We start from the raw sequence: 57,671 nt of genomic DNA, 5'->3' as shown, positions 1-57,671 counted from the left end.
CCGTCTGGATCAATTGTTACAACCTCACAGACCCCGCATCGCCTTTCGGCGGGTACAAGCAATCCGGCTGGGGTCGGGAAATGGGTCGTGGCGTGTTGGAGCAGTACACGGAAACTAAGAGCGTCTGGGTGAATATCACATGAGTGCAACGGAATTGCAGGATCAAGTAGCGATCGTCACGGGAGGTGGGCTAGGCATCGGCAAGGCCATCACACGAGCGTTGGCGATGCGCGGAGCCACCGTCGTCATCGCCGCCCGGAGACTGCCGATCTTGCAGCAGGCAGCCAAAGAACTGATGGCCGACACCGGCGCCAAGGTCATTCCAGTGGTCGCAGACACCACCGACACGACCTCTGTTGAGGCGCTGGCCCGGGCCGCGGCCGAGGTCGGGACCCTGTCCATTCTCGTCAACGGCGCCGCAGCACCAGCGGGCCTGGTCCGCAACGACATCGCACAGGCAGACCCCGACGCTCTGTTAGCCGACTTGAACACCAAAGTCGTCGGATACTTTCGCTGTATCAAGGCGGTTGCGCCCTACATGCGAGAAAACCGCTACGGCCGCATAGTGAACATTGGTGGACTCACCGGCCGCTCCAGTCACGCACTGTCCGGAATGCGGAATCTGGCGATCGTCCACATGACTAAGGTTCTGTCCGACCAGCTCGGCCCGGACGGGATCACCGTCAATACAGTGCACCCGGGTGTTGTGGAAACCGAGCACATCCGCGAACTGTACGCGAAAAATGCTGCGGCCGAAGGCATCACACCTGAACAGGTCGAGCAGAACTTTGTCAACCGCACCCCCATCCGCCGAGTGCTCACCGCCGCGGAGGTCGCCGAGACCATCGCCTTCTTCGCCGGCCCAACGGCAGCCGGTATCACCGGCGAGTCGCTGGGCATCGACGGCGGCCTTACCCGCGGCATTTTCCTCTAACCCGGCATCACCTGACGGCGGGCCGATCAGGAGCACTCCCGGTCAAGCCCACCCATCAACCTATCCCTACCAACGATTAGGAACCGCTAATGAAGGGCACAATTCTCGTTGCCACTGCCGGACAAGGTGTGCTTCGCAGCACCGACGACGGCACCACCTGGAGCCGCATCCCGCTGGATCAGGGCCTTGAGTTCGACTCGGTGGTACGCGCCCTCGCTGTACACCCCGAACAGCCCAACATTGTCTACGCTGGCGCTGAAGTAGGCCTCGGCCGCAGCGACGATGCAGGCACCCGTTGGACCCGAGTGAACTCCCCATTCAACGACCAGCAGGTCTGGGCGATCGCAATCGACCCTAACGACCCGGATTCGATGACCGTAGGCACCGGCGCGCCGTCGCGTGCCGTGCTCTACCGCACCACCGACAGCGGTCACAGTTGGGATCGACTCTCTCCCGAACTTCCAGAGAAGTGCGCCGGAGTCAGCAAGCCTCGAATCCTGACGATCACCTATGACCACGTCGATGGCAAGTCAGTATGGTTCGGCGTCGAAGAGGGCGGCCTGTGGCGCAGCCCGGATCGCGGCGATAGCTGGCACCGCCTCGACGGGTCCGGGCAGACGCTGCCCGACGGCGTCACAGAGTCCGACGTTCACTGCATCGTGCTCCTCGATGGACCGCCGAAAACCATTGTGGTCGTTGTGGTCAATGCATTCTTCGTCAGCCAGGACGACGGGCTGACCTGGAAACGCACCGGAACCAAGTCCACCTGGGGCATCTACTACACCCGCCTGGTCGCCCGGATCCCAGGTACCAATTCCCTGCTCCTCGGTATCGGCGATGGCACCCCAGGGACCACCACCCGGATCTTCCGGTCCGACGACCTCACCCAAACCTGGAACGAGGCCACCCTGGACACCCGGGCGTCATCGACCGTATGGGGTTTCGGTCAGCACGCCAGCGACCCTGACCTGGTGTTCGCCGGCACCAAATACGGCAACCTGTTTCGCTCCACCGACGGCGGCCGAAGCTTCACCAAGGAATGGCGGGACTTCCCCGAAATCACCGACGTGGCATGGACTCCCGCCATCGCCTCTGATCCGCCCGCAGCTAAGCACTGAACCCAACTGAAGTGGAGTAACCCATGACCGAGACCGATCAAAAGTCGACAGTCACGCCAGATGTCGTGCGCACCCATCTCTCACTATTCGTCCGCGATCCCGAGTCCTCAGCGCAGTGGTTCGCCGACGTCCTAAACATGAAAATCACAGCGACGGGGCCTGAATGGGTCTTCCTGTCCTTTGGCCGTAAACACCACGACCTGGCCCTGATCCGCGCTGCGGACGGTGCACACCAGGGCGGAATAGGCTTGCAACACTACGGCCTTGAGATTCGGGGCGACGTCGACGAACTGCGCAGGCTCTACGCAATGTTGCTATCCAAGGGCGTCGAGGTGGTCAAAACCACCGACCATCGCGTCGGAATCGGCCTGTACTTCGAGGACCCAGACGGTAATCGCTTCGAGTTCTTCGCCGAGACAGTCACCGATGACGCCGAAGGGCAGCGCGTCCTGGGCGAAAACAACGCCCCTAGTACGCCCATCACTCTCGAACCGCTCTACGACTGACGACCCCCAAACAGAGGAATCGAGCACCATGCCCAATACAAATTTCGGCTCATACCACGTACGTAAGTGGTTCACCTATACAGAGGATGTCATAGCCAACGAGACCGGCGAGCTTGCTGACGGAGACACGCTGCGCAAGTTTGTCGTCGCTGCAGCCATCCGAAATCCCTACGCTGACCGCTACAGCGAAGACCTCGGCGAGATTATCGACGGATCTGACAAGTTGGGCCACGAGTTCGGCCGCAGGGCCCTAGTTGTTGCTGGCGATGGCGGAATCCAAAGTTACGGTAAGGCATGCATCGTGGGTGTCGGTGGGGAGTACGAGCACGGAAATGCCTTCCTCACACAGATATTCGCTAACCCGGTGCGCGAGGCCATCGGGGGCGGCAAGGCATGGGTGCCATCAACCGGCAAGATCGCCGGCCCCGGTGCCACTATTGACATTCCACTCGCACACAAGGACGCACTTTACGTCCGATCCCACTACGACACCGTGTCCATTAGTTTCGGCGATGCGCCGCGTCCTGACGAAGTAGTAATTGCCTTCGCGTTCGCGTCCAGAGGTCGGCTGCACGCCCGCCTTGGAGGAATCAGAGCCGACGAGGCTCGTGGCGACGACGGCTTGTACTGACGTCGATGGGTACGCCACACAGCACCACCATCGTCATTAACGGCCTCAACATGCGCTATCTCGAGTGGGGGGCGCAAAATCCCTCGGTAGTTCTGGCCCTGCACGGGCTCCGCAGCTACGCCCATACCTGGGATCGAGTCGCCGAAGCGCTAGCCAACACCCACCGAGTGATCGCCCCTGATTTTCGCGGGCGCGGTGACAGCAGCTGGGACCCAACGCGGGACTACTTCACCAACGCCTACGTCTCTGATGTGGAGGAACTAGTCGATCATCTGGGGTTGCGGCGATTCGGCATCATCGGACACTCGATGGGCGGAACAGTGGCCTACACCTACGCGGCTCGCCACCCGGACCAAGTGAGCGCGCTGATCGTCGAAGATATCGGGCCCGGATCGTCGACCTCTACACCCGGTGCGGACAGAGTCATCTCTGAAATGAACAGCACACCAGACTGTTTCGAGTCCCTGGACGCCGTCCGTAATTATTGGCGCAGCATTCGACCAGCCATCACCGACGAAGCACTGGCCTCCCGCATCGCTCACACTGTCCGCGAGGCCGACGACGGTCAGTGGGTCTGGAAACTCGATATGAAAGGTATCGCCTCTGCCCGGATCAGTGGAGATCCTGCGGGACCTGTCGACCTCTGGGAATGCGTGCAGTCGCTGCACTGTCACACCTTGGTGATTCGCGGAGGGCGGTCGGATTTCCTACCCGCGCAGACATGCGAAGAAATGGCTCGGCGTCAGCCGCTGTTAGCGTGGGCCGAAATCCCCAATGCCGGTCACTACGTTCATGACGACGACCCGGATCTGTTCATCAAACTGGTCACCGATTTCCAGAACTGATCGATGCCGGCAGCGGTCCTTGCTGACGTCGGCTGCGACCCGGTGGAGGCGAACCCCGTTGTGGCGCCGAACTGCTCTCTACAGCGTGCTGTTCATGATGGGTGCCGATATGTTCCTGGCCCCGATGCTCATTCCGGCGATGGCGGACGAGTTCGGAGCGCAGATCCCCCACACAGCGCTCATCGTTGCGGCATTTGGCGCTTCGTATGCCATTTCCAGCCCCCTGCTCACGGGCTTGCTCAGCTCACGTTCGAGCTGGGCAGTGATCGGAGGCGGCTTACCCATCGTCGTATTGGCTTGCGTGGTAGCCGCACACAGTCATGATCTGGCCATGCTCACGGCGGCGCGGGCCGCCAGCGGACTGGGGGCCGCGATCGTGAACCCTGCGGTGTGGTCACAGCTGAACACAACCGCACCCCAAAACGTTGGCGCCAAGGCCATGCTTGGTGGAACAGCGGCCTCGGCGGCAGGCCAGGTCGTTGCTATTCCGCTGGGCGCGATACTGTCGGTTGCCATCGGCTGGCGAGTGGTCTTCCTCGCGCTGGCCGTCGGATTCCTACTGGTGTGGGCAGCGACTGTCCTCGCCGCAGCGCGGGAAAATCCAGCGGTAAAAGAAACGATCAGCCCCGGAGCGGTTAGGGGCATACTCGACGGCCTCCGCCTGTGGCAGTTGCCCATATTCTCGTGCACCGTGGCGGGAAACATTACTGCACAGGCGGCACGCCTCGGCACCTTCGCTTACGCCAGTGCGCAGTTCAGCAGTTGGTATGGCATCACGGGCGCGCGACTCGGAATTATCGGAATCGTTGCTGGCGCAGGGTCTTTAGCCGGAGCTGTCGTCGCCACGACGACGGTGGCGCGCTGGCGTCGACGCGGATGGCCAGTACTCGGATTCATTCTGACTTCTGTCGCGGTGATGTTCGTCGGCATTGCATTGATGACGGCACCGATCTCGGCGCCGTTGAGCCTAATTGGCCTCGGGTTGAACTTCGCCGCGGGGACAATCACTTTCGGTGCCGGTCAGTTCTTCCTGTCGACGATCTTTCCGGGGAACCGCACGGCAATGTCATGGAACAGTTCGGCAATGTACATCGGCGCCGCGGTCGGTACCTTCACACTCGGAATCACTGATTTAGCGCCCGGGCCATTCATGGTGATCAGTCTGGCGTTTGTCGTGATCTCAGCACTGAGTTTCTCTGCCACGATGGTCCTATCGCGCCACTCTCCCGCCATCGCGGACACTCCGCCTGACACATCGATGGCCGCCAGATAGAACATCGGCCGCAGCGACTGAATTCTGCTCCTCTGCAACACATTCGATCTCGGCACGTTGAACAGGTAGGTCATCCGCATTGCGAGCAGTGATAGTGGCGACTCTCCGTTGATGAGTCCACCCGGGACTCCAGCAGCGTGTTCGCGTGATCGCGGATGAGACACTCCTTGCGTAGTCGGTTGTCGAATGGTTCGACACGGACGTTATTCCATGGTGAACTCGGCGGAAAGTAGACCATGGCGGCCTGTCCCGTCGCAGAACTGTTGCAGTCCTTGAGGTGTGTTCTTCGGGCATCGAGACGATCGTCATGGCCGTATGATCGACGGTCGAGTCGACGTGAAGGTCGATCGCCCATAGCTCTTCGGTATATCAGCGATGCTCGGCGGCACCGAGGACAGCCCGGACCGCCGACGGGAAAACCACTCCCCCGTGCTTGCAGAAACCTCTCACGGCACAGCCGGCCGATCTTGCTGTCGATCACACGGCGCTCGTCACAACACAACGCCGCCCAAGCCCGCCGGAACCCCTAGCACGGATGTTTGGTCACGTAGGCATGCTGCCAAGTCTGAATCGACTGGAGGCCTGGGCCTGCCGAAGGGGCAGCCCGTGCAGCTGGTCAGCCCAATAGCTTTGCGTGCCAACCAGTTTGGCAAATTCAATGCCGCTTTGGGTGGTCGGTGGGACCCCGTGATCGGCGGTAATCTTCTCGCTGACCTTGCCTTCAGCGGACCACTCGTCGGGCGCGGTGCAACTTGCACGCGTTGCCCTCCGCGAAATGGCGCTTAGGGCCAGTCATTTGGGTCATCGTCCCATCCAATCCGGCCTCGGGCCACAGGAAATCTAAAACCAGTTGGACTAATTCACGGGGAATCCGCCGGTACGTTGTGACTAGGTGCTTGTGTCGGATTGTTTGCCGATTTGGACTTGGTTTTCGCCACCTACGCTGAGCCGATGGGACGCCCTCACGATGGTCTCGGCTGAGTGGCCGGTGTGGGCTCTCTGTCAGAGAGCCGCCACGCGTTTGTCGCTGCATCGCCAGCAGGGAGGGCCTCGATTGTGATCAGTGTGTCGAGATCGTCTGGCAGGGTGGGTGTTTCCTCCCACCAGCGAAACACAGTATCGCGGTCCTGCCATAGTCGCCGATAGAGGAACAGCGGCAAGCTGACGAGCAAAAGGCACACCGCGATGATGGACTCCTTGAGTCCGCCATAGCCGACCAAGGACGGATGACTAACGCCATAAATGGCGAGGAAGAGGTCGAAGGTTCCTAGTATGAGCGCGACTGGAATGGCGATCTTGGACATCTTGAAGGGCCGCGGCCACTCTGGACGGTCACGCCGTAACAAGGCGTAAGAGAACGCGGCGAACCCGCAAGCCAAGATATAGCCAAAGTTGCTCGCCGCGATAATCGCAACGGTGTTGCCCACCAGGAAGAGAATGAGCAAATTGAGGGTGATGTCCATCGTCAATGCATTATTTGGCATGCCGTGGCGGTTGAGTTTAGCCAGTTGCTTGATCGTCACATCGCTGCGGGCTAAGCCGAGGAGTGCACGGGCAGCCTGCGCGGTAGTCGCTAACAGGGTTACCCACAGTCCGATAACTAACACGGCCATCACCAGTGGCGTACTAGCCTGCCAGTACTTCTGCACTACGTCGACCGCGTAGCCGCTGGGGTTCGCTCCGATGGCCTGCTCGCCGACGGCACCGGCGGTTGCTAAGGGCACCAGGGTGAACACCGCGAACATGACCAACACGCAAATCCGAATCGCCTTGGGCGTGTCTGACGACGGATCCCGATACTCGGGAGCGAAAAGCGAAGGCCCTTCTGAGGCGAAGCTGGTCCAGCAGGCTAGATACAGCAGCGCCAGGAAGACCGCAGGGCTGCCTAGACGCCACGTCAACAAATGCACTGACCACGTGGCGGTAGCGAAGGGCAATACGATCATGACTATGGCCACCGTCGAGAAAATGATGACACCGATCGTGGTCAGCCGTGCGGCCAGCTTGATGCCGAACATATTGACCAGATAGCTGCTGATGAGGGCTGCGGCTCCGAGCCAGTGCGGCAGACCGATGTGAACCCCAAGAAGATCGAAGCCCCAGGTCTGAGCCGGAAACCAATACGCTTGAATCACCGAGCCGAACACGAAGGCTGTCACCGCCTCAATAAGCGACCAGCCCAGCCAGTAGCCCCACATCGCCAACGGGCCTATCAGCACGGTGTACTTGCGAAACCCTTCGTTGGCGTAGGCCCCCACGCCGCCCGCAGTCGAGGGGAACATCGTTGCCATTTCGGCGTAGAGGTACGCCTGCGCGGCGCCGATAACAACAGAGGCTGCCCAGATGACGATCACCGCCCAAGTTCCGACGAGCCCGATCATGAAGCCGATGGTGGTGAACACACCCAGGATGGTCGTAAGGCCAAGGAACGCTCCGGATTTCCAGCTCAGCACCCGTTTCAGTCGCCGGTCCGTCTCGCCCATGCCATTCTCCTAGAGCCCGACTATCGTACGTGGTGTACGAAATAAGTAGAACTGTGGCGGAATTCACCCGACATGTCAAGAAGCGTGGCGCGTTTGACATCAGCATCGACGACCTAGGGCGCAGCATGGCCGATGCCGCCGGTCGAAGAATTCACCGCCGAGAGGCGCCGCGCACCATGCGCCGAGGACTCCCCTCCCCGCGACTGCGCGTATGTGCCCCTTGACACTTCGGCGATCCCGCTGGCAGTGTTCTGTTTATCGGACATCAAGACCGATATTTGGACAATGGAGGCGCTGAGTGGCTCATCGTGTGGAATTCGTCAAGTTTCGTGTCAAAGAAGGTCACCGGGCAGCATTCCTGACGCGGCGAACCGAGGCCATAACTGCGGTTCAGGCAGCGCACCCCGACCTGATTGGCGCCCCCATATTGGCAGAACACGACGACCAGTCCTGGACCGATGTCTGGATCTACCGGACGCCAGAGGCTGCGAGCCAGGCAAATGCGCAAGCCGACCAGATTCCCGCGTTTGTCGCGATGACCCAGCTACTTGAAAGTGTTCACGTCGAAGAGGGCACAGCACCCGACGAGACGGCAGAGGTGAACAGCGAACAAGAGGCCACCTAGCAATACCCCGTGTTTCGGGATTATCGAAGGGGTGACCCACGGTTTTGGTGGCTTTGATAGGCCGTTGTCGACGTCGTCAGCACCAGCGAGACCACTCCAGGATGTACTGGTGATAAAGCAGTGGGGTTGGGGTCCGTGCGACGATCAGTCTGCGAAATTCATTGATATTCAACCGGATCAAGTTCGCGTCGCGGTGTTCAGTGTCGCGTTCGGTCGCGGTCTGGACGGCCAGAAATGTGCGGGCCAGCACGACCACGACGCTCCGGCGGTGCCGGCAGGTTCGGGTGCGCACCCGGCGCGGACAAGACCGTTCCAACCCTTGCCCCCTCGGACCATCCAGTGACGCCCTGCCGTGGGGTTCTCAGTGGGGTGGTCCACTCTCTCGGGAGTACATCCTCGGTCCCTGGCCCCCACGTCGGCGGAGACGTCTTGCCACACACCCTCGGTCTCCTGGAATTGGCCGGTTCAGGCACCCGCCAATTTCCCGCGCCATTGGGACCCGCCGACCACAGCTGACTGCCAGTAGGTACCCGATACCCCTGTGGTGCAACAGGATTTGCAGGTTTGACTCGGTGCCGTGCGCTTTTCGCCGGTCAGTGAGAATGCCGGGCACCGGTATCGAAAGCGGCTGACCATCTCCTCAGTCAGCCGATTTGGTGGCGAACTCGTTCACGGCGGGCACAGCGATTGCTGCGCACTGGTCAGGATCCTCGGTCCACGACTTCGGTAGGTACGGGGCACTGTCGATCAGCGCATGTCCCGCGTGCTGGTGGTGCAGGCCCGCGACCGCGGCCTGACAGTTCTCTCTAGGGTCCGCCGCATTCCGAGTGTTGTCGTTGCACACCAACAGTTTCGTTGCACACCAACAGTTTTGGTGTCATTCTTCAACTCTCCGCACGCCGGGCCCCGATAAGTAGTCATGGCTCTGGGCCGAGCTCGATGTCCTGCTGGACGTGGGCGAACTCGACACAGATTTCCCCTCATCCACTCTATTGAGCACCTTGAGGGCATCGGAATCGTCGAGCCCGGCGAAGGTGTTTCCGGCACGGCCCGCGCCTAAACCCGCTTGGTCTCCGCCACCAAGGCCGCAATCTGCGTCCGCGAACTGAACTCCAACTTGGCGAGGATGTGCTCCACGTGCGAGTCGACAGTTCGGCGGGCGATCACGAGTTGCGCGGCGATGTCCCTGTTCCGCATCCCGCGGGCCACCAGCTCAGCGATCTCCCGCTCTCGTGGGGTGAGAAGTTGGAGTTTTCCTGCGACCAAAGGGAACTCCGGCCGGCCTACTGGTCGGCCGCCGGAGACCAGCTCCACCACCTCAGCCAGGATCAGGCTGCGCCCTTGGGAGACTTGTTCTTCGAACTCGTCCGTTCCCAGTGCTTGTCGCGCTTTCTCCAGTTGTTCGCTTCGCTGCGCGATCATCGGCCATGCACCGTGCAGGTGGGGGCCGTGGCCCGCAGACACTGCTTCACTGGCGCCGAACAGCTGCGCCGCATGATGGATATTCCCGATCGCCAACTCCGCCCATGCGCTCACCTCCACCGCCCAAACGATGCCCTGCCAATTTCCTAATCCCGCCTGGGTAGACACTGCCTTGCGCAAGTTCCGCCGCGCGTCGTCGAACTGTGCTTGCTTCAGCGCCACCAACGCCAGAAATATGTCCGACCAGGAGCGCAACAGCTGCTCGTCACGCACTTGGCATAGGCTGCGGGCCTCATCCAATATCTTCGTGGCACGGTCGAGCTCTCCCAGATCGCACAGCGCCTCACCGAGCAAGATCAGCCCATCGGCCAGGTGCGGGCCTTCTGGGTCGAAGACGCGCTGCAGTGCAATTCCTTCTTCGTAGCAGGCCAGTGCATCGGCATGGCGACCGTTGAATAGTGCCACGATCCCCAGCGCTTGTGTCGCTCGAGCTTGTAGCGCGAGATCACCGGTCTCCACGCTGATCTTCAGTGCCCTCCGCAGATGGCGTTGAGCGGTGTCGAAGTCCCCGTCGATCGCGGCGAGATAACCTGTGGCCCAGAATGATTCGCAATGGTCTGATCCGACGATGTCGGGGAGCGTGAGGAACCTATCGATCCACAATCGGCCCTCGCTCGGCAGGCCGCATCCGACCCAAAATGACCACAAATCGGTGGCCAGTCGAAGCCCGGCGGCAGCCTGTCCGGGCTCCTGTAGAGCGAACTCGAGTGCAGCGCGAATGTTCGCCAGATCATCTCGCACTGCATCGAAGAGCCGCTGCTGTTCCCAGCTGAACCAACTCTCGCTTACACGGGCGGCAAGATCTCCCATGACAGCCAGGTGGGATTGTCGGGCTTGGCTCTCCATCGCCGAGCCACGCAGCAACTCCGCACCGTATTGTCGGACGGTCTCCAACATCCTGTAGCGAGCGGCGTCAAAGGCCACCAATGACTTTTCGATCAGCTCCACCAACGCAGCCTGGAAGGAAGCGCTAGTGAGGCGCTCGTCGACGCACACGCGTTCTATGGCCTGAAGCGATGCGCCACCTTTGAATACCGACAGTCGACCCCACAGGGTCTGCGCCTCCGGACCGCACAGAGTCCGGCTGTAATCGAGCGTCGCCCTCAAACTTAGGTGCCGAGGCTCAGTTGCTCTCGATTCCCAGGGCGGCATCGCTAGCGGCTCGGATGCCATCGACGCGATTACCTCGATCGGCAGCCATCGGGACGCAGACGCCGCCAATTCGAGTGCCAGCGGTACTCCATCGAGTCGCCGGCACAGCTCCGCGATCGCACGCTCATTCTGGTCGTTGAGGGTGAAACTTGCATTTAGGGCGGTAGCCCGGTCGACGAACAATGTCACCGCCGGGTACCGCGCGGTCCACCCGGGCGGACCGTGCCCATCGAGATTGGGCACCGCTAGGGGGTTGACTTGAAACACCGTCTCACCATGGATACGCAGTGCCTCGCGGCTCGTTGCCAGGATGCGGAGGTGCGCACATCGATTCAAGAGTGTCGCCGCCAATCGGGCACTGGCGTCGGATAGATGCTCCAGGTTGTCAAGCACTAGCAGCATGGAACGCTCACCTATGAAGTCGGACACCGCATCTGCCGATTCGGCCGGCGGCGCCGCCATCGCCGTCGAGACAAGCTGTGGCAGCAGTTCAGGCTCGGTTAACTCCGCCAGTGAAACGAAGGCCACCCCATCGGGAAAGTGTGTTCCTACGGTGCGCGCGACACCGGCGGCCAGCCGCGTCTTACCGACTCCGCCGACTCCGGTGAGAGTGATGAGGCGCGCGGCGGTCAGGAGGTGGCGTAGTTCCTTGCGCTCAGCCTCACGGCCCACCAAGGGTGTGATGTCCGCAGGCGGTGAGCAGCCGACAAACGGCCAGCCGTCTGGATGCTGCATCGCGCCTCGCTCACTCGCAACACAACCGCGGCCACGAGATGGGTCGTGTACATCGGTTGAGCATCCTTAGGACACTCAATACAAGAGTGCCGTCCGGTATGTCCCATCGTGGGGCGGTTGGTTCTCGAGCCCCGATCACGTCTGCCCTAGAGGACACAGTAGGTGTTCTCTAGGGCAGGCGCGACGGTCAGTCCGCGACGCTACTGCCCATCGCCGCATAAGCCTCGGGACGAGTGGTGCGGGCTCGCAGCGCCACCAGTACACCGATGACTGCAATCGCCACCACGAGCCAAGGCAGGCTATTGACCACCGGTGATGACGTCCCGGTCAACGCGTCGAAGTTGAGCAGAGTGGTCAAGGTCGCCCATCCTAAGCCAATAGTGGCGAGCGCCGGGGCGACGGTGTGGGCCAAGGAGAACTGGCGTCGGCGTATGAAGAAGATCAGGACAGCAAGGGAGGTTAGGGCCATCAGTGCGAGCAACGCGACCCCTCCAATGCCGGTAGTGAAGGCCACCAGACCAGTCAATGCGTCAAGACCGGCAATCGCGAACACTGCCGCGACGATGGCGGTAACGCTGAAGCAAGCCCAACCGGCCCAAGTCGGCGTGGACCAAACAGGGTGCAGTTTGGCGAACGGCCGCGGCAGGAAGCCGTCCCTACTCAACGAAAACACGTAGCGACTGGCGGCGTTGTGGAATGCCAGCATCGAGACCAAGGTGCTGCTGACGACCATGAACTCCAGCAGAACCGTCCAGAGCTTACCGATATAGGTGTTGGAAAGACCGTAGACGAAGGTGCCGGGATCGGCTGCTGCGGTGGCGGCAACCGTATCGCCGCCAGCGCCGACGACGAAGGCCCACGCGGTGAACACGAACAGAAAGCCCAGACAGGCAACAGCGATGTACGTGGCGCGCGGGATTGTGCGCCGCGGGTCACGAGCCTCTTCAGAGTAGATCGCGGTTCCTTCAAAGCCGAAGAAGCAGGAGAAGGCGAATACGATCCCCGCTCCCAGTGAACCGCCGCTGCGGAAGATGTTCGAAGGTGTGAAGGAGTCGAAGGTAAACGCGTGCGCACCGGCCTGGAAGAGAATCCCGAAGTCGAGCACCAACATCAGGACGCCTTCGATCACTACGGCAATTCCGACCACCGTCGCAGCCACTGAGATGCGACGAACACCCGCTAGCAACGCGATGATCAACGCGACCCCACCAACCAGCCACCACGGCACCATATGGCCGGTCAGTTCGTTTATCCCTTGAGCGCCGAAGAAGCCGAAGCTGCCGAAAACAGCCGCCTGGATCGCGAGGTACGCCACCAGGGCGACGTATGCCGCAGCCAAGCCAACTGGCCGGCCGATGCCTTGGGTGATGTAGGCGAAAAACGCACCCGTGTTGGTCACGTACGGCACCATTCGGGTGAAGCCCACTCCGAAGACCGCCATCACCAGTGCCGCCACGAGGTACAGGCCGGGGGTTCCAACGCCAACTCCGAGACCCAGCGCGAGCGGGAGTAGCGTGACCGCACCACCGATGGGCGCACAGGCAGCTAGCACCATGAACGCGACGCGAGGCGCGCCAAGCAGGCCACCCTCCAGTCGTGGGCGCCCGGCAGGTTCTGCCGGTACGCCTGCTGCGTCGGAATGATCCGGCGGCGCAGAACGTCGAGGCGCTGGGGCCTCCTCCAAGCTTTCTTGCGACATCTTTAACTCCTATCGAGATGGGGCGCGTCCCGAAACGATTTCGGGGGCTACGGATTAGTTCAGGACATTTCGGATGAGCGCGGTGGAGCTGGAGAGGCCGCTCTCGATAGCCCCGTCAAGAAAGCCTGCCCAGCCTTCGGCCAGGTCAGAGCCAGCGAACCGGACCCGGCCCGGTGCCTTGGCCAGAGCACCGATGCCCTCAAGCTGGTTCGGTCGAAACATGGCCCAGGTCTGCCGGGAATATGGGTCGGTAATCCAGTCGTGGACAGTGAAGTCGACGACCTCGATGTCAGGCATCAGGCGGCGGACGTAGGCCTGAACCGTCTCCAAATCGGCCGGCAGGTGGCGTCGGGCGTCCATGCCGAATCCGAAGGCAGTGAACTCCTCACCAACGGCGTGTTCCCATTGCAGTAGCGTCATGGGCTCGTCGCTAGGTGCCATCGCCAAGAAGCTGCCAGAGCCGCCGCGAGCGCGTAGCCACACTTTGAAGCCCTGTGAAGCCTGCCCGTCCTTGATCAGTGCCCGGCTCTCACTCGGCAGTCCTCGTGTGAACTCGATGGTTCCCATCGCACCGACTGGGACCGTAACTACGCACGCTCGGGCACTGAGCTGATGACCGTCGGCTGTGGTGACAATGACGCCGTCACCCCGTTCGTCTATGGAGTCGACCGGTGTGCGAAGTCGCACTTCGCCCGTGATGTCGCGTGAGATTGCCGCTCCGAGCGCTCCGGTGCCGTCCTTGAACTTCCAGTGTGAACAGATGTCCAGCAAGAGCAGCCAATCGGCATTGGCGATGGCACCCCAACGCAGTGCCGTGGTGAGTGCCCCTGAGGCTGCGGGAGCGTTGAAGTTCTGACTCCACATCGCATCGATCAGTGTTTGCGTCTCCGCGTCCAGACCCAGATCGGCGATACGCTCCGCAATCGTGACGTGGTCAAGTTGCTGAAGATCCTTATTGGACAGGGCCTCATAGGGACGGGGAACGACCGACAAGCTGTCCTCGATCGTCCGGCGCATGCCCTCACCGATACGGCTGGCTAGATCATCTAACGTGCCCGAGTAGCGCTTATCGCCGACGCGCCAGAACGCGTGCTCTGGAAACGGGGTTTCGGCAATGTCCAGCTGATACCGGGTGACCTCGGCCCATACGTGCGGCTGCATCCAGTGGATCCATCCGCCGCCCATCTCCAACTGTTCGCCCATGCGGATGTCGCTCCACATCCGGCCGCCGATCCGGTCGCGTGCCTCCAGGATCACCACGTTCATACCGGCCTTGCCCAGTTCGCGGGCAGCGACGAGACCGGCAAATCCGGCACCGACAACGACAACATCAACGTCATGGTTCATGCGCGTTTTCCACCTATCGTCTTGCGTTGTTTAACAAATTTCGGCCAAGCTGTAATGTGGCGACGTCGCCGCAGTATGCCGATGGCGTGGACCCAGGTGGTCGCATCAGCGATCCGGTCCTTTGCCAGAGGCAGCCGTCGATTCAGCGCCTTAGGCGTGCTGGTTCACGGTCGGCCCCGATCCCAGGTGGTGAAAGGGCTACGCACCGTGGGGCTTGCATCTCAGCCCCAGACATCCTCGACGGCCACGCAGGAGGCGCTCTCGTCCCAAGCCAGCCAATGTGGCCGCAGCGCTCGATTAATTCCCGGCTTGGCGACACGGGAGAACTGGCTGCGATAGAAGACCATCGGAGCCAGGCTGTGGTCGGCTTCCAGATGCTGGATGCGGAGAACCACGATGGTGTGATCTCCGGCCTCGTGTTCTGCCTCGATGACACAACGGAACGTTGCGCAGCATCCGCGCAGGGTAAGAGCGCCCCCGTCGTTGAAGCGCCAACGGGATTGCACGAACGCGTCCTCGTGATGGCGAACGATATTCTGACAGTGGGTTTCCTGATGTTCGGCGAAAACGCTGACGCCGATCTGAGGCACCTTCCGTAGGTGGCTCCAGGTCCGACTGGTCTTTCCGATGCAGACCGACACTAGCGGCGGATCCAGCGACACTGAGGTGAACGAACTCGCGACGATGCCAGCCGGCTGGCCGTCGGCGATCGCGGCCAATACGGTCACACCAGACGGGAACGTGCTGAAGGCATGTCGTAGCGTGGCCTGATCTATCGAAGGCTCAATCAGTACAGAATTCATGATCGCCCCTCAGATCTGCTGACCATTGAAGTCTTCGCCCAGCAGTGCGGCTCCTGCCGCCTCAAGGCTGCGCCGTTGAAAGCTGACATGCGCTGAGGCGACCGACAGATCTCGGCGACGGCGTTCCAGACCGTTGCGGATGTAGATGCTGCGGGTGCCGACCAGATCAGCCAGCATCTCGACCGCCGCTCGGCACTGTGCAGCGGTCTGCACGCTGGCCATACTGGCGGTCGCCCATCCCGGGCGATCCAACTCCTCGCCGTTGAACAGCATGCCGTCGACCCGGTCGAGGGCGATCCTGGCGTACGCGCGGGCCGCTTCGACCTGCGCGGCTGCATCGGCCAACGTAATTCGCGCGTGTCGATCGGCACCGCCGCGCGCTTGCAATGCCGAAATAGCCTCGTCGAGGATCCGTTGGGCAATGCCGATCGGCATTCCGATCTTGATCAGTCCGATGAGTGCGGGGTAACGCGACAGCGGTGCAGCCGAGGGACCATGGTCTCCGAAGAAGTCCAGTAGGTGCGCGTCGGCGACGAATGCATCCTTGACCAGGTAGTCGGTGCTGCCAGTACCCTGCAGTCCCATCACCTGCCATGTATCGAGGATTGTGACGGTCTCCGGCGGCACCATGGCGACCCGCAGCACCGGCGCACCTGTCTGGTCGAACTGGGGCTTGCCATCGCGATGCAGGTGGATGCCAACGAAGTAGCGGTCAGCACTGTGAATGCCGCTAGCAAACGACCAGCGCCCATTGACCAGCCACCCTCCGGGAACGGCGTCCGCACGCTGCGGCGGGAAGAAGCCGCCCGAGGTGCCCATGTCCATTGAGGGGTAGATGGCGCGTGCAGTTGCCTCATCCCATGTCCCTGCCCAGATACCGGTGGTGGCGCCGAGAATCATGGTGTTCCAGGCCACCGATGCGTCGGCATGGGCCAGGATTTCACCGATCTCGGCGACCTGACGGAACGTCATGCCAGGGCCGCCCCACGCTGCTGGCCAAGCCATCCGCAACGCGCCGCTGGTGCGAATCTTTTGCGCCAAATCGGGGGTCAGATGTCCAAGGACGTTGACCTCATCGGATAGCGCGGCGGCCTCGGCGGCAAGTGCTCGAACGTTCTCAAGGATCTGGGTCGCCGACATCGGTACTCTGTCGGTGGTGGTGGAGGTAATGGTCACTATGAGACTCCTAGCTTCGATATGGCCGACGAATCAGCTCGGGTGAACGCTCTGTTTGTTCAGGCAAACCGGGCTGCGGCGGCGTTTGGTGCTCGCCATGAGACTGCCGTCACATCGCGTCGGCGTCATGCGTAGAACTACCGATCTGGCTACCGATTCGGCTGATTCACTGACACCGAATCGAAGGTCGCGCCCGCACAAACCGACGACACCGGCCGTCCGACTCTTAGGCTTGTCGATGTACATATCGACCAGGCGGTCTCCAACTATTGGCGCGATGTGCGCCAACCGCACCCTGGCCTAGATGCGAGAGTCTGACCTGATCGGCCGTTATGAATCAGTGTCGAACCGTCGACGTAGCCGGTATCTCTGTGCTTGCCGTCGCGCGCGATGGTCGACCTATCGATCAGACTTCTCTTCAGGGACGAAACTCGACAAGACGTGCGAGCGACCGGAATTGGATCAGAGCGGTGAGTACCCGCTGCCGCCGTGAGGAGATCCGACCGTGTCAGCCGCGGGTGCGTCGCCTGAACGGTCCTCGGGCTCGATACCGGCTTCACGGTTGAGGTCTCGCCGACCGGGACGCCGATCGTTGCGCGTCATAGCCGCTCTCCTACCCCGACGGGGCGGGACTTAGCCGAGCCGGCTGCGCTGGTGGCGGTTGTTGTACCAGTCGACCCATGCCACGACCAGGTACTCGACGTCCACGAGCATGCGCATTCGAGGCAGTGGCCAGCCGCCCGCATCTGGTCGACCAATCCACAGATCAGCGGCGGCGAAGGTCTCACCGGCGCTCGAAGGAGATCGAGGCCGAGCTCAGAATCTCGTTGGCCTCCTTAAGATCCTGGACCCTCGGTTCAAGGCCGTTGATCCGCTGGGCCTCGTCAGAGGCGACACCGGGGCTCGACGCCACCGACCTGAGCCTGCGGCGCCCACCGCTTCTGGGCACTCCACGACGGGCGCAATCCGGAACGACGCCTCGAGCTCGACCCGATCGCACTTCGCCGAGTGGACCATCGTCAGGATGCAGAGACATTGCCACACGATTGATCCTGAAAGATGTTTCTGCACAACGCTTTTGATCACCTCTGGCACAAATTCGCCGCCAGAAGTGGCTCAACTCACCCAAGGCGGCAAATGTGGCCCTTGACACCATTCCTCACGCCCGGCATCATGACCGTTTACCGGACACAAAATCCGATTATCGCCCAGGAGGCCGTGATGTTAAGCATCGTGGAGTTCGTCAGCCTTCGAGTCACAGCTGACGAGCAACAGACATTTCCATAGCACCGGGGCGCGCTATACGGATGAACGTGTTCGACCGGCTAGTCGGCGTGCGCGCCACGGATCCGCGGCCACAACGCTTCGAACACTCGCCGAGATTGCAACCGCCAGAACAGAAGTCAATGCTGGCAACTTCACACCGACCTAGACGATTCCCCACTGGCATCAGCTGAATCACAAAACGAAAGGCACGCAATGAAATACCGACCTCTGCGGCTGGGAGTCACAGCCACCGCGGCCATCACCCTGATGGCCGCGACGATCCACATCCCCGCCGTTGCCACCGCGGAGCCGATCAATATGGCGCCGCAGGTGTACGACAAGGTCTCTGCTGATGGTTGGCACCTCGACATCAAGATCCACGACGAGGTAATCAATTCCGTTCCCAACCTCGCCGCAGCCGCCAACTCCCGGGAAGCGTTTGTGACCGCCACCGCGACCGCGACCGCAGTCGGTGGCGCCAACCCGATTCAGGACAGTCTGTTCATACTTGGGTATCAGTTGGGATGCCAGTCCGATGTATCGGCTGGTTTGGTCATGGGTGGAACCGGTGGCGTGTCAGGTTCTGCCTCAATACCAGCCGGTGTGGGTGGCACGATCGGCGCGGCCGGCTTCTTGGAAACCATTCTTCAGCCGGGCGTAATCACGGACCTACCGATGACGAACATGGCGCTGAACCCCGGCGGTGCCTCAACCCTGAGCATCGACAACCTGCACATTAAGGCCGACGCCTGCGGCGGCGATGTGAGCATCCGCTCCTACGCGTACCTGCGGATCTCGACGGTCGCCAACCACACCTCGTATGCCATCTACGGCGATCCGATCAAGATCTAACGACGTTCGCGACCATGAGAATTGAGCATACGATGTGGAAACAGCGCTTGAGCAGTTCCGTCGTTGTAACGGCAATTTCGCTCGCGATAGCGGCCACTGATGGGGCCATCGCGAGCGCTCAACCCCCGGTCCTCCCCTTTATGCCGGGCGCGCCGGGGGTGCCTTACCCGGGCGGGTATTCCTACCAAATAGGCACCGGTACCTTTTCCTACCCGCCGCACACAACGGATAACCGTGGGGTGAGAACTGCTGGGGTGACAGCTGACCCTTCGCAGACGAGCACGGGCCTGCCAAATGACAAGCCGGGCGCTGGGTCACCGAACCAGTCCTTCTGGTTGAACTTCGACAACGCACGGTATGGGATCCAAGGCGGCATTGTGCCGCCCGACAGCGCTCAAGCCATTGCGCAAACTACTACCGGAATAATCCCGGGTGTCGTCTCAAGCGGTGGTCCGTGGCCGGAACCACTACTGGAAAGCCCAAGTGGCACACCGCCAAAGACCGGTGTGCCCACCGGCGAAGTTACCAACCCGACGCCGCCGAGCTATCCCCAGCTGGAAGCGCCGAGCACGCCACCACCTGCTGCTCCCGCTCCGTCCCCGTGAACGCCGTGGTCCCTCTTGGGCAATACAACAGATCTCTACTGCGCTGACTAAAACCTGTCGCACCAGTTGATTTGCGTCCGGGTCTCGATCATTGGGACATGGACCAGCACAGATAAGGCAAGACAATGCAATCGAATTCTTCTCGCCGTATTACCGCCTACGGTCTAGGTCTACTACTCACCGCGGCCCTGGCGGTGGCTGGCTGTGGTACTAGTGGTGAACCTGCACCCTCCTCGACTGCCACGACACCCGGGTCTTCTAGCGCGACCACAACTACGACGCCGGCACCGGCGCAGCCGAGCGAGAAGAACCTCAACCCTCCGAATGGGCCCATGTTCACTCCTCCTCCGCCGCCGACAAATCCGAATGTTGCTCCGGCCAAGCCCTAGTCAGCCGTTGTCTGGATGAGTGAAGCGAACAAACCAGGTGATGTTCGTCTGACTAAAATAGCCGCTCGGCCAGGAAACCATGCCCACGTGGTGTCGAGTGTCCGCCGTTGCGCCAGAACGAGACTCGATGTTCAACCGGACGTGGCAGGCTGAGTCGAACACCGGGTGCGGTGTAACAGGATGAGCATCAGGAGTTTCCGCACGGTTCTCGACTGGCATTGATGGAGCCGTGCGTGTGGGTGGGTATGGTGTCCGATGAATTCGGCTGCCCGCCACGGCGATATCCAAGGTGGACAATCCGACTGTATGAGCGACTCCGGCTAGCGGCAACAGGGCCAGTGCAACGCCATTACGACGGGCTATTGCACCGTTAAGCGTGACGACCTCGCGACAGACTGTCGCCCCAGAATCGCCGTGGGGTTGGTGCACACCGTGATTGGCAGATCCCTCCTGCCGGGCCTGGACCGAGATCTGCACCGATGAAAGTGGCGCCAGCGCGGTCGTGGTGTCGTGCCGTTGCAGCAGCCTGGTTCGCCGATGGTGGTGTCTCCGTCACACGTTCCTCCTCCGATAGCCGCCCGTGTTATCTGTCCTTCGCTTCGCGCGACGTCGGCGCCGAGCTGCCTACTGGTCGCAGACGAAGCATAAAGATCAAGTGATTTCATCGAACGCTGGCCGAGGGCTGGCATGTGCTCGTCAGTACGAATCCACCGGCCAACGCGACACAGCGTTGCCGGCCTGGGCTGCACTTCCATTATCACTACCGCGCGAGGCTCGCTGGGTTGACCCGCCCTGGCGCTCTAAGCCCGGCTACCGCTGGACCCCGCAAAAGGCGCAGGTAGAGCCATATCAAGCACACGTGCAAACCTCGGCGTCGCAGCACCGGAGCCATCCGGCAAGGATGGTCACCGAGCCCACCCGGAAAGCTTTGACAAGCGCTATCGCGGGGCGTGGGTACACCCAGATCCTCTGGGTCTCAAATGCTTTGACACGTGCGAGCGCCGTGCTTCGGCGGTCGCGAGGGCTACCGGTGAGGCCCCGATCCGATGTTGAGTGCAGTCATTTGCGCCAACAGAATTTGCTCGGCGGCGTTCGCATCGACTGTCTCGATCCGGACGAGGCCGTTATGCCAGCGATGGCCCGTCATACCCGGATTGTGAGTGCTGGACCCATCCGGCCAGAAGATCTGGGGACTACCCTGAATAGTCAGTGACTCACTCACTGAGAAGTCGTCGTCGACGTCGGCTCGTGGGGCGGCGCGCATCCAGGTTTGCATCACTCGATCGGTGTCAATGTGGGTATTGATCTCGTAGGCGATGGCTAATGCCTTGCGCAATCCAGCTTCAATGCTCACGTCGACGGAGTCTCGGAAGAACGCCAGTCGCAAGGCGTAGTCGACGTCTTCGGCCTCGTGCAGGCCGTGGGTGCGCCGCGTCGCGGCGACCAACTCGAAGGCCGGTAGAAAAGTCGAAGGCCAGGAATCATTGGTGTAGGCACTAAACAGGTCCGGCTCGAAGCTGGCTAGCGCCGCGGTCTCGGTGACGACGATGCTTCGGGGTGTGCCCCGTCGGTTGACCCACTCCAATGGCCATGCGCGCGGCACGAAGACGACATCGAGCTGATGCCGCCTTCGCGCGAGACGCAACCGGTGGACGGCTACCAGTGCCCACGGGCAGTGGATGTCCGACCAGATATCAATCGTTGTTGCAGTCATCAACGGTGCGGCGGATCAGCGGACTACGCCTCGGCGCCCGCTGTGGACAACACCTGTGCGAAGCGTGCAAGGCGACGTCCTTGGTGGCGGGCACATTCAAGTGCCGTTTCGTCAGGAAGCGTTGAGGGAAAGCCTGCCGGCCAGGAAGTGCCGTAGGGGTTGCCACCCGCGGCGTAGACGACATCGTCGGTGTAGCCCAATGGCACGATGATCGAACCCCAGTGGTAAAACACGTTGTTGAGCGACAGAATCGTCGATTCTTGGCCACCGTGCTGCTCAGCCGAGGATACGAACGCCGTGACCGGTTTATCGGCGAGTTTGCCTTCCTGCCAGAGGCTTCCGGCTGTGTCGATGAACTGTTTGAGCTGCGCGGCGGGGGCACCATAGCGGGTCGGGGTGCCGAATGCGTAACCGTTGGCCCATTCCAGATCGTCGAGCACCGCTTCGGGAATTCGATCGTGGGTCTCCGCAACGTGCTTGGCCCATTCCTCGTTTGAGGCGATCGCATCGGCGGGGGCCAGTTCGGGTGCTCGACGCAACCGGACTTCTGCTCCTACGGACTCCGCACCTTCTTGAACGGCCTCAGCCAGGCGGTGAACGGATCCTGTTGCGCTGTAATATACGACGAGTACACGAGCCACTGTTTGTTCCCTTCTGTGTTTGACGTGTCTCTGGATTCAGAGCACGACGGTGATGGTTTTTTCTTGGGTGTAGGCTTCCAACCCGGCTCGCCCGAGTTCTCGGCCGTGTCCGCTCAATTTCTTTCCGCCCCAAGGCAAGCGCGGGTCCAAGGGAGACCATCCGTTGACGGCGACTGCACCGGCGTGGACGCGTCGGGCCATGGTGTGAGCCCTGCTCAGATCGCGGGTCCACAGCGTTGCCGCCAGTGCATACTCGCTGTCGTTCGCGATCGCGATGGCTTCCTGCTCGTCGTCGAAACCGATGATGGCGCCTACAGGTCCGAATATTTCTTCACGAGCGATGGTCATCGTGTTCGAAACATCGGCGAACAACGTTGGCTCGATGAAGAAGCCACTGCGATCCGGGCGACCGCCCCCGGCGATGACTCGTGCGCCTTGCTCACGGCCGATATCAACATAGCGAGCTACACGGTCGCGCTGGCGTGCGTTGATAAGAGCACCCATCGTCGTACCTTGTTCGAATGGGTCGCCCAGCACCACTTTAGCGGCGCGTTCGGTCATCATGTCGACGAATTCCGCGTAGACGGAGCGGGCAACCAGGATGCGGCTGCCCGCCGCACAGACCTCGCCTTGGTTCGCGAAAATCCCCAGTGCGACTCCATCGGCGGCCGCTTCGAGATCAGCGTCAGCGAAGACAATCTGAGGGCTCTTACCGCCGAGTTCCAGTGTGGTAGGGCGGAATCCGGTAGCCGCGGCGACGGCAACTTTGTGACCGGTTTGGGGACTACCGGTGAACGAGATCTTGTCGACTCCAGGATGTTCGACGAGCGTGTTGCCGGTAGTGGAGCCGCGGCCGGGAACGACGCTGAATGCGCCAGTAGGGAAGCCGGCTTGCTCGATGAGTTGCGCGAGCAGCAGCGAGGTCAGCGGCGCATCCTCCGGAGGCTTGAGGATCACCGCGCATCCGGCAGCCAGCGCCGGCGCGATTTTCCATGATCCGATCATTGTTGGCGAGTTCCACGGAGTGATCGCAGCGACCACGCCGACAGGCTCGCGGATCGTGTAGCTCAAGGTGGAGCGTCCCATGTAACCAGGTGTGGGGATTGAGCGGCCTTCTAGCTTGTCAGCCCAGCCGGCATAGTGACGAAAGGTCGCTATCGCTTGCGGAAGGTCGATGACCCGGGGCTCGAACGCAGGCTTGCCGACATCGAGCGATTCGAGGTTGACGAAGTCCTCGGCGCGTTCCTCGATCAATCGCGCGAGGGTGTTCAACAGCTCCCCCCGCGTGGCGCCATCGACGCGCCCCCACTCGCCGTCCTCGAGTGCCTCGTGAGCCGCAGTCACCGCCGTGTTGATGGTTGCCGCGTCGGCCTCTTCCACCGTCACGATCGTGCGTTCGGTGACCGGATCTACAACCTCGAACGACGCGGCTTGGGTCTCTGAACGCCAGCGTCCCGCGACGTAGGGCAGCGCCGGAAGATTGCGCGCGAGAGCCTCGGCTGATGCACGTGTTGTCATGTTCGATTACCGTCTTTCCTGATCGATAATCGGACGGTACACATTAGGTCGAGCGCCGTCAACCACGATCGCTACGCGTTGGAAGCGGCGGCACCGAAATTCCATGTCATCATTCAAATGATTACGAAAGGGGCTTTCATGGCTGATCAATCGGCGGCGAATCGGGACCACGGGGTGGACAGCGGAACAGCCGGAGAGACCTCCCAGACCCTCGATCGTGGGCTCACTGTTCTGTCCCTGCTAGCGACCCACAGTGGTGGTCTGAGCGCTGCACAAATCGCCGAAGAACTCGCCACCGCCCGCGCGGTGGTATACCGACTGCTGCGCACACTGCAAGCCCATCGCTTAATCGGACGCGTCGATAGCCGCTACGTGCTCGGAATCGGTGTCGCAGAACTCGCGAGCCGCCTTCGTCCGGGACTGCAGGCGACGGTTTTACCCATCTTGCGCCGACTCAGCCAGGAAACGCGCGCCACGGCTTTGCTCAGCATCGCCGACGGCGACGAGGCGCTCATTCTGCTTACCGAGGAACCAGTAGACACCAACTTTCATCTCGCGATCCGGCAAGGTGCTCGGCACCCGCTCGATCTCGGCTCCGACGGTATTGCCATTCTTGCCGGGCGTCCCGCCGACGCCGCGGATACGAAAGCCATCCAACGCGCTCGTCGTCGGGGGTATGCGGTGAGCTTGGGCGATCTGCAAGGCGGTGCATTAGGCTTGGCCGCGCCGATCGCGACGTCGGACTGGGCGACGGCCAGTATCGGTATCGTCGCGATCGGCGATAAGGAATCCGACATCGCCCCCGGCGCTGCCGACGCAGTGGTCGCGGCAGCCGCCGACGCGGCCAAGCGGCTGCTCGGCGATTTCAGTACCGAATCGTCCGCCCTGGCTTGAGGCTACAGTGGCCTTGGACCCGGATTGGCTCACGTTCGGGGTTCCCACTTCGCGATAGTGCCTGGAACTACCAACACCGAACTGACTGGAGGGCGGCGCAGCCTGCAGGGATCAATGCGCAAGTCGCCGAAGCCGAAAAGACCGTCGCAGCAACGACTGCGGCCACGCGCAACCGGCTCAGACCGTCATCCGTCGTCGATCCTCTACCGGACGACCTACACGATGTGATGCGCAAAAACTAGGTCGGAACGGGCGCGCACGTGAATGCTCCAGTTAGGTCGCTCCCCGCACGACCGACCCGGTGGTAGGAGCCGCCACCGGCGCGCCCGAGCGGCTACTGGGTGATTCAGTACCGAGTCGATCGCCCCGGCTTAGAGCTCTGGCTCAGAGTGTTGGCCCGGCTCGGTGCTAGTGACGCCGTGGACGTCGACAGTGGGCTCCAGGCCGACGGCGCCGGTCACCTTCCTCCACACGTCGAAGCCGTGTTGGAACGCCACGACGCCGGCTTCAGGAAGCGCGATCTCGATAGTCTCTAAAACCTCACCGGCACTGACGCCGAGATCGAGGGCCACTTTGATGTGGCTGGCGATCTGCGGCTCAGGCGCTCGCAGCACGGTGAGGCTGAGGATGAAGAGCAGTTCTTTGGTTCGCCTGTCGAGAGTGCGCTGCTGCAGATATGCGGCGGACACCAGTTCATTGACCGCCTGGAGAACGCCGAAATCGTTTGCGGCCATGACCTTGTGGTAATCCAGCACGTACCCGCGATCGCGAGCCATCTGATCAATGTATGCCTGCGGTTCGCTGCTTACGTCGCTCACGCGTCCTCCCTTTCGCGGGGGCGTAGAGGTAGAGAAAGTACCGGGATGAGGATCCTGTTGCGCTGTTTCACGACGAGGCCGCGCACCTCGACGCGAAAAGCTGCGAAGCGCTCGTCGTGTTGTAGGCGGTTCCGTCGAACCATGCGATCCTCGGTCGAGTCGTATTGCCACAGATACGTCAGCGCGTTGATATCACCGATATCGCAGGTGTACATGCCGATGGGCTCACCCAAACAGTCGATTTGAGCTTCGCTTCCGAACTCATGCCACAACTTGACGTATCGCGATACACCACCCGGAACCATGGTGTAAACGCGTTCTTCGACGATCACGGCGTATACCCTTTCTCGGAGACACCCTGAGGAAACGTAAGGACCCGCGGTTCGATTGACTCGGCCAAGTCCAGGAACCGATCGAGTTGGCAATCCAAATCGGCAAGCGTGGCGGTGGTGGCCACATATCGGTCAGGACGTAAGACCACGAAGTCAACGCGTCTGTCGCCGAACCAGTATCGAAGGCGGTTATCGGTGTCCTCGAGTACCGAGGTGCTCGCGAAGTCCACCGAACGCTCGTGCGTCGATGGACAGGAACCAACAACCTTGAAGAACCCCACACCCATTTTGGTGAGCTTCTGGCGCCGCTCGGCCGACAATCCAGCACCGGGGTCGGTTTGCCAGCCCAGAATGGTGATCCAATCACCAAGTGCATCATCGAGTTTCATTGTGACTCTGTTACTAACGCGTACATTGGGTTGTATGAACATCTTGCCGATGTCAGCATCGGAACCGGCACGGGATACGACAAATCCGTTGTCGTAGTTGGGCATGGGCTTGAACTTCATCTCCAGCGCCCATTTCTTGACCGGCGGCAGCCATCTGGACGCGTGTAGAAACGCATCGCGAACGACGGCGACCGTGCGGTGAGTTGGACTCAGGATCCGACCGAGCGTAGTGGACATAGCCACCATCGCGGAGGCGTGCGGCTTGCGTTCAAGCTCATACGTATCCAGCACTGACGGACCCAGACGACCCTGCACGACACCGGCCAGTTTCCACGCCAGGTTGACCACGTCACGAATGCCCGTGTTGAGTCCCTGGCCGGCCCACGGTGGCATTAGATGAGCCGCATCGCCGACGAGAAACACTCGACCGGACTGGAAGCGGTCAGCCACGCGAGAGTGGTGGGTGTAGACGCGGGCGCGGATCACATTGACGTCGGCCGAGTTTCGGACGTGCCGCGCCAAAAGGGAGCGCACCGCATCATCGCTGAGCATCGCTTCGGCGTCCTCGCCGGGAAACAGCATGAACTCCCACCTACGGTAGCCGTAGGGCAGATGAATGCACACGTGCGGCCGCTCGGGATCGCAGTGCAGCGCCGTGTAAGGGGCATCGGCGGTGTCGTTGTCACAGTCGATGACAACCCACTTGCGTTCGTGCGTGGCGCCCACTAATCGCGCGCCGATAAACTCGCGCACGAAACTGCGACCACCGTCTGCCCCGATTGCGAAATCGGCAGTGATCGTGAAGTCTAGTCCGTCCTTGCTGCGCGCCTGGATCTCCACGGCGTCTTTGGTCTGCGCGAGCCCGACGACCTCGCAACCAAGGTGTAACTGGACCTGGCCATAGCGGGTCAGGCCCCTCCGTAAGACTCGCTCGCAGTTGTGTTGCATGAAGATGTTGCGCCGCGCCCACCCGAATTCGCGTGTGCTGGGCAGGATGTGAGCAGCGGGACGTCCTTTTCGGTCGAACAATCGCAGCGGAACATTCTGAATAGTGTCGATCAGCAGGTCGTCGGTGAGTTCTACCGACTGCATCGCGCGCAACGACTCGTCGTCCATGCCAACTGCACGCGGGTAGTCGACGATCTCGACGCTTTCGTCTATCAATGCAACGGTCAAACCGTAGTGGCCCAGCATGTTCGCCATCAACGCACCGCAGGGGCCAGCACCCACGACGACCACGTCGACGCTCTCCGGCTCCGCTGCTGAGGTTGCGGAAGTCATTTCGTCCTCATCACGAGATCGGGTCGTCTGGTTCGCACCACTGGTTGCACGAGCCAACATTCAGTCGTTCGTTTATCGTACGCTATAACTATACATCGGACACAAGTCACTAGGCCCTGCTCCTCGAATGACCTGCGGTTCCCCGCATATCAGAGGCAGGAAAGCACCCTCCGACATACGCGTCGTCGTGGCACTTCTGAGCATGGAAGTAGCTGCCGCCCAAGCCGACCGCGTTTTTATGCGAGCGGTGCATGACCTCTTATCGGAAGACGGGACGGTACACCCGTCGCATCGGGGCTGCACAAATGTGGCCCGGAAGATTCCACCAGACTTCGCACAAGTACCGGTCATGGCTGCCCGTCGGGGTCAATCGGACTTAGGGTTGACGGGGGCAAGGGGACTCGCAACAATCGTTATCTCGATGCTCAGTCTGTGCATGAGTTGCGGGATGTCAAGGCCCTGACCACTGCACTCGACGCGAATGTCCGCAGACCGCAGTACGAGCGGTCGAGCAGCGGCCTAGCACAGACGGTCATGCGGACTTTTCAATGCGGCCGCCACCGGGCTGCGGTCCGGATCGCAAAATGCGCCACGGCATCGTTGTGACCGAGTTGCAGTGCCTCGTGCGGTGTGTAGCCGTGTAACTCGTCACTGGGTGTGCGCATCCACAATGCGATCTGCCAGCTGTCGGCGGTGCCCTGGGCCATCGCGGCGACGATGCGTCCGAGACCGGGCAGCAACGTGTCGTCAGCGGTGAGCTGGAAGGTCGGAAAGACCAGCATTCCTTCAGCTGTCGGGCAGGCCAGCAGTTCGTTCTGATTGACCAGCACCGTCACCGTGTCCACCGAGATGCGCAGGCGACGCGCTATGTGCGCAACCTCATGGAAGGGCCCGATCAGCTCGTCGAGCGCGTTAGGGGTTCCGTCGGCAGCGTCGTCGGTTCCGGTCGAATCGGGGTCGATTTCAGCCTCCTTTTCCTATCGCCGGTGGGTCCAGCTGAGCAGCCATCGGCTGTGAACTCCAGTGAGTTGGTTCAGTCAATGTCGGATCTCTCGCCGCGAGCTGACGGCATGGAACACTGGCGTCATGTATTCGGGTTGCGGGTGCGTTTGGCCTTGGTCGGGAACGGTGAACGCTGACCGTTGGATCCATACGTCACCGGAAACCTTGCTGTAGTCGATGACTCGGTGGGCTTGTGCTGCAACGTGGTTCATGAAGAGTCGGGTTGTGCGTCCGTTGAGGTCGCGGAAAGGGTGCGCATAGTTCAACCACGAGTACACCGCCGCTGCCTGCTCGGCGAATTCGTCATCTGTTGTTGTGGGCCAGTCAGTTTCGGTGACAATCGCAGCTGCTCGTTCGACGCATGCAGCGATTTCCTCGGACGGGGCGAACTGCGACCATTGCTTACCGATCGGGACCGATCGGTAGCGCCCGGCCCAGTCGTAGAGGTCTTGTGCCAGCCGACGATGGAGGGCACATAACCGTGCGCCGTCGAGCGCGTCAGAGACGTCAGCAATCTCCGTTGCTGCTTCGACCGTGCGGATGGCGATCAGGATTCCTTCCACCTGTGCGAGCTGCTTGCTGTCGCGGATGTTGGGGCGGTTCACCAAGACGTTGGTACCGGGGTAAAGGTAGTCGTCCCAGGATGCTGTACTCCAATCTTGTTGTCCTGAAATAGGTCCTACATCGACGCTATCGCTTTCGGGCACGTGCTGTTCCAGCACCTGATTAATAGCGTCGGCGGCGGTGGTGGTGCCTGCTGCCACGTGGTGGAGCAGTTCGGTGTCGTCTGTGGTGGGGCGCCAGCCTTCTATTGCACCGCTGGCGATGCTGTTTCGGACCGCCTCCCGTTGCACTGCCGTCAGCACTAGATCTTCGCGTGTCATGCTGGCTCGCATCGGTGGCTGTTCGCATGATTCTCGGCTGTGCTTCTAAGGCCGCCGCGCTCTACCCATGCCTTCGGCGACTGATACATCGGACTTTGTTCTACAGCGGTCTTCAGCGCTAGTACTCGCATGTCGGAGTACAGCATCGTCACGGGTGCTTCTTCAGTAGTGCTGACTTGTGACTGCCACCGCCACGCGGCCGCAGCGGGATTCCGTAGTTTTTCGCCCATCGCGCTAACGTCGGTGGGCTCGTGTCGAGTTCGTCTGCGATATCGCGCATGGTGCGGTTCTTGACGATGTATTGCGTGTAGAGCCATTCGTGGCTTATTCGATGTTGAACGGGACGTCCGGGCGCGCGTGTTGGCATGCCGTAGTGACGTGCGAGGCGTGTGATGGTTTGGCGGCTGACACCGGCCGCCTCGCCGATCATTTTGAGCGACTGCCCTTGTGCGTGGTGGAGCTCGTACAGGCGGTCCGGTGGTAGCGCCACTCGTGCTCGGCGGATCGCCCGTGAATCATCGTGTTCCTGTGTCGGTCTGGGGTTTTCGGAAAGCGTGTAACGCGCTGCTTCCCGCGTGATGTTCGCCCGCTTGAGCGTATCTGTGCGCGTCAGACTCGACGCTATCGCTGTGTGCAGGGCATGCACATCGAAGGCCAGCAGGTCTTTTCCGGGGAGATCAAGGCCATCGATCAACTCTGTCGGTGGGCTGTAGACGACCGGTTCGTTGTGTATTCCCTTGTCTTTCAGGAACATCAGTGCATGGTCATCGAGTTCCCGTACCAGTTCGGCGGTGAGGTGGAAGGGACAGTCAGCAATCAACGTCCGTCGTGCAGGAGAAGTGTCGCCGGGGCTTGGTGCGGCGGAGATCCTTTCGATCAGGTAGTCGCGGATGAGACCGGCACTGGAGGGTCCGGTGCCCGATGTTGGTGTTTCTCGGCACATCGCGAACCACGTCTGGTCGGGTAGGAGGTCGGTGTAGTCGATCTGCCGGCGGCGGGTGTAGTCGATCGGAATGTCGGCGGTGTACAGCCAATCGGCGTACGCGAGGATCGCTCGGTGCATCTGCGGCCATCGGTGATATCGCGTGAGCAGTTGTAGAAAGCGGGCAATGGACCGCTCCTGCAAGGAGCTCTTGAGCCGTTGCGCGGCCTCGTTGGGGACGATGTTGTAGGCCTGCAGGAGGATGACGACGGGTAGTGCTTTGCGGGTGGATCGGTGCTTGTGCCCACCAACGGTCAGGGGAAGCGACCATGGCGGCCAGAGCAGCGTGGGGAGCTTGCGCGCGAATGCGGCGACCTCGTCCGCGCTCGGTTGTGGGTAGCGCCGTCCGTCCGCGAGAGGTCCATGCCGCAGTTTGTCGATGGGCTTGGGTTCAGCAGGCGCCGCAGGCTGGACGGCCGCGAGCACCCTGCTGGTGCCGATGTTTTTCCACGGCCCGCCGGCCGCCGGGCCGAGCGGGATTGTTGGGGTGCGGATGCGTTCGAACAGCCAGCGCAACGATGTGGTGGCGTCACCGGTGTTCGTTGATCTCAAGCATTGCAGTGCGATCGTCACGCCTGCGGCTGTGGTGCTGGCCTCCGACGGAGGCTGGTATGAGGTCCGTGGGTGCTTGTCGACGCGGTCGTCTCGCGCTGGGTGGTTCAGTAGGTAGGCGTCGAACAGATCGCGGGGCAATCGCTCGCCGATGTCCTCGGTCGTCCCGTAGGCGAATACTTTTCCGGCGATCGCTCTGATATCGGCGAGGACCAAAGCCGCGGGCTGGGGGTCGTTGGCGTAGATCCCGAAACTGGCATTGCCGGTGTCGATCGCATCGCTGATGATCCGCTGTGCCGTCAGCGTGGGGTGATCTTCGTCGAAATGCAGGACCTCAGTGGTGCTCAGGTCGTGATGGCATCGGTCTTCCATGCTCCCGACGCCGGGTTTCCCGTCACGTCGCCGCCCCGAACATAGGCCGGGGGTCGGGACCAGCGCATGGGGAAGCGGCCCGTGGCGGGGAATCCGCCCACACGTCGGACAGGAGCTGGCCAACAGGCAGCGGTGCTTGAGGCACGCGAATCTCCAGGTGAGTCGCCATGCCAGTGGCCATCGGCCGCCACTTTCGGCCAGGCAGTGCGGGCAGAATTTGGCTCCGCGGCGGGGATTCCACGGGACCTTCTTGTCTAGCCGGCCGGTTTTGGGGTCGATGCCTAATGCGATGCCGTCGTATCGCGCCAACGTCATGGCGTGGAGTTGATCGACGGGCACGCCGGTCGCGGCATGCAGGTTCTCGGCCTCCTGCGGGCTCAGACGCGTCAGGACGTTTCGCGGCCAACCCACAGCGACTATGAGATCAAGCCACGCGGTTTGTGTTCGGTGCGCGAGGGCTTCCAGCCATGAGTCGATGGCCTCACCGTCGGCCGGCGGCACGCTGATCGGTATACGACGTATCGCGGTCATTGCGCCCTCCGGGGCCGCGACTTCAGCTTCCCGGAGTCGAGTGCCGCCTCGAGTTCTTCGCGACCGGCTTCGGCGGCTTCGTCGATCGCCACCGCGTCAAGTAGTTCGCGGTTCAGCTGTTCGGCGCCGGTGCGCACCGCCCGCTGGCATCCCCTGTTGATGAGGGATACCAGTGAGCCGATGTGGCCGGTGGTGCGCGCAAACAGATAATCGGACAATTCGTCCGCCACCATCCCTGGACGAGTGTGTGTCAGAACCAGCTTCTGCTCCAACGCGAGCAACAGCGAGCGCCATTGTTTGCGCCCTTGCTCGTTCTTAATCTGAAACGGTTCGATTCCGAGACGAGTTGTTCGCCTGCCCATTTGGGCAATGATGGCGTCTTTTGGCGACATGCCCTCGGAGTAGAGTCCACGCTCCCCCAGCCCGATTCCGATGAACAGCAACGTCAATGGGAAATCGTTGGCGATCGATTTGCACTGATTGCTGATCGCCACACCTTGTTGGTTGCCCCAGTGCAGGAAGTGCATCTCGTCGATGATCAAAAGCCTGGTTTCGCAGGAGATCATGAGATCCAGTGCGCGGTCGGAGAACGCTTTGGCGCGGCCGCTACCGGTACCTGGGTGTGCGTAGAACGCCAGCATGGCGCGGCTGAACTCAACCATGCCGGTGCTGCCGGTCATACCGACCCGGCAGACCGGTATGCGTTCGTGACCGGCATCGGTTGTCCGTCCTTCCTCCGCGATGATGCGGCGCTGGAAATCTTTCGCAAACCCTTGCGCGACCGTCGTTTTTCCCATACCGGCCGGCGTGTCAATGGCGATGGCGCCTTTGGCTTTATCACCTGTTTGTTGATTGCTGTCGAGGATGTCCCAGAGCTGCTCATACACGGCGTTGTACTGCGGAGTACGTATCGGACCCAGGTTGGCATGCCACACACGGCGCCGCTTGTCATAGTCGGCTCGGGCCTCGGGACTCAGTGCCGTCAGCCGCTGCGGTGTCAGCAACTCAGGCTGATCCGGAACAGGCGCGTCGACGAATGCGAACCACCCCTCCTTGCGCGCTAACGTCAGGTTGTCCAGGCGCGGCGTCTGGTTCTTTTTCCGCGGTGCGGAACCGGTGGTGGTCATGCGTCCTCCCAAGCGTCGGCGTAGAAATCTTCAGGATCGGTCGGCTCTTGCTCATCGTTGGTGTTCGTTGGGGTGTCCTCATCGACATCAGAGATATCGTCTGTGGCAGAGGGTGTTTCGGAGTGATTGGCACGCGCTATGGCACTGGCTATCAGTCGAGAAGCTCCGGTCACCTCGGCATCCGCTTCGGCATCGGTCAGCAGCTTCGCCTCACGATCCAGACGGAGCGCGATGCGACGTTCGGCCAGTGTTTTGCCGAGACCGAGGTTCCAGCGCTCCAACAGTTCGGCCATGGCCAGTTGGTCGTTGGGATACTTGTACTTTCGTTCAGCAAGCTTGCGGGCGAATTTCAGGGCGTCTTCACTGAACGGAAGTGTGAAGGCGTCGGCGTGTTCCCACATCAGTGTGTGCCATCCGTGTGTGGTTGGATCGCGAAAATAGACCCGAGAGACGTCGTCGGGGTGATAGTGAATTGGCCACTGTCCCTTATGTTTCCCAAGGTAAGGGCTCTGCTGGTTGCGGTAGGAGTTCAGTGCGCTGCCGTTGTAGCGCATACCGCGCAATTCGACACCGTAGTGTTGGACGGTGCGCCATTGCGTCTGGAGAAATTCGAACGCCAGATCAGGGTCACTGGGCGCTTCGATGAAGCCAGCGCGGGCGACGCCGTGCTCAAACATCGCCACCGGTGACATCTCCAGACCAGCAAGGTGGGGATCGAGCAGCCCGTCATGGGGCCGGCGGTGATACACCACCGCGACCCACTCCCGGATGATCGCTTCGAGCTCATCGATATAGAAGTGCGCATCATCTTCCGGCCGTGTTCCACGCGAGTGCACGTCCGGACCTTTGTACCCAGGTAGTGCTTGGAGTAGGTCTTCGCGGATCGTCCGGAAGAACCGTTCGATGGGTCCCTTGTCGCGTCCGGTGCGCAGACGTGCTGGCTGGATCGAAATACCCAGGCGCTCACAAACACTGGTCATGTGTTGCGAAATGTAGATCTTGCCGTGATCGATCACGACCGTCTCGGGAACGATCGTCGGCCCGGTCTTGCCACGGCTGGCAGCACCCGACGAATCAACGTCGATCAGGAGCGAGCGGGGAATGCCGTGCTCGGGCCAGGCTGCTTTAGCGGGCCAGTGCCGTGGCGCCAGGTGCGGGCGGAAGCATTCATAGAGCACAGTCGCTGCGTCCACCGATTTGGTTGATACCGGGGTCAAACGGATACCGATGATGCACCGGGTGTACCAGTCCATGACTATCGTCAGCTCGACCTGTACCCATCGCAGCGTGATCGGATCGAGCGCGAACACGTCGAGCCGGGTGGTGTCCATCAACACGTACTCACCGGGCCGAGACGGACGCAGCTTGCCGTACGCCTCATCCGGTCTGGCTGCGATGTCACGATTGCGTTTGGTACTGAGCCGAAAGGTAGGCTGACGCCGTTCCAGGACTTCGAGCGCTCGAAAAGCGGTTGCACGACTAGGGATTGATACCACACCGTCACCATGGCGGGCGCACACCCGCGCGTTGGTCCGGTTGATGACCATTGTCCGGGACGGCCTCGACTCGTCGGTGTGTTCGACCATGACCTCGAGTGCGGTCTGCATCCAGCGCTCGTCGATGCTCGGCACGATCTTGCCGCGGACGGTGCTGCGTCTGACAAGGCCCGCCTCTCCGTGCGCGCGGTAATCGGACAGCCACCGTTGGAGCGTTCGCAGAGATACCCCCAGTTCCGCCGCCTTGGCGTTGAGCCGATCCAGCGTCGGCACTGACGGTGCGTACTGCGGCCGTGGTTCATCTGTCCCCGCGGTCTCCGCCGATCCCGATCGATGTCCAGTCAAAAGCTCCCTGATATGGCCAGCGCGTTCGCTGATCTCCTGCAGTGTGCGCTCATCCAGACTCGAAAGAATCGTTGCTGCAACGTCTTCAGGTGCCTCGTTGTCAGGATCGGGTTCGACTGGGCGGTAGCGTCGGGAATCCGTGAGCAGTGCGTTGCACGACACGCAGAAGACTTCGTCACGTGCGGGGTTTTTCACAGTGAGTCGGGTGCCGCCTCCGTACTCGTCGGTTCGCGTCTCGATGATCTCGACCAGTTCGCCGTCTAAGATAAAGCGGGCTCCGACGCTGATGCGCATGCGATGTTCAGTCATTGTTCGATCCTTTTGTTTAGCAGTGATTTTGGGCTTAGGGGGATTGTGATATCGGTGACGATTCGGCCGGACCACATCACATGAAGTAGGTGGGCACGGACAATCGCTTGTGGCCAACGGGTTTCGTCTCGGCACACGCCCTCAAATGTTCTGCCGTCAACTTCTGCGGCGAACAATGCCGCGGCGATCTTCTCATCGAAGAGTCGCTTGTTTCGGTAGCCGGCAAGGAATTTGAGGTTGGCGAACTCGGCTGCCGGTGGCTCTGACCAGACTTCGTATTGCCAACCTCGTTGCTCCACTAGCTGGCGTGCCAGGGTAGTTCGTCGGATCACCTTGGAGCGGGTCAGCCAATTACGTGGTTTGACTTCGACCACCACCGGGTTCTTCGACGTCAGTAGCAGATAGTCTGGCGTGTATCTCCGCGTCCTGCCGTCGACCTTGGTTTCCAGCTGAAATGGCTGGGCCACAATATGATTCACAGAGCGGTCGAAATCGGCATAGATCGCTCGCGCGAGTTCGAGCCTCGACTCGTACAGCAGATGCCTGGTCGTCGTGGCGCACCAGTAGCGGCCTGAGTAGTGGCGCTGACCATGTACCCAGCGAGGTATCCGCCAAGGCGCCAGCGGTGTTGTCAGATCGATCCGCGGGTCGGTCCAGTCGTGTGTCACGACCGTCCCATCGTCACGGCGAAAGCGAACGACCGTGTCCATCGGGTCTTGAGGCTCCCCAGCCCCGACAGCCGTGCTCATCGCTGGGATCCGTTCAAAACCCCACTCAATGTGTGGGTTGCCAACGCCTGACTGCGCGGACCGCACGTGGTCCGCCCTAGTGGGGGCAGCGGACCACAAACGCCCGAAAAACTCGGACGCTCGGTGCGCCGTGTCGTATTGACACGCGCAGGGGAATACGGTGGAATCATCAAAGCTCCTAAGAGTGGGAGTGTGGCGACGTTCTTACGCCGCCTGTGAAGGCCGGGGTACCAGCCCGGCCTTCACTGCTTTAACGGGTTTGTGACCCGAAGATCGAGGTACCAGCCCGACTTCGTGTCCTTCATGAGTTACTTGCTCAAACGCTTATCGTCGCTGACTCCTTTCTCATCTCTTGAGTGCCGATCGTCATGTAGATGGTCGGGTTAATCCGATTGTGTATCAGTAGTTTTCGAATCAGCGTCCAGTGCTATCGCGCCGGCGCTGATCAGCCTGTCCCCTGCCTCTGACAGCGACATGTCCCATTCACGTGCGCAGCGATAGACCGTCTCCGCGGTGACACCTCGCAGCCGAAACTCAACCCGAAGTCGCCCTCGAGCCGAAAGCGGCGGTCGGTCCATCTCGTCCCTCCAGGCATTTCGCCGGTGTGGTATCGACTATCTGCCGGTACTTGGACGGATATATAACCCCATGACATGCCGTAAGGGAAACACTTTCGACGGCGAATTATGTTGCGGTGCAAATGAAGCAACGCACGTGAACACCCCGCCGGGCGACCACCTGTTCACGTCAACGGCATCACCCGTGCTCAGCGACTGTTCAAATGGTGCCGAACAACACAGCTAAAGCAGTACGCGAACAACAACCAACAGGCCTGCGCCTCACCGCAAAAGGCCGCCCCGGCGTGTCGCATCACCGCCAGTGTTACAGCGCACCACAGCACAAAGAGCTGGTCACACGGTTGAGGCCAACCACGAAGTGACAGATTTGCTGAGATAACGACACTTATGTGTCACCGACCTTGAGAAAGTGACACGCGCGCTGAGACCCTACACTCCTCCTCCCGCTAGCGCGCCATGTTCGTGAACCGCGAGAAGTGAAGCTGGTGCGCCACAGTGATATTCGCGGTCGGACCGTTACGGTGCTTGCCGAGAATGATGTCGGCTTCACCACCACGTGGGTCCTCGCGGTCGATGGCATCCGGACGATGCAGCAGCATCACCATGTCGGCATCCTGCTCGAGCGATCCCGACTCGCGAAGATCCGACACCTGCGGGCGCTTGTCGGTCCGCTGCTCGGGACCACGGTTCAGCTGACTGATCGCCACCACCGGCACTTCGAGCTCCTTGGCCATCAGCTTCAAAGACCGAGAGAACTCGGAGACTTCCTGCTGACGCGACTCGAACTTCTTACCCGAGGTCATCAGCTGCATGTAGTCCACCACGATCAGCCGGAGATTGGCTTTCTGGTGCAGCCGACGGGCTTTCGCGCGAATCTCCATCATGGTCAGGTTCGGTGAGTCGTCGATGTACAGCGGCGCCTCGGAGATCTCGCTCATCCGGCGGGCCAGCTTGGTCCAGTCGTCGTCGCTCATCCGGCCCGAACGCATATCGCCGAGCTTGATCTTCGCTTCGGCCGAGAGCAGTCGCATGACGATCTCGGTCTTGCTCATTTCCAGCGAGAAGATGACGCTGGCCAGCCGGTGCTTGATCGAGCAGGACCGCATGAAGTCCAGTCCGATCGTCGAATTGTGCGTGGGCACCATGGAGCGGCCGGCCAGGTAGAGATGCGACCGGTTGTCCACCTGGACGCAGCGCACCGGCACCGAATCGACCCGGCGCACATCGACGATCGCGACCGGACGGGTCAACACGGCCAGACCACCCGGGCTGAGCGCCGGCTCCAGCCGGTCCGCCCCGGCGCGCAAGGCAGCGGTGCTGATGATGCCGCGGCCGGTCGGCCACTGATGCGAGCCGTCGGCGACGATCGTCGTCCCGTCGGCCAGACCGACCTCGTAGCAGGGACGCTCCTCCATCACGGGAGTCGCGGCAACCACACGGGTGGGCCGGCCGTCGGCTCCGATCAGCTCGTCTCCCACCGAGACGTCACCCATGGTGGTCCAGCCGCCGGGCGTGGGCAGCGGGGTGTCGAGCGCCAGCGCCTTACCGACACCGGGGCGCGCGGCCACGATGATCATCTGGCCCGGATGCAGACCGTTGGTGATCTCGTCGAGCTCAGTGAAGCCGGTCGGCACACCACGCGAGATGCCGCCCTGGGAGGCGATGGCATCGATCTCGTCCATGGTGGGCTGCAGCAGCTCCTCCAGGGGCACGAAATCCTCACTGCTGCGGGTCTGCGTGACGTCGTACATCTCGGCCTGGGCACGGTCCACCAGATCGGCGACGTCGGCGCCTTCAGCGCCCGCGTAGCCGTACTGCACGACGCGCGTGCCCGCCTCCACCAGACGGCGCAGCGTGGCCTTCTCGGCGACGATGCCGGCGTAGAAGCCGGCGTTGGCCGCGGTCGGCACAGTTGAAATCAGGGTGTGCAGATACGGCGCCCCGCCGATCCGCTTGAGCAGGCCGCGACGGTCGAGTTCGGCGGCGACGGTGATCGGGTCAGCGGGCTCACCGCGGCCGTAGAGGTCCAGGATCGCGTCGTAGACGTTCTGATGCGCGGGGCGGTAGAAGTCGCCCGGGCGCAGGCGCTCCAACACGTCGGCGACGGCATCCTTCGACAGCAGCATGCCGCCGAGCACCGACTGCTCCGCTGCCATGTCCTGCGGCGGTTGCCGGCCGTATTCCTCGCCGGGCGGCTCTTCCACGTTGGAATGCCCCAGGTCGTCCACGACAGCCACGCAGTGGCCTCCTCCCCCAAAAGCTACTCGAATATGAGTTCGAGAACTGCGCACGACCATACCGCGGACCGCTGACAGATATTCCGCTCGGAAGGGTCGCGGATCTGTCCCGCGACGGATCACGCTAGACGTTGCTGAGCCACTACCAAAATGGGCCTGTTGACAACTCTGTGGATGGAATGTGTACAGCCGCCCACGGCGGTGTGCAGCGGTTGGGGATTACTTGTGGAAAAACGCTCACAGATTCGAAATACCCACAGGTCAGCGCCCAATATCTTGGCCCCGGAGCTGTGCATGAGAATTGCTACGGCGTGTCATCGTCGGTTGCCATCTCGGGCGTGTTGTGTTGCGTGCACGGGCCGCGCAGGTTAACAGTCCGTAGCGTTAGCTGTCCGCGAATTCGACCGAATTGTTCGCCGAGTCAAACCGCGCACCAAAAGGCAACGCCCGGGTGAGGTCTGTCGACCTCACCCGGGCGTTGTCAGCGCGTGGGCTATGCCTGAATTATCCGGCGACCACGGCAAGCGCCACCGGCACGTTCACCGACGGGTGCAGCTTGACCGAAATCTTATGCGTACCGACGGCCTTGATGTGCGCCTTCGGCAGCTCGACGGTGCGCTTGTCCAGGTTCGGGCCACCGGCCTTCTTGATCGCACCGACGACGTCGGCGGCGGTCACCGAGCCGAACAGCTTGCCGCTGTCGGCGCCGGCCTTGACAGCCAGCGAGACGGGGCCGAGGGCCTCGATCGCCTGCTTCAGCTCGTTGGCGTGGTCCAGGTCGCGAACCGTCTTGGCGTCACGCGCCCGACGGATCTCGTTGGCCTGACGCTCGGCGCCACGGCTCGCCACGATGGCCAGGCCACGGGGCAACAGGTAGTTACGGCCGTAGCCGTCACGAACCTCGACGGTGTCGCCGGCCGAGCCCAAGTGGTCGACCTCTGCGGTGAGAATGAGCTTCATTGTTCGTCCTCCCCTATCGCGTCGACGAGCTGAACGGGAGCAACGCAACCTCACGGGCGTTCTTCACCGCGATCGCGATGTCACGCTGGTGCTGCACGCAGTTGCCGGTCACCCGACGGGCACGGATCTTGCCGCGCTCGCTGATGTAGGTCCGCAGCAGCGCGGTGTCCTTGTAATCAATGTCCTGCCCTTTGCCCTTCTTGGAGCAAAAGACGCACTTGCGGGTCTTGACCGGCTTTTCCGGAGCCGGACGCCGCTTGGTGGCCTTGGCCATGTGTATCTCTTTCTGGTCTAGCTAATTGGTTGAATCAGAAGGGCGGTTCGTCGTCGGCTCCACCGAACGAACCCGATGCCGGGGCGCTGCCCCACGGGTCGTCGGCGGGTGCACCGCCGCCGGACGGACGGGAGCCCCCGCCGCCACCGAATCCGCCACCTCCGCCGCCACTGCGGCTGGCCTTGTTCACCTTGGCTGTCGCGTAGCGCAACGACGGACCGATCTCATCGACCTCGAGCTCCATCACCGTGCGCTTCTCACCCTCGCGGGTCTCGAACGAACGCTGCTTGAGCCGGCCGATCACGACCACTCGTGACCCCCGGGTCAGGCTCTCGGCGACGTTCTCGGCCGCCTCCCGCCAGATATTGCAGCGTAGGAACAGCGCCTCGCCGTCTTTCCACTCGTTCGTCTGCCGGTCGAACGTCCGCGGCGTGGACGCCACGGTGAAGTTCGCGACGGCAGCACCGGACGGCGTGAACCGCAGCTCCGGGTCGGCAGTCAGGTTTCCGACAACGGTGATGGTGGTTTCACCAGCCACGAGATCCTCCTGGGACGGGTCGTCAATACGCGATCACGCGCGAGCCTACGCAAGGCTCACGACAGCCGTGGGTGACTAGTGCTTGTCGGTCCGAAGGACCTTGGTACGCAGCACCGACTCGTTCAGGTTGAGCTGACGATCGAGCTCGCTGACGGTGGCCGGCTCGGCCTTCACGTCGACAACGGCGTAGATGCCTTCACCGTGCTTGGCGATCTCGTAAGCCAGGCGGCGCCGGCCCCAGATGTCAACCTTGTCAACAGAGCCGCCGTCCTTGCGGACGACGTTCAGGAACGTCTCCAGCGAGGGAGCAACAGTGCGCTCGTCAAGTGTGGGGTCGAGAATGACCATGATTTCGTATGGACGCATTAGAACCTCATCACCTCCTATGGTCGTAGTGCGGCCACGGGGTATTCCGTGGCAGGAGGGTCGCCTGCGTCGGCAACCGGCCCAGGTTACCTGACGGTGGCCTGACCGGCGAAATCGTGCCCGGCCTAGCGCCAATAACCTTCATGCGCGCGGGCCGCCTCATCTTCGAGCAGCGGACCGATGACGACGACCTCGCGATAGCCGTGCAGCAGGATGTCCCGGCACGGCAAGGCAAAGCCCGCGCGCTGGGGGTCGTCGCCGGTGAACTCGAACAGCCGGCGATTCGACAGGCCGTAAACCACCCGCCCGATACCTGTCCAATAGGTGGCCCCGGCACACATGGCACATGGCTCCGTGCTGGCGTAGAGCGTCGCCTGCTTCATCCCGGCATCGCCCAGCGCGCGCCAAGCTGCACGGTCGACGACGGTTTCGGCATGGTCGGTCGGGTCGCCACCGTCGACCGACGAGGTGTTGCCGTGCTCTGCGACGACGTTCCCGGCCGCATCGGCGACCAGCGCGCCATACGGAGCGCCACCGGCTTGCCGGGCCTGTTCAGCCAACGTGAAAGTGCGGCGCAAGAGATCAAGGTCGTGGGCACTGGGCTCAGGATCGGCACCGGCCTGACCGGCGCTGAGCATCGATGCCCCGGCCAGCACGACACCCGCTCCGAGCAAGAGGTTCCGGCGTCCCACCGACCCGGGCACCGCTAGACCGCCGCCAGTTCGGATTCCGGGTCGACGTCCGGCGCCGGCTCCGGGTCAACCGGGCGAGGACGCAGCCGCGCGGGCAGCCAGCGCGGCTGGTTGTCGTCCGCGCCGTCATACACCCCACCGGACGGGTCGTCGACCAGGCCGCCGTCCCGCACCAGGTCCAACTGCGGCCGATAAATGGTGCCGATCACCAAGGCGCACAACACAATCACCGCGATGTCGCGGAGCAGCACCGTGGTGGTGAAGAACTGCTCGGGCAGACCGAACTTCGGATCACCGAACAGGAACAGCATCCGCGGTACCCACACCAATGCATCAATTGTCATCCACGCCAACAGAATTCGGCGATGCGGGAAGGCCAACGCGGCCAGCGGCACCAGCCACAGGGAGAACTGCGGGCTCCACACCTTGTTGGTCAGCAGGAACGCGGCCACCACCAGGAATGCCAACTGCGCCAGCCGCGGACGCTGCGGTGCGGTCAAACCGACGTAAGCGATACCCGCGCAACACAACACGAACAGCACCCCGCTGACCGCGTTGAGCACCGTCGGCGGCTGCCAGAAACCGAGATCCGGATCGAAACCGGACCAGCCGGTGAAGGACTTCACCACGTTGTAGACGGAGTCCATGTCATCGCCGCGGCGGGTGTTCAGCCGGAAGAACTCCGACCACCCGCGCGGGAACAACAGCATGACCGGAAGGTTGACCACTAGCCAGGTCGCCACCGCGGTGACCGCGGTCTGCGCCACCGAACGCATCCGCCCGGTGCGCACACCGAGGATCAGCATCGGAATCAACAGCAACAGTGGATACAGCTTGAGGGCGACGCCGACACCGATCAGCACCCCGGCGACCGCGGGCTTGCGCCGCGCCCACGCCAACATGGCGCCCGCCGCACACGCGGTCGCCAGTGCGTCAAAGTTGGTGAACGCCTGGAAGATCAAGATCGGCGAGCCGGCGACTATCGCGGCATCCCAGACTCGCCGGCCCGACATCAACATGGTCGCCCAGACCGTCGCCATCCAGGCCAACGCCAACCCGAACGCCGAGATGTTGAAGAACATCACCACCTCGGCGATCACCGGGATCGCCACCATCTTGCTGATCGCGGTGTAGGTCTTGGCCATCGACATCGACGCGTACTGGTACAGCCCGGTGAGCACCGGATACTCCATGTAGCGAATGGCCCGCTCGCCGTCGTACATGGTGCGCGGCTTGCCCGCGCTGTCGGTTTCGATCCAGCTCGACCGATACGGGAACTTGCCCAGATTCAGCAGCTCGGCGGTGTACAGCGGGACGGTGTCCGAGTAACACATCTCGTAGTAGGCGCGCTGGTTCTGCCAGTTGGCGACGCGCTGATCGGCAGTGCCTTTGCCGGTGGACACCAGGCACGGCGCCTTGGTGGTGTAGCCGAGCGCAAGCAACACCAAGGCAACGATCAGCATGCCGCGCAGCGGAGTCAGGAACCTGGCCCGGCCGATCACCGCGTGCCGACCGACCGGTCCACCCACCACGTTGGACAGGCCTGCGACCAGGACGTCGGTGCGGCTGGGCAGGTCGCGGTCGTCGGCGGACCGCAAGTCCCGGGCCAGTGGTGCCGGCGAAACGATCGCGTCGTCGGAGTCCGTCACGCCTTCAGCTCCCGTCACGGCGGCGGAGGAGGCGCACCTGCCCCCGGATTCGGGCCTCCCGCATCACCAGCGGCCGGCGGCGGCGCGTTCGGCACCGTGGTCGGTGGGCCCAACGGAATGGTGATACCCGGCGCCACCACCAGGCTCGGCTGGATCACCGTCTCGGACGGCGGCGCGTTCACCGGCAGGCCCCCTGGGTTGTCCGGCGACGGCAGGCGCGGCGGCGGTGGGGCCTGCGGCACACCGGCGTAGCCGCCGATCTCGGTGGGCTTGGGGAAGGTCTCGTTGTCGGTGCCCTTGAGCGCACCGTCCATCGTCGCCTTCCAGATGTCCGACGGCAGGCCGGACCCATACACCGGGCCACCGCCCTTGTTCTCCAGCGGCTCGTTGCCGGTGGTGGTACCCACCCAGACCGCGGTGGACAGCGACGGGGTGTACCCGACCATCCAGGCATCACGGTTGGCACCGGTGTCGCCGAGCTGCACCGTGCCGGTCTTGGCCGCGGACGTCCGGCCGCCCGCCAGGTTGTGGCCGCGCGAATAACCGGCGATGGGCTGCATGGCCGCGGTCACGTTGTCGGCGACCGCCTTGGGGACCCGCTGTTCACCCGAATTATCTTGGGACGACGCGTCATACAGCACCTGGCCGTCGGCGGTGACGACCTTCTGCACGAAGTGCGGCTTGTGGTAGACGCCCGAGGCCGCCAGCGTGGCGTACGCGGAAGCCATGTCCAGCGCCCGGCTCTGGTACTGGCCCAGCACCACGCCGTTGTTCGGCGGACCACCCTTGCCGTCCTCGGACAACGTGTGCTCGACGCCCGGGAAGCCCGGCGCCACACCAGCGTCGTGCGCGGCCTTGGCGACATCCTGCGCGCCGCCCTTGAGCTTGAGCATCAGCCGGTAATAGCTGGTGTTCAGCGAGCGCTTGAGCGCCTCGGCGATGCTGCAGGTGCCACAGCCCTCGTCCTCGACATTGGTGATGTGAATGCCGTTGACCGTCAACGGGGAGCTGTCCACCTGATAGCCCAGCCCGATGCCCTGCTCCAGTGCGGCCACCAACGCGAACACCTTGAACGACGATCCGGTCGGCAAGCCGGCCTGCGCGAAGTCGAAGCCGTTGGCGTCGTCGCCGCCGTAGTAGGCCTTGACCCCTCCGGTGTGCGGATCGACCGACACCACCGCGGCGCGCATGTCCGGGTTCTGCCCGTCCAGCACCTTCGCCACGGCCTTCTCGGCCGCCTTCTGCGCCTGCGTGTCGATGGTCGTGGTGACCTGCAGCCCCTCGGTGTTCAGCGCCTGCTCGTTGATGTTGAAGATGTCGAGCAGTTCCTTGACCACCTGGCGCTGGATCAACCCGTTGGATCCGTTGTTCTGGTTCTGCTGACGCGCCTGGTCCGGCGGCACGGTGTCGGGGAACTTCTGGGCAGCCCGGTCGGCCGCGGACAGCGCACCCATGGTCACCATGCCGTCGAGCACCCAGTTCCAGCGTTCGGTGGCACCCTCTAGATCGACCGCCGGATCCAACGTCGAGGGCCGCTGGATCAGCGCGGCCAGCAGCGCGCCCTCCGCCACCGTGAGCTGATCGACCGGCTTGTTGAAGTACGCCTTGGACGCCGCCGCGATGCCGTAGGTGCCGCGGCCGAAATAGATGATGTTCAGATACGCCTGCAACACCTGGTCCTTGGACCACTCGCGCGACATCTTCGTGGAGATGACGAGCTCCTTGGCCTTACGCATCAGGCCGCCCACCCCGGAGCGGGCATCGCCCACCAGAGCGTTCTTCACGTACTGCTGGGTGATGGTCGAACCACCCTGCAGGTCGCCGCCGAACAGGTTGTTCTTGAATGCGCGGGCGAACCCGGAAAACGAGAAACCGGGGTTGGTGTAGAAGTCGCGGTCCTCGGCGGCCATCACGGCGTTGCGCACGTGCACCGGGATCTGGTCGATGTTGACGTCGACCCGGTTGCCTTCCGGCGGAACGATTTTCGCCAGCTCGCTGCCGTCGCTGGCCAGGATGGTGGACACCTGGTTGGTGCGGATGTCACCGGGCTTGGGGATGTCGACCATGACGTACGCCATGCCGAAGGTGATGAGCGGCAACACGAGCACCAGCGCCAGCGCGGCGTAACCGAGCCGCCGGATCAACTTCCAGTTGATGGGTGACGACTTGCGCCGACGGCCGCCGGACGACGCGGGCTTGGGCTCGGCCGGTGGTGGAGGAGGCGGCGGTGGGGGCGGCGGCTTCTTCCCGCCGGCAACATCAAGCGCCGCCTTGACCGCGTCGATCGGGTCACGCAGGTGCGACTCGTCGCCGGCGCCGACCGGGGGCAGCAGGATGGTGTGCCGGTCGTCCGGCGGCGGGGCTTTCGGAGTCACCGGAGGTACTGGTGTGGCGCCGGCCGCCTCATTGACATCTTTTCCGTGGCGGCCGGGGCGCTCGTCGTTACTCACTGGCAGTACGCGCTCCCGAACGCGCCGCGCGAGTACCGCGGGCTTTCGGTGGACGCGGAGCGCCCAACACATATGACTTGACCAGATGATTCCAGCTGCAGGTCCGGCACACCTCGACCACATGCACTGCGAACTCGTCGTACTTGGCGGCCAACATCACCAATTCTTCAGTAGTGCGGGCCGAGCCTGACACTGCGCCCAGATGGTCACCGAACACCCACGACACCAACGTCAACGGCTCCTTGCGGCAAATCGGGCACATCACCGAGCTCTGCCGCCCGTGGAACTTTGCAGCCCGCAACAAATACGGGTTGGCGTCACAAACCTCGGTGACGCCGGTGCGGCCCGAGTACACCTCGGCCAGCAGGGACCGGCGCCGGAGCGCGTAGTCCACCACCTGTCGCTGCAATCGCACGATGACCAGAGTACGTCGGGCCACCACGGGGCGACGCGCGATGGGACGCATGTTGCCCGGCCCAACGCGGGCAGCACAGTTGACCTCTACGCTTTCCGCGTGGCCACAGCAGCGACACGGGCAAAGGACAGCGATCGCAACGACACTTGCCAGATTCTGGACAGTGCGCTGGGCGACGGCCAGCTGTCCGTCGAAGAGCATCGGCAGCGCGTGGCCTCGGCGACCACCGCGGTGACCCTCGGCGACCTGCAGGCACTGGTGACCGATCTGCAGACCGGGAACGCGCCGGTCCAGCTACCCAACCTGCACACCAAGCCGGTCCCGAGCCGCGGCTGGGGACTGGGCCTCGCCGTCAGCGTCGTGCTGCTGATCGTCGGCATCGCCATCGGCTGGGGCATCTACGCCGCCCCGGGACAATCGCCGCTGACGGCGGCCCAGGACCCCGGCGCGAAGCCGGATGGGGTGGCCCCGGTGGTGCTCACCCCACCCCGTCAACTGCAGTCGCTCGGCGGCCTGACCGGGCTGCTGACCCAGATGAAGAAGAAGTTCGGTGACACCACCGGCTACGAGCTGAGCATCTACTCCGACTACGCGGTTCTCACCCGTCCCGATCCGGCCGAGCCGCGCCGCGTGCTGCGGTACGACTACCGCGGCGGCTGGGACGACCCCGACACCACCTCGACCGGCAGCGACGACCGCGTGGTCGATCTGGGCAAGTTCGACGTCGAGAAGATCACCGGCATTCTGCATGGCGCACCGGAAACCCTGGGCATCAAGCGCAACGAGATCAACACCGTGTACGTCGATATCAAGGGCAGCGGGGACATCACCGCCCCGCCGGACACCGTGACCATTTCGATCTACGTCTCCGGCAAGTTCAACAACAGCGGCTTCATCGAGCTGGACCCCGACGGCAACCAGAAGCGGATCAACTACGCAAGCTGACCGGCCGCCAATTCCCTCTCCCTTCGACGGTCCGCCAACCGGAGTTCTGCCGGTTGTCGCAGTTCGTTCATGCTTTCGTGCGGCCCGATTCGCCGTCTATATATCGGCGCGATACGATTGGCCGAGGTGTTGAACCGTCGTAGCGTGAGAGATGTCGCGCCGACATTTGCCGAATGAGGAGGTGACGCGATGCTGGAGCTGGCCATCCTGGGACTTCTGCTCGAGTCACCCATGCACGGCTATGAGCTGCGCAAACGCCTGACCGGCTTGTTGGGCGCCTTTCGGGCCTTTTCCTACGGCTCGCTGTACCCCGCGCTGCGCCGCATGCAGGCCGACGCACTGATCGTCGAGAACGCCGCACCGGAAGGCACCCTCAAGGTGCGTCGTGCCCGCCGCGTCTATGAACTGACCGACGCCGGAAAGCAGCGTTTCACCGAGCTGGTCGCCGACACCGGCCCACAGAACTACACCGACGACGGATTCGGTGTGCACCTGGCGTTTTTCAACCGGACCCCTGCCGAGGCCAGGATGCGAATCCTGGAAGGCAGGCGCCGCCAGGTCGAGGAGCGTCGCGAAGGTCTGCGCGATGCCATCGCACGGGCCAGCAGTTCACTGGATCGCTACACCAGTCAGCTGCATCAGCTCGGCCTGGAGTCCAGTGAACGCGAAGTGAAGTGGCTCAACGAGCTGATCGCGGCCGAACGGGTGGCGCAGGGACGCGCAGATCAGCCCTGACCGGCATACGTATCTGAAGTAAGTAGGAAAGGGAGAGGACATGTCTGAGTCGAACGAGGTACGGGTCGCAATCGTCGGCGTCGGCAACTGCGCAGCATCGCTGGTGCAGGGCGTCCAGTACTACCAGGACGCCGATGAGAACTCGATCGTCCCCGGTCTGATGCACGTCAAGTTCGGGCAGTACCACGTGCGCGACGTGAAGTTCGTCGCCGCGTTCGACGTGGACGCCAAGAAGGTCGGCTTTGACCTGTCCGAGGCCATCTTCGCGTCGGAGAACAACACCATCAAGATCGCCGACGTGCCGCCGACCAACGTGACGGTGCAGCGCGGCCCGACCCTGGACGGCATCGGCAAGTACTACGCCGAGACCATCGAGATCTCCGATGCCGAGGCCGTCGATGTGGTCAAGGCGCTCAAGGACGCCCAGGTCGACGTCCTGGTTTCCTACCTGCCGGTCGGCTCGGAAGAGGCCGACAAGTTCTACGCCCAGTGCGCCATCGACGCCAAGGTCGCGTTCGTCAACGCGCTGCCGGTGTTCATCGCCTCGGACCCCGTGTGGGCCAAGAAGTTCACCGACGCCGGTGTGCCGATCGTCGGCGACGACATCAAGAGCCAGGTCGGCGCCACCATCACCCACCGCGTGATGGCCAAGCTGTTCGAGGACCGCGGCGTCGCCCTGGACCGCACCTACCAGCTGAACGTCGGCGGCAACATGGACTTCAAGAACATGCTCGAGCGCGAGCGCCTGGAGTCCAAGAAGGTGTCCAAGACCCAGGCCGTCACCTCCAACCTCACCGGCTCACTGGCCGACAAGGTCTACGACAAGAACGTGCACATCGGTCCGTCGGACTACGTCGCGTGGCTCGACGACCGCAAGTGGGCGTACGTGCGCCTGGAGGGCCGCGCCTTCGGTGACGTGCCGCTGAACCTGGAGTACAAGCTCGAGGTGTGGGACTCGCCGAACTCGGCCGGCATCATCATCGACGCGGTGCGCGCAGCCAAGATCGCACTCGACCGTGGCCTCGGCGGTCCGATCCTGCCGGCCTCGGCCTACCTGATGAAGAGCCCGCCGGAGCAGTTGGCCGACGACGTTGCGCGCACGCAGCTGGAGACCTTCATCCACGGCTAGTCTCCGTTTCCCGTCTTGCTGCGAATGTGCGGTGAGATCGCGTTTCACATTCTGATCGCGATCTCACCGCACATTCGCGTTAGATGGGTTCGTGGTTTCTGACGACGACTTGCTGGCGCTCGACGAGTTCGCGCTGCTGCCCGAGAATGCCTCGCAGATTGGCGCGGCCGGTCCCCTGCCTGCGGTGTCCCGGCACGAAGATGGATCGATCAGCCTGCTGAAGTGGGGCGCCGACGCCCCGCAGGTGGTGTTTCTGCACGGCGGCGGCCAAAACGCGCACACCTGGGACACCGTGATTGTGGGCCTCGGAGTGCCGGCGCTGGCGATCGACCTGCCCGGCCACGGCCGGTCGGAGTGGCGCGAAGACGGCGACTACGGCCCCAAACTCAACGCCGAGACCCTGCGGCCGGTACTGCACAGGTGGGCACCCGACGCCCGGCTGGTGGTCGGCATGTCACTCGGCGGGCTGACCGCGCTACGCGTCGCGGCCACCGACCCCGCATTGGTACGCGAACTGGTGCTGATCGACGTCACGCCCTCGGCGCCAGAACGGCACGAGCAGATGACCAAGGCGCAACTCGGCGCCGTCGCACTGGTGCAAGGCGACCGCAGCTTCCCCAGCTTCTCGGCGATGCTCGACGCCACGGTCGCGGCATCTCCGCACCGAGATCGAATCTCGCTGCGGCGCGGCGTATTCCACAATTCCAAGCAACTGGACGACGGCACCTGGACCTGGCGTTACGACTCGTTCCGCAAGGGTGACGGCTTTAGCGGCCTGTGGGACGACGTGCCGGCTATCACCATGCCGACCACGCTGGTGCGCGGCGCCAAGTCGTTCTTCGTCAACGACGACGACGCGGCCGCGTTCGCCGCTGGGGCACCGGGCTTCCAGCGCACCCACATGGTGGAGAACTCGGGACATTCGGTGCAGGGCGATCAGCCCGCCAAATTGGTGGAAATACTCAGCGGGATTCTTGGCGGCTGACGCCGTCAGGTCAGTGCACCTGGTGCGAAACCCACTCGACCTGCACCGCCAGCACTAGGTTCTTTCAACATGACCGTATCGGCCCCACGGCTACCACGCCTGCTGACAGTGGTGGTGCTGCTACTGCTGATGCTGCCCGTGCCCGCCCGCGCCACCGTCGACCAATGCGCACCGCCCGGCATCCAGAGCGCCAGCGCCCTGCCCACCAATCTGGCAGTGGCCGCCAAGGGCGGTGCCACCGATAAATACACAACCGCTGGTGTACAACAACTTTCGTCTGTGCGCACCGATGCGCTGGGTTTGGGCACGCCTGGCGTGCTGACCGTTGGCACCCTCTCCGACGCTCCGCCGAGCATCTGCATCAACTCGGCCGGCCAGTACACCGGGTTCGACAACGAGCTGCTGAGCGCGATCGCCGCCAAGCTGGGTCTGCGGATCAACTTCGTCGGCACCGACTTCTCCGGGCTACTGGCCCAAGTCGCCTCCCGCCGGTTCGACGTGGGCTCGTCGTCGATCACCACCACCGATGCCCGACGCAAGACCGTCGGCTTCACCAATGGCTATGACTTCGGCTACTTTTCGCTCGTCGTTCCCACCGGATCGGCCATCAACGGGTTCGGCGCGCTGAGGCCCGGGCAGCGCATCGGAGTGGTGCAGGGCACCGTGCAGGAGGCCTACGTCACCGACACCCTGCATCTGCAACCGGTGAAGTTCCCCGACTACAACACCGTCTACGCCAACCTCAAGACCCGACAGATCGACGCCTGGGTGGCGCCATCCCAGCAGGCATCGGGCACTGTGCAGCCATCCGACCCGGCCCGGATCGTCGAAAACACCTTCAGCTTGGACAATTTCGTGGCCTACGCGGTGGCCTCGAACAACCCGCCGCTGATCGACGCCCTCAACTCCGGACTCGATGCCGTGATCGCCGATGGCACCTGGGCGCGCCTGTATTCAGAATGGGTTCCGCGCGCGCTGCCGCCCGGCTGGAAACCCGGATCCAAGGCCGCACCGCTGCCCCAGTTACCCGACTTCGCCACCATCGCCGCATCGCACGGCCCGGCCAAGGCCACGGGCGCGGCACCGAAATCCACGCTGGCCCAACTCAAAGACACGTTCTTGGATTGGCAGCTGTACCGGCAGGCCGTTCCGGACCTGTTCAGGACCGGCCTGCCCAACACCGTCATTCTGACGCTCAGTGCCAGTGTCATCGGACTGATCATCGGGCTGGCCCTTGCGGTATCGGGTATTTCGCGCTCGCGTTGGCTGCGCTGGCCGGCCCGGGTCTACACCGACATCTTCCGCGGCCTGCCCGAAGTCGTCATCATCTTGCTGATCGGTCTGGGCGCCGGCCCGGTGGTGGGCGGGATGACCGGAAATAACCCCTACCCCTTGGGAATTGCTGCACTCGGACTGATGGCCGGCGCCTACATCGGTGAAATCCTGCGCTCGGGCATCCAGAGCGTGGAAGGCGGCCAACTGGAAGCCTCCCGCGCTCTCGGCTTCAGTTATTCGTCATCGATGCGGCTGATCGTTGTCCCACAAGGGATTCGACGCGTGCTGCCGGCACTGGTGAACCAGTTCATCTCGTTGCTCAAGGCATCATCGCTGGTGTATTTCCTCGGACTGATCGCCAGCCAGCGCGAGCTGTTCGCCGTGGGCCGCGATCTCAACGCACAGACTGGGAATCTGTCCCCACTGGTCGCCGCGGGCCTGTTCTACCTGGCGCTGACCGTGCCACTGACCCACCTGGTCAACTACATCGACCGGCGACTCAGTGCAGGTCGGCCGACATCCGAAGTGGAGGACCTGTCGTGAATTCGGTTTCTCTGGCCGCCAAGGGTATCGAACTGAGCTTCGGCACCCAGGCGGTACTTCGGGGCGTCGACCTGGACGTTCCCGCCGCGACCACAACGGCAATCATCGGGCCGTCGGGCTCGGGCAAGTCGACATTCCTGCGTACCCTCAACCGGCTCTATGAACCCGACCAGGGCGACATCCTGCTGGACGGCCGTTCGGTGCTCGGCGATGACCCCGACCGTCTGCGCCAGCGGATCGGCATGGTGTTCCAGCAGTTCAATCTTTTCCCACACCGGACGGTGCTGGACAACGTCACATTGGCTCCCCGCAAACTCAAGGGCCTCGGTACCGACGCCGCCCGGGCCCTGGCATTGGAGCAACTGGACCGGGTGGGGCTGCGGCACAAGGCGCAGGTCCGTCCCGGCACCCTGTCCGGCGGCCAGCAGCAGCGGGTGGCGATCGCCCGGGCCCTGTCGATGGGCCCGCAGGTCATGCTGTTCGACGAGGCGACCTCGGCGCTGGATCCTGAGCTGGTCAAGGGCATCCTGGCGTTGATCGCCGAGCTCGGCGCCGACGGCATGACCATGGTGGTGGTGACCCACGAGATGGACTTCGCCCGCCGGGCTGCGGATTCGGTGGTCTTCATGGACCATGGCCGGGTCATCGAGGCCGGAGCGCCCGAGCAGATCTTCGAAGCCGCCGAGACCGAGCGCCTTCAGCAATTTCTGGCGCAGGTGATCTAATTCCGTCCTCGCACAGGCAGACCGGTTAGACTGTCGAACTATGTCGTCGACGGAGCCGCAGGTCGCGGACCTCGCAGCAGAACTGCAGCAGGTCCTGGCCAAGCTTTTCAACGTCATGCGCCGTCGCACCGAGCCCAAGAGCGACGATTCCGGCGCTGATCTCACCCTGGCTCAGCTATCAATCTTGCTCACCCTGTTGGACCTCGGTCCGATTCGGATGACCGAGCTGGCCGCCCACGAGCGCGTCCGCACCCCCACCACCACCGTGGCCATCCGCCGCCTGGAGAAGCTCGGACTGGTCAAGCGCTCGCGCGACCCATCCGACCTGCGGGCCGTACTCGTCAACGTCACCCCGCGCGGTCTGGTGCAGCATCGCGAAGCGCTGGAGGCCCGCCGTCAGGTGCTGATCTCCATGCTCTCCAGACTGACTCCCGACGAGGTGGACAGCGTCGCCAAAGCCTTGGCGCCACTGGAAAAGCTGGCCGCCCGTAACGACGTGTGAGTCAGCCCAGCCAGTCCAATACCGATGCCGCGGTCCACGACTGCTGCATGCTGCCCAGCGGTTCCCCGGTGAACGGCTCGTAGTACTCGGCGAAAGTTCCGTCGCTGGCCTGGCGCAAGCCTTCTCGCCGTAGCATCGACGCCCGCTCGGCCCAGCCACGACGCGCGAAACACCAAGAGAACAACCACGTCATGACGGGCCAGACCGGTCCCCGCCAGTACTCACGGGGCCGGAAATCCCGCGCGACTGGCGAAGTCGAGGGAATCAGTGGGTATTTCAGGTCCGGGTGCCCGCAGAACCGCGGGCCCTCCAGCAGTCGCAACAGCGCCCGCTCGCGGTCGTGCGGCAGGCCGCCGCAGAGCAGCGGCGCGAATTGGGCCACCGTCTCGCTCGGGATCCAGCGCTCGGCCCGCAAGTCGAAATCCCTTGCCGCACCGGTACGTTCGTCGGTCGTGTCCGCCACCCCGCGGCGGAATCGCTCGGCCCACGAATACAGTTCGCGCACATCAGAATTCGGCCGTTTGTAGTCCTCACCGATCTCCGCAAGGACGGTGCACGCCACCGACAGCACCGCTGAGACGAAGACGTCCTCGACCGCGAAGCTCATCACCTTGGGCAGCAGGGCGTCGTCGTAACGAACCGACTTCATCTCTTCCAGCAGCCACAGATACCGGTCGTATTCGATGTCGGAGGGCCGCTGGCTGGCATCGGTGACGATGGCGTTGTCCGCACGGCGGTATTCGGGCACAGTCCCGGGAATCACGTTGGCGTAGGCGCTATCCCAGCGCGGCGAGTTGTCCATGCCGGATTCCCAGCCGTGGTACAGCGTCACGCGGCCGTGCTCCTGCGGATCGCGTGCCTCGGCCAACCAGCGGTGCCAACGCACCAGATCTCCCCACCGGCGATCCAAGAACGACTCAGCCACCACACGCGTGGACCGGCCCCGGGTGCGCGCGTGATCGAGGATCCGTTGCACCGCGATGGCATGCACCGGTGGCTGGGTGATTCCGGAAGTGTCGCGGGTCCGCGGCGCGTTGACCGCCAGCGTCCTGGTCTCCCACCGATCAGGACCGGGGAAGTAGCCGTCGACACCGTCGGCGAACACGATGTGCGGGATCATGCCATTCGCCCACTGCGCCGAGAGCAGGGTGTCGAGCTCGACCACCGCGCGTTCGACGCTGAGCGATGCCAACCCGATGGACACGAACGCCGCGTCCCAGCTCCACATGTGCGGATACAGCCGCGGCGCAGCAGTGGTCATCACACCCAGATCGTTGCCCCGCAACAGGTAAGCGGCACGGGCCGCGAGTTGGGTGGGCGCGAAGCTGGGATCCGGTGGCATCCCCTCTATTGTGCGACGCCTCCGCGCGATTCGCAGATCGGTAGGCTGCCAGACATGCCGACCGCGATGATCACCGGCGCTTCCCGTGGCCTCGGAGTGGCCATCGCCGAAGCCCTGGCGCCGACCCACACGCTGTTCCTGGCCGGGCGGCCGTCGGCCGAGCTCGACGCCGTAGCCGAGCGACTGGGTGCGACGACCTGGCCGATGGACCTCACCTCGGCCGAAGACATCGAGGCCACCGTCGAACCGATCGTGGAACTCGACGTGCTGATCCACAACGCCGGAGTCGCGTACCCGGGACGGGTGTCGGAGTCTTCGGTCGATGAGTGGCGCGCCACCATGGAAGTCAATGTGATCGGCGCCGTTGCGGTTACGCTGCCGCTGCTGCCGGCACTGCGCGCTGCACGCGGCCAGGTGGTGTTCGTCAACTCCGGGGCGGGCCGCGCCCCCTCCCCCGGGTTGGCCTCATATGCGGCAAGCAAATTCGCGCTGCGCGCCTTCGCCGACGCACTGCGCGCCGACGAACCGTCGCTGCGGGTCACCACGGTGTATCCCGGCCGGATCGACACCGACATGCAGTGGAACCTGGTGGCCTACGAGGGCGGCACCTACGACCCCGCGCGGTTTCTCAAGCCCGAGACGGTCGCTCAGGTGATCGCGCAGGTGGTGGCCACACCCGACGACGCGCACCAGCACGAGATCATCATCCGCCCCCGCTGACCCGTCGGTCAGGCGACGATGTTGACCAGACGTCCGGGCACCACGATGACCTTCTTCGGGGTGGCGCCGGCCAGGAAGGCCTGCACCTTCTCGTCGGCCAGGGCCGCGGCCTCCAGTGCGGCCTTGTCGGCGTCGGCGGCGACCACGATCTTGCCGCGGACCTTGCCATTGACCTGGACCGGGTATTCGACAGTGTCGTCGACCAGATACCGCTCATCGGCGACCGGGAAAGGCCCGTGCGCCAACGATTCCACGTGCCCGAGCCGGTTCCACAGTTCCTCGGCCAGGTGCGGCGCCAGCGGCGCGACCATCAGCACCAACGGCTCTACCGCGGCGCGGGCGCTGACGCCCTCCTTGGTCAGGTGGTTGGTGTACTCGATGAGCTTGGCCGCCGCAGTGTTGTTGCGCAGCGCCGCATAGTCCTCGGCCACCCCGGCGATGGTCTTGTGCAGTGCCCGCAGCGTGTCGTCGGACAACGCGTCGTCGGAAACTTTTGCCGCACCGGTGGTTTCGTCGACCACGGTGCGCCACACCCGCTGCAGGAAACGGTGTGCGCCGACGACGTCCTTGGTGGCCCACGGCCGGGACGCCTCCAGCGGGCCCATCGACATCTCGTACACCCGTAGGGTGTCGGCTCCGTACTCGTCACAGATCTCGTCGGGTGACACCGAGTTCTTCAGGCTCTTGCCGATCTTGCCGAATTCTTGCGCGACCTCGACCTCACCCTCAGGGGTCGCAAACCAGAACTTGCCGTCCCGCTCAACGACTTCCGCGGCCGGAACGTAGCTGCCACGGGCATCGGTGTACGCGAAGGCCTGGATGTAACCCTGGTTGACCAACCGGCGATACGGCTCGCGCGATGTCACGTGCCCGAGGTCGAACAGCACCTTGTGCCAGAACCGCGAATAGAGCAGGTGCAGCACCGCGTGCTCGACACCGCCTACGTACAAGTCGACACCGCCCGGATCGGTCGTGCCGTGAATCTCCGGCCGCGGACCCATCCAGTACGCCTCGTTCTCCTTGGCGCAGAACGTTTCCGAATTGTGTGGGTCGGCATAACGCAACTCGTACCAAGAGCTACCGGCCCACTGCGGCATCACGTTGGTGTCGCGGGTGTAGGGCTGCAGGCCGTCGCCGAGGTCCAGGTCGACGTGCACCCAGGCCGTGGCCTTGTTCAACGGAGGTGACGGCTCGCTGTCGGCGTTGTCCGGGTCGAACAACACCGGTGAGTAGTCCGGCACATCCGGAAGTTCCACCGGCAGAGCGGAATCCGGCAGCGGGTGGGCCCGGCCGTCGGCGTCGTAGACGATCGGGAACGGCTCGCCCCAGTAGCGCTGGCGGGCGAAAAGCCAGTCCCGCAGCTTGAATTCGACGCGCGCCTGGCCGCTGCCGGCTGCCACCAGCTTCTCGGTGACGGCAGCCTTCGCGTCCGCCACGCTCAGCCCGTCCAGATATCCGGAGTTGACCAGCTCTCCGTCGCCGGTATACGCGGATTCCGAAAGGTCGCCTCCCGCTCCATCGTTCTCCCCGGGTCGCTGCGCTCCCACCCGCCGTATCACTTCGAGAATGGGCAGGCCGAACGCCGTGGCGAATTCCCAGTCCCGCTGGTCGTGGCCGGGCACGGCCATGATGGCGCCGGTGCCGTAGCCGGCCAGCACGTAGTCGGCGATGAAGATCGGCACCTGCGCGCCGTTGACCGGATTGGTGGCATAGGCGCCGGTGAAGACGCCGGTCTTGGTCTTGTTCTCCTGGCGCTCCAGATCGGACTTCGCCGCGATCGAAGCCCGGTAGGCAGCGACCGCCTCCGCCGGGGTCGCCGAACCGTAGGTCCACCGCGAGTCCACCTCGGCGGGCCACACGTCGGCCAGCAAGGAGTCGACCAGGTCATGCTCGGGAGCCAGCACCAGATACGTGGCACCGAACAAGGTGTCGGGCCGGGTGGTGAACACCTCGATGTCGGCGGAGCCGGGCGGTGAACCTGCGGAGAACAGCACGGTGGCACCCGTCGAACGGCCGATCCAGTTGCGCTGCATCGCCTTGACCTTGTCCGGCCAGTCCAGCACATCCAGATCATCCAGCAGCCGATCCGAATAGGCGGTGATGCGCATCATCCACTGCCGCAAGCGCTTTCGGAACACCGGGAAATTGCCCCGCTCGCTGCGGCCATCCGAGGTGACCTCCTCGTTGGCCAGCACCGTACCCAGCCCCGGGCACCAGTTCACCATCGAGTCGGAGCGGTACACCAGACGGAATCCGTCGATCACGTCGGCGCGCTCACCCGCAGCCAACGCCGACCACTCTGTGCCTTCCAGAGTCCTTGCTCCAGAACAGAATTCATCGATCAGTTCAGAGATCGGGCGAGCCTTGTTCTGGGCCGGATCGAACCAGGCGTTGTAGATCTGCAGGAAGATCCACTGCGTCCACTTGTAGAAGTCGACATCGGTGGTGGCGAAGCTTCGCCGGGCGTCGTGGCCCAGCCCGAGCCGGCCCAACTGCCGCCGGAAGTTGACGATATTGGCCTCGGTACGGATGCGCGGGTGGGTGCCCGTCTGCACTGCGTACTGCTCGGCCGGCAGACCGAATGCGTCGAAACCCAAGGCGTGCAGCACGTTACGGCCGGTCATCCGGAAATACCGGGCGTAGACGTCAGTGGCGATGTATCCCAGCGGATGCCCGACGTGCAGGCCATCGCCCGACGGGTACGGGAACATGTCCTGCACGAACATCTTGTCGGCCGGCACCGCAGATCCGTCG

Annotated in this window: 48 protein-coding genes and 1 pseudogene (2 of these 49 cut by a window edge); 18 read left to right on the top strand and 31 right to left on the bottom strand. The window is 62.9% G+C overall.

The genetic code is table 11. The annotated features are described in order from the left end of the window. The 7 genes from ABIA30_RS23980 to ABIA30_RS23950 all read left to right on the top strand — a co-directional run. Positions 1-143 carry the 3' end of an aldehyde dehydrogenase gene (locus tag ABIA30_RS23980; RefSeq protein ID WP_370070051.1) on the top strand. It extends 1,387 nt beyond the left edge of the window, so 143 of the gene's 1,530 nt are visible here — the last part of the coding sequence; its start codon lies off the left edge, out of view; its stop codon occupies positions 141-143. Continuing rightward, the gene (locus ABIA30_RS23975; RefSeq protein WP_370070049.1) at positions 140-934 is read left to right on the top strand and encodes an SDR family NAD(P)-dependent oxidoreductase; all 795 of its coding nucleotides are present in this window, start codon (positions 140-142) and stop codon (positions 932-934) included. Before ABIA30_RS23980 ends, ABIA30_RS23975 begins: the two co-directional genes overlap by 4 nt. Positions 935-1,023: 89 nt before the next feature. After that, positions 1,024-2,052, top strand: coding sequence for a WD40/YVTN/BNR-like repeat-containing protein (locus tag ABIA30_RS23970; RefSeq protein ID WP_370070047.1), 1,029 nt, complete (start codon positions 1,024-1,026; stop codon positions 2,050-2,052). 23 nt (positions 2,053-2,075) lie between these two features. Then, a complete protein-coding gene (locus tag ABIA30_RS23965; protein ID WP_370070045.1) occupies positions 2,076-2,558 on the top strand; it encodes a VOC family protein in 483 nt (160 codons plus the stop codon). Between the two features lie 28 nt (positions 2,559-2,586). Next, positions 2,587-3,189 (top strand): amino acid synthesis family protein, encoded by a 603-nt coding sequence (locus ABIA30_RS23960; RefSeq protein ID WP_370070043.1) that lies wholly within the window; start codon positions 2,587-2,589, stop codon positions 3,187-3,189. 5 nt (positions 3,190-3,194) lie between these two features. Then, positions 3,195-4,034 carry an alpha/beta fold hydrolase gene (locus ABIA30_RS23955; protein ID WP_370070041.1) on the top strand — a complete coding sequence of 280 codons (840 nt, stop codon included), beginning with the start codon at positions 3,195-3,197 and terminating at the stop codon, positions 4,032-4,034. After that, entirely contained in the window at positions 3,964-5,307 is a 1,344-nt protein-coding gene (locus tag ABIA30_RS23950; protein ID WP_370070039.1) for an MFS transporter, read from the top strand. Before ABIA30_RS23955 ends, ABIA30_RS23950 begins: the two co-directional genes overlap by 71 nt. A 962-nt stretch (positions 5,308-6,269) precedes the next feature. Here ABIA30_RS23950 and ABIA30_RS23945 read toward each other — a convergent pair. Then, entirely contained in the window at positions 6,270-7,790 is a 1,521-nt protein-coding gene (locus ABIA30_RS23945) for an APC family permease (RefSeq protein WP_370070037.1), read from the bottom strand. Between the two features lie 310 nt (positions 7,791-8,100). Here ABIA30_RS23945 and ABIA30_RS23940 point away from each other — a divergent pair, with 310 nt between their 5' ends. Beyond that, positions 8,101-8,415, top strand: a complete 315-nt coding sequence (locus ABIA30_RS23940; protein WP_370070035.1) for a hypothetical protein — start codon at positions 8,101-8,103, stop codon at positions 8,413-8,415. Between the two features lie 1,056 nt (positions 8,416-9,471). Here the strand turns inward: ABIA30_RS23940 and ABIA30_RS23935 are convergent. The 6 genes from ABIA30_RS23935 to ABIA30_RS23910 form a co-directional block, all read right to left on the bottom strand. Continuing rightward, positions 9,472-11,784 (bottom strand): LuxR C-terminal-related transcriptional regulator, encoded by a 2,313-nt coding sequence (locus ABIA30_RS23935; RefSeq protein WP_370070033.1) that lies wholly within the window; start codon positions 11,782-11,784, stop codon positions 9,472-9,474. 187 nt (positions 11,785-11,971) lie between these two features. After that, positions 11,972-13,339 carry an APC family permease gene (locus tag ABIA30_RS23930; protein ID WP_370070031.1) on the bottom strand — a complete coding sequence of 456 codons (1,368 nt, stop codon included), beginning with the start codon at positions 13,337-13,339 and terminating at the stop codon, positions 11,972-11,974. A gap of 198 nt (positions 13,340-13,537) precedes the next feature. Next, positions 13,538-14,830: a flavin monoamine oxidase family protein gene (locus tag ABIA30_RS23925; protein ID WP_370070029.1), complete on the bottom strand. Its 1,293-nt coding sequence runs from the start codon at positions 14,828-14,830 to the stop codon at positions 13,538-13,540. 221 nt (positions 14,831-15,051) lie between these two features. After that, positions 15,052-15,633: a flavin reductase family protein gene (locus ABIA30_RS23920; RefSeq protein WP_370070027.1), complete on the bottom strand. Its 582-nt coding sequence runs from the start codon at positions 15,631-15,633 to the stop codon at positions 15,052-15,054. Between the two features lie 9 nt (positions 15,634-15,642). Beyond that, entirely contained in the window at positions 15,643-16,809 is a 1,167-nt protein-coding gene (locus tag ABIA30_RS23915) for an acyl-CoA dehydrogenase family protein (protein ID WP_370070025.1), read from the bottom strand. Between the two features lie 462 nt (positions 16,810-17,271). Then, on the bottom strand, positions 17,272-17,412 hold the full coding sequence (locus tag ABIA30_RS23910; protein WP_370070023.1) for a hypothetical protein: 141 nt from the start codon (positions 17,410-17,412) through the stop codon (positions 17,272-17,274). Between the two features lie 876 nt (positions 17,413-18,288). Here ABIA30_RS23910 and ABIA30_RS23905 point away from each other — a divergent pair. Then, complete coding sequence (locus ABIA30_RS23905; RefSeq protein ID WP_370070021.1) at positions 18,289-18,927, top strand: MspA family porin; 639 nt, start codon at positions 18,289-18,291, stop codon at positions 18,925-18,927. A 2,018-nt stretch (positions 18,928-20,945) separates the two neighbouring features. Here ABIA30_RS23905 and ABIA30_RS23900 read toward each other — a convergent pair. Genes ABIA30_RS23900 through ABIA30_RS23890 form a run of 3 tightly spaced genes read right to left on the bottom strand, consistent with a single transcriptional unit; the run spans position 20,946 to position 23,794 of the window. After that, complete coding sequence (locus ABIA30_RS23900; protein WP_370070019.1) at positions 20,946-21,635, bottom strand: hypothetical protein; 690 nt, start codon at positions 21,633-21,635, stop codon at positions 20,946-20,948. 23 nt (positions 21,636-21,658) lie between these two features. Then, on the bottom strand, positions 21,659-22,276 hold the full coding sequence (wrbA, locus tag ABIA30_RS23895; protein WP_370070017.1) for an NAD(P)H:quinone oxidoreductase: 618 nt from the start codon (positions 22,274-22,276) through the stop codon (positions 21,659-21,661). A 36-nt stretch (positions 22,277-22,312) separates the two neighbouring features. Further along, positions 22,313-23,794, bottom strand: coding sequence for an aldehyde dehydrogenase (locus ABIA30_RS23890; protein ID WP_370070015.1), 1,482 nt, complete (start codon positions 23,792-23,794; stop codon positions 22,313-22,315). A gap of 78 nt (positions 23,795-23,872) precedes the next feature. On the opposite strand from ABIA30_RS23890, the gene ABIA30_RS23885 reads away from it, so the two are divergent. Continuing rightward, positions 23,873-24,688, top strand: coding sequence for an IclR family transcriptional regulator (locus ABIA30_RS23885; protein WP_370070013.1), 816 nt, complete (start codon positions 23,873-23,875; stop codon positions 24,686-24,688). Between the two features lie 371 nt (positions 24,689-25,059). Here the strand turns inward: ABIA30_RS23885 and ABIA30_RS23880 are convergent, their stop codons facing one another. From ABIA30_RS23880 to ABIA30_RS23790, 19 genes and pseudogenes are all read right to left on the bottom strand, one after another. Further along, on the bottom strand, positions 25,060-25,506 hold the full coding sequence (locus tag ABIA30_RS23880; protein ID WP_370070011.1) for a carboxymuconolactone decarboxylase family protein: 447 nt from the start codon (positions 25,504-25,506) through the stop codon (positions 25,060-25,062). Next, positions 25,503-25,838, bottom strand: a complete 336-nt coding sequence (locus tag ABIA30_RS23875; RefSeq protein WP_370070009.1) for an NIPSNAP family protein — start codon at positions 25,836-25,838, stop codon at positions 25,503-25,505. Before ABIA30_RS23875 ends, ABIA30_RS23880 begins: the two co-directional genes overlap by 4 nt. Then, positions 25,835-27,508 carry a bifunctional 3-(3-hydroxy-phenyl)propionate/3-hydroxycinnamic acid hydroxylase gene (locus tag ABIA30_RS23870; RefSeq protein WP_370070007.1) on the bottom strand — a complete coding sequence of 558 codons (1,674 nt, stop codon included), beginning with the start codon at positions 27,506-27,508 and terminating at the stop codon, positions 25,835-25,837. The genes ABIA30_RS23875 and ABIA30_RS23870 overlap by 4 nt, the downstream gene beginning before the upstream one ends. A gap of 545 nt (positions 27,509-28,053) precedes the next feature. After that, complete coding sequence (locus ABIA30_RS23865; protein WP_370070005.1) at positions 28,054-28,344, bottom strand: hypothetical protein; 291 nt, start codon at positions 28,342-28,344, stop codon at positions 28,054-28,056. Between the two features lie 201 nt (positions 28,345-28,545). Continuing rightward, complete coding sequence (locus ABIA30_RS23860) at positions 28,546-29,394, bottom strand: Fic/DOC family protein (protein ID WP_370070003.1); 849 nt, start codon at positions 29,392-29,394, stop codon at positions 28,546-28,548. A 148-nt stretch (positions 29,395-29,542) separates the two neighbouring features. Beyond that, on the bottom strand, positions 29,543-30,949 hold the full coding sequence (locus tag ABIA30_RS23855; protein WP_370070097.1) for a hypothetical protein: 1,407 nt from the start codon (positions 30,947-30,949) through the stop codon (positions 29,543-29,545). A gap of 531 nt (positions 30,950-31,480) precedes the next feature. Beyond that, positions 31,481-31,831 (bottom strand): annotated as a pseudogene (locus ABIA30_RS23850) (TniQ family protein); the annotation flags it as partial. Then, a complete protein-coding gene (locus ABIA30_RS23845; protein WP_370070001.1) occupies positions 31,828-32,958 on the bottom strand; it encodes a TniB family NTP-binding protein in 1,131 nt (376 codons plus the stop codon). The pseudogene ABIA30_RS23850 and the gene ABIA30_RS23845, both read right to left, overlap by 4 nt. Then, on the bottom strand, positions 32,955-35,108 hold the full coding sequence (locus tag ABIA30_RS23840) for a helix-turn-helix domain-containing protein (protein ID WP_370069999.1): 2,154 nt from the start codon (positions 35,106-35,108) through the stop codon (positions 32,955-32,957). Before ABIA30_RS23840 ends, ABIA30_RS23845 begins: the two co-directional genes overlap by 4 nt. Continuing rightward, on the bottom strand, positions 35,105-35,857 hold the full coding sequence (locus tag ABIA30_RS23835; protein ID WP_370069997.1) for a TnsA-like heteromeric transposase endonuclease subunit: 753 nt from the start codon (positions 35,855-35,857) through the stop codon (positions 35,105-35,107). Before ABIA30_RS23835 ends, ABIA30_RS23840 begins: the two co-directional genes overlap by 4 nt. Positions 35,858-36,881: 1,024 nt before the next feature. Next, positions 36,882-38,672 (bottom strand): replicative DNA helicase, encoded by a 1,791-nt coding sequence (gene dnaB, locus ABIA30_RS23830; RefSeq protein ID WP_370069995.1) that lies wholly within the window; start codon positions 38,670-38,672, stop codon positions 36,882-36,884. Between the two features lie 504 nt (positions 38,673-39,176). Continuing rightward, positions 39,177-39,632, bottom strand: coding sequence for a 50S ribosomal protein L9 (gene rplI / locus ABIA30_RS23825; RefSeq protein ID WP_370069993.1), 456 nt, complete (start codon positions 39,630-39,632; stop codon positions 39,177-39,179). Between the two features lie 13 nt (positions 39,633-39,645). Continuing rightward, positions 39,646-39,906 carry a 30S ribosomal protein S18 gene (gene rpsR, locus ABIA30_RS23820; protein WP_370069991.1) on the bottom strand — a complete coding sequence of 87 codons (261 nt, stop codon included), beginning with the start codon at positions 39,904-39,906 and terminating at the stop codon, positions 39,646-39,648. Between the two features lie 34 nt (positions 39,907-39,940). Beyond that, positions 39,941-40,444: a single-stranded DNA-binding protein gene (locus ABIA30_RS23815; protein ID WP_370069989.1), complete on the bottom strand. Its 504-nt coding sequence runs from the start codon at positions 40,442-40,444 to the stop codon at positions 39,941-39,943. A gap of 75 nt (positions 40,445-40,519) precedes the next feature. Continuing rightward, entirely contained in the window at positions 40,520-40,810 is a 291-nt protein-coding gene (gene rpsF / locus ABIA30_RS23810; protein ID WP_370069987.1) for a 30S ribosomal protein S6, read from the bottom strand. Between the two features lie 125 nt (positions 40,811-40,935). Next, a complete protein-coding gene (locus ABIA30_RS23805; protein WP_370069985.1) occupies positions 40,936-41,502 on the bottom strand; it encodes a nucleoside deaminase in 567 nt (188 codons plus the stop codon). A 14-nt stretch (positions 41,503-41,516) separates the two neighbouring features. Next, entirely contained in the window at positions 41,517-43,151 is a 1,635-nt protein-coding gene (locus tag ABIA30_RS23800) for a glycosyltransferase family 87 protein (protein WP_370069983.1), read from the bottom strand. A 14-nt stretch (positions 43,152-43,165) separates the two neighbouring features. Continuing rightward, entirely contained in the window at positions 43,166-45,673 is a 2,508-nt protein-coding gene (locus tag ABIA30_RS23795; protein ID WP_370069981.1) for a transglycosylase domain-containing protein, read from the bottom strand. After that, entirely contained in the window at positions 45,594-46,016 is a 423-nt protein-coding gene (locus ABIA30_RS23790) for a DUF5318 family protein (RefSeq protein ID WP_370069979.1), read from the bottom strand. The genes ABIA30_RS23795 and ABIA30_RS23790 overlap by 80 nt, the downstream gene beginning before the upstream one ends. A 99-nt stretch (positions 46,017-46,115) precedes the next feature. On the opposite strand from ABIA30_RS23790, the gene ABIA30_RS23785 reads away from it, so the two are divergent. The 7 genes from ABIA30_RS23785 (at position 46,116) to ABIA30_RS23755 (ending at position 52,855) form a co-directional block, all read left to right on the top strand. After that, positions 46,116-46,961 carry a DUF1707 domain-containing protein gene (locus tag ABIA30_RS23785; protein ID WP_370069977.1) on the top strand — a complete coding sequence of 282 codons (846 nt, stop codon included), beginning with the start codon at positions 46,116-46,118 and terminating at the stop codon, positions 46,959-46,961. A gap of 189 nt (positions 46,962-47,150) precedes the next feature. Then, positions 47,151-47,696, top strand: coding sequence for a PadR family transcriptional regulator (locus ABIA30_RS23780; protein ID WP_370069975.1), 546 nt, complete (start codon positions 47,151-47,153; stop codon positions 47,694-47,696). A gap of 40 nt (positions 47,697-47,736) precedes the next feature. After that, a complete protein-coding gene (locus ABIA30_RS23775) occupies positions 47,737-48,825 on the top strand; it encodes an inositol-3-phosphate synthase (protein ID WP_370069973.1) in 1,089 nt (362 codons plus the stop codon). A 91-nt stretch (positions 48,826-48,916) separates the two neighbouring features. After that, entirely contained in the window at positions 48,917-49,810 is an 894-nt protein-coding gene (locus ABIA30_RS23770) for an alpha/beta fold hydrolase (RefSeq protein WP_370069971.1), read from the top strand. A 129-nt stretch (positions 49,811-49,939) separates the two neighbouring features. Beyond that, positions 49,940-51,628 carry an ABC transporter substrate-binding protein/permease gene (locus ABIA30_RS23765; RefSeq protein WP_370070093.1) on the top strand — a complete coding sequence of 563 codons (1,689 nt, stop codon included), beginning with the start codon at positions 49,940-49,942 and terminating at the stop codon, positions 51,626-51,628. Next, positions 51,625-52,353: an amino acid ABC transporter ATP-binding protein gene (locus ABIA30_RS23760; protein WP_370069969.1), complete on the top strand. Its 729-nt coding sequence runs from the start codon at positions 51,625-51,627 to the stop codon at positions 52,351-52,353. Before ABIA30_RS23765 ends, ABIA30_RS23760 begins: the two co-directional genes overlap by 4 nt. Positions 52,354-52,393: 40 nt before the next feature. Continuing rightward, entirely contained in the window at positions 52,394-52,855 is a 462-nt protein-coding gene (locus ABIA30_RS23755) for a MarR family transcriptional regulator (RefSeq protein WP_370069967.1), read from the top strand. 1 nt (position 52,856) lies between these two features. Here ABIA30_RS23755 and ABIA30_RS23750 read toward each other — a convergent pair whose 3' ends face one another. Continuing rightward, positions 52,857-54,197: an amylo-alpha-1,6-glucosidase gene (locus tag ABIA30_RS23750; protein ID WP_370069965.1), complete on the bottom strand. Its 1,341-nt coding sequence runs from the start codon at positions 54,195-54,197 to the stop codon at positions 52,857-52,859. A 54-nt stretch (positions 54,198-54,251) separates the two neighbouring features. Between ABIA30_RS23750 and ABIA30_RS23745 the strand changes: the two genes are divergently transcribed. Then, positions 54,252-54,917, top strand: coding sequence for an SDR family oxidoreductase (locus ABIA30_RS23745; protein ID WP_370069963.1), 666 nt, complete (start codon positions 54,252-54,254; stop codon positions 54,915-54,917). 8 nt (positions 54,918-54,925) lie between these two features. Here the strand turns inward: ABIA30_RS23745 and leuS are convergent, their stop codons facing one another. Further along, positions 54,926-57,671, bottom strand: partial view of a leucine--tRNA ligase gene (leuS, locus tag ABIA30_RS23740; protein WP_370070091.1) — the 3' portion only. Its footprint extends 161 nt past the window's final position; 2,746 of the gene's 2,907 nt are visible here — the last part of the coding sequence; the start codon falls outside the window, past its right edge; the stop codon is at positions 54,926-54,928.

The sequence above is a fragment of the Mycobacterium sp. MAA66 genome, assembly GCF_041261665.1.
GTDB lineage: Bacteria > Actinomycetota > Actinomycetes > Mycobacteriales > Mycobacteriaceae > Mycobacterium.
Note: the sequence above shows the minus strand (reverse complement) of the source record. Positions and strands in the feature narration are given on the sequence as shown.

What these genes read in the sequence shown, in the direction of transcription:
- ABIA30_RS23975 (WP_370070049.1), top strand. Translation starts at nt 140, where the DNA reads ATGAGTGCAACGGAATTGCAGGATCAAGTAGCGATCGTCACGGGAGGT.
- ABIA30_RS23970 (WP_370070047.1), top strand. Translation starts at nt 1,024, where the DNA reads ATGAAGGGCACAATTCTCGTTGCCACTGCCGGACAAGGTGTGCTTCGC.
- ABIA30_RS23965 (WP_370070045.1), top strand. Translation starts at nt 2,076, where the DNA reads ATGACCGAGACCGATCAAAAGTCGACAGTCACGCCAGATGTCGTGCGC.
- ABIA30_RS23960 (WP_370070043.1), top strand. Translation starts at nt 2,587, where the DNA reads ATGCCCAATACAAATTTCGGCTCATACCACGTACGTAAGTGGTTCACC.
- ABIA30_RS23955 (WP_370070041.1), top strand. Translation starts at nt 3,195, where the DNA reads ATGGGTACGCCACACAGCACCACCATCGTCATTAACGGCCTCAACATG.
- ABIA30_RS23950 (WP_370070039.1), top strand. Translation starts at nt 3,964, where the DNA reads ATGCCGGTCACTACGTTCATGACGACGACCCGGATCTGTTCATCAAAC.
- ABIA30_RS23945 (WP_370070037.1), bottom strand. Translation starts at nt 7,790, where the DNA reads ATGGGCGAGACGGACCGGCGACTGAAACGGGTGCTGAGCTGGAAATCC.
- ABIA30_RS23935 (WP_370070033.1), bottom strand. Translation starts at nt 11,784, where the DNA reads ATGCAGCATCCAGACGGCTGGCCGTTTGTCGGCTGCTCACCGCCTGCG.
- ABIA30_RS23930 (WP_370070031.1), bottom strand. Translation starts at nt 13,339, where the DNA reads ATGGTGCTAGCTGCCTGTGCGCCCATCGGTGGTGCGGTCACGCTACTC.
- ABIA30_RS23925 (WP_370070029.1), bottom strand. Translation starts at nt 14,830, where the DNA reads ATGAACCATGACGTTGATGTTGTCGTTGTCGGTGCCGGATTTGCCGGT.
- ABIA30_RS23920 (WP_370070027.1), bottom strand. Translation starts at nt 15,633, where the DNA reads ATGAATTCTGTACTGATTGAGCCTTCGATAGATCAGGCCACGCTACGA.
- ABIA30_RS23910 (WP_370070023.1), bottom strand. Translation starts at nt 17,412, where the DNA reads ATGACGCGCAACGATCGGCGTCCCGGTCGGCGAGACCTCAACCGTGAA.
- ABIA30_RS23905 (WP_370070021.1), top strand. Translation starts at nt 18,289, where the DNA reads ATGAAATACCGACCTCTGCGGCTGGGAGTCACAGCCACCGCGGCCATC.
- ABIA30_RS23900 (WP_370070019.1), bottom strand. Translation starts at nt 21,635, where the DNA reads ATGACTGCAACAACGATTGATATCTGGTCGGACATCCACTGCCCGTGG.
- ABIA30_RS23890 (WP_370070015.1), bottom strand. Translation starts at nt 23,794, where the DNA reads ATGACAACACGTGCATCAGCCGAGGCTCTCGCGCGCAATCTTCCGGCG.
- ABIA30_RS23870 (WP_370070007.1), bottom strand. Translation starts at nt 27,508, where the DNA reads ATGACTTCCGCAACCTCAGCAGCGGAGCCGGAGAGCGTCGACGTGGTC.
- ABIA30_RS23860 (WP_370070003.1), bottom strand. Translation starts at nt 29,394, where the DNA reads ATGACACGCGAAGATCTAGTGCTGACGGCAGTGCAACGGGAGGCGGTC.
- ABIA30_RS23845 (WP_370070001.1), bottom strand. Translation starts at nt 32,958, where the DNA reads ATGACCACCACCGGTTCCGCACCGCGGAAAAAGAACCAGACGCCGCGC.
- ABIA30_RS23840 (WP_370069999.1), bottom strand. Translation starts at nt 35,108, where the DNA reads ATGACTGAACATCGCATGCGCATCAGCGTCGGAGCCCGCTTTATCTTA.
- ABIA30_RS23835 (WP_370069997.1), bottom strand. Translation starts at nt 35,857, where the DNA reads ATGAGCACGGCTGTCGGGGCTGGGGAGCCTCAAGACCCGATGGACACG.
- rplI (WP_370069993.1), bottom strand. Translation starts at nt 39,632, where the DNA reads ATGAAGCTCATTCTCACCGCAGAGGTCGACCACTTGGGCTCGGCCGGC.
- rpsR (WP_370069991.1), bottom strand. Translation starts at nt 39,906, where the DNA reads ATGGCCAAGGCCACCAAGCGGCGTCCGGCTCCGGAAAAGCCGGTCAAG.
- rpsF (WP_370069987.1), bottom strand. Translation starts at nt 40,810, where the DNA reads ATGCGTCCATACGAAATCATGGTCATTCTCGACCCCACACTTGACGAG.
- ABIA30_RS23795 (WP_370069981.1), bottom strand. Translation starts at nt 45,673, where the DNA reads ATGTGTTGGGCGCTCCGCGTCCACCGAAAGCCCGCGGTACTCGCGCGG.
- ABIA30_RS23780 (WP_370069975.1), top strand. Translation starts at nt 47,151, where the DNA reads ATGCTGGAGCTGGCCATCCTGGGACTTCTGCTCGAGTCACCCATGCAC.
- ABIA30_RS23775 (WP_370069973.1), top strand. Translation starts at nt 47,737, where the DNA reads ATGTCTGAGTCGAACGAGGTACGGGTCGCAATCGTCGGCGTCGGCAAC.
- ABIA30_RS23765 (WP_370070093.1), top strand. Translation starts at nt 49,940, where the DNA reads ATGCTGCCCGTGCCCGCCCGCGCCACCGTCGACCAATGCGCACCGCCC.
- ABIA30_RS23755 (WP_370069967.1), top strand. Translation starts at nt 52,394, where the DNA reads ATGTCGTCGACGGAGCCGCAGGTCGCGGACCTCGCAGCAGAACTGCAG.
- ABIA30_RS23750 (WP_370069965.1), bottom strand. Translation starts at nt 54,197, where the DNA reads ATGCCACCGGATCCCAGCTTCGCGCCCACCCAACTCGCGGCCCGTGCC.
- ABIA30_RS23745 (WP_370069963.1), top strand. Translation starts at nt 54,252, where the DNA reads ATGCCGACCGCGATGATCACCGGCGCTTCCCGTGGCCTCGGAGTGGCC.